Raw genomic sequence first — 56,153 nt, 5'->3', positions numbered from 1 at the left:
ACCGACCCGGGTGAGGGGGTGTCCGCCGAGGCCGTCGACAAGCTCTACCGCAAGCGGATCCCGCTCGGCCGGATCGGCCGCCCCGACGAGATCGCCCGCCTCGCCCTCTTCCTCTCCTGCGAGGACTCCTCCTACATCACCGGGCAGCCCTTCGTGATCGACGGCGGATGGCTCGCCGGGGTCAGCCTCCTCTGAACCCTTGCCGGCGGTTGACCTGACGGACCATCAGCTATTGACGCTCCACGGGCCCGGTGGAACAGTCGGCCGTATCAGAATCTGACGCATCGTCAGAAAGGCTGTGCCGCCCGGCGCGGCCACGGGCTGTGGGGACGGTGAACCTCCGTGGAATTCGGGCTCTTTGTACAGGGGTACGTGGGCAAGCGGGCCGAGACCGACCCGCTCGCGGAGCACAAGGCGCTGATGGAGGAGACCGAGTACGTCATCCAGGCGGACAGGTCCGGCTTCAAGTACGCCTGGGCCTCCGAGCACCACTTCCTGGAGGAGTACTCGCACCTCTCGGCCAACGACGTCTTCCTCGGCTACCTCGCGCACGCCACCGAGCGGATCCATCTCGGCTCCGGCATCTTCAACCCGCTCGCCCAGGTCAACCACCCGGTGAAGGTCGCCGAGAAGGTCGCCATGCTCGACCACCTCTCCGAGGGCCGCTTCGAGTTCGGCAGCGGCCGCGGCGCCGGCTCCCACGAGATCCTCGGGTTCATCCCCGGCGTCACCGACATGAACTTCACCAAGGAGATCTGGGAAGAGACCATCGCCGAGTTCCCCAAGATGTGGCTCCAGGACGAGTACGTCGGCTTCCAGGGCAAACACTGGTCGCTGCCGCCGCGCAAGGTCCTGCCCAAGCCGTACGGGAAGTCCCACCCCGCGATGTGGTACGCCGCCGGGTCGCCGCCGTCGTACGCCATGGCCGCGCGCAAGGGGCTCGGTGTGCTCGGCTTCAGCGTGCAGAAGGTCTCCGACATGGAGTGGGTGCTGGAGCAGTACAAGACCGCGGTCGTCGACGCCGAACCCGTCGGCGACTTCGTCAACGACAACGTCATGGTGACGACCACGGCCATCTGCGCGCCGACGCACGAGGAGGCCGTACGGATCGCCGTGAACGGCGGTCTGCACTACCTGCCCTCGCTGGTGTTCCGCTACCACGACACGTTCCCGCGCCCCGAGGGGTTCCCGGTGTGGCCCGAGACGCTGCCGCCGTACGACGAGGAGTTCATCGAGCTGCTCATCGCCGAGGAACTGCTCATCTGCGGCGACCCGGACGAGGTGCTCACCCAGTGCAAGCGGTGGGAGCAGGCCGGCGCGGACCAGCTGAGCTTCGGACTGCCGGTGGGGGTGCCGAAGGAGGAGACGCTGCAGACGATCCGGCTCGTCGGGGAGCACGTCATCCCGAAGATCGACACGGACCCCGTGCACCGGACGTCGCGGTTCCGCGCGGCCGGGTGAGGCTGCCCCCACGGCACGACGGCACGGCGGCACGGCGGCACCCCCATCGTCCCCAGGCACCCGGAAGGAGCGAGGCATGCTCGACCACGTCATCAAAGGTGTGACCGTCGTCGACGGGACCGGCGCGCCCGCGTACACCGCCGACGTGGGCCTGCGCGACGGCCGTATCGCCGTCATCGGCACCGTCACCGAACAGGCCCGCACCTCCGAGGACGCGGCCGGGCTCGTCCTCGCCCCCGGCTTCGTCGACCCGCACACCCACTACGACGCGCAGCTGTTCTGGGACCCGTACGCGACCCCCTCCCTCAACCACGGGGTGACCACGGTCGCCGGCGGGAACTGCGGATTCACCCTGGCGCCGCTCCACCCCGACCGGCCCGAGGACGCCGACTACACCCGCCGGATGATGTCCAAGGTCGAGGGGATGTCGCTGGTCGCGCTGGAGGAGGGCGCCCCCTGGAACTGGCACGGGTTCGGCGAGTACCTGGACGCCCTCGACGGGCGGATCGCCGTGAACGCCGGTTTCATGGTGGGGCACTGCGCGCTGCGGCGGTACGTGATGGGACCGGACGCGATCGGCGGGCAGCCCACCGAGGCGCAGCTCGCCGACATGGTCCGGCTGCTGCACGAGGCGATGGAGGCGGGCGCCTGGGGCCTGTCGACCACCCAGTCGTCCTCGCACAGCGACGGCGACGGCAAGCCGGTGGCGTCCCGGCACGCCCGGCCGGCCGAGCTGATCGCCCTGTCGCGGGCCGTGGGCGAACACGAGGGCACCCAGATCGAGGCCATCGTCGCGGGCTGCCTCAACCAGTTCAGCGACGAGGAGATCGACCTCTTCGTGGAGATGAGCTCGGTCGCGGGACGCCCCCTGAACTGGAACGTCCTCACCATCGACGCGGCCGTCCCCGAACGCGTGCCGAGGCAGCTGGAGGCCAGCGAGCGGGCCCGCAAGGCCGGCGGCAGGGTGGTCGCCCTGACCATGCCGATCCTCACCCCCATGAACATGTCGCTGGGCACCTTCTGCGCGCTCAACCTGATCCCCGGCTGGGGCCCGGTCCTCGGCCTGCCCGTGCCCGAGCGGATCGAGCGGCTCCGCGACCCGGAGGTCCGCGCCGAACTGCTGCGGCGCGCCGACAGCAAGGAGGCGGGCGTCTTCCGGCGGCTCGCCAACTTCGGCAGGTACGTCATCGGCGACACCTACAGCCCCGCGAACGAGGGTCTCACCGGGCGCGTCGTGAAGGACATCGCCGCCGAACGCGGCCAGGACCCCTTCCACTGCCTGGTGGAGATCTGCGCCGCCGACGACCTCCGTACGGTGCTGTGGCCCATGCCCACCGACAACGACCCCGCGTCCTGGGCGCTGCGCGCCGAGACCTGGCGGCACGAGGACGTCCTCCTCGGCGGCTCCGACGCCGGCGCCCATCTGGACCGCATGTGCGGTGCCCCCTACACCACCCGGTTCCTCGGGGACTGTCTGCGCGGCCGGAGGCTCGTCGGCCTCGAACAGGCGGTGAAGATGCTGACCGACGACCCCGCGCGGCTGTTCGGGCTCCGCGAACGCGGACGGATCGCGGAGGGCTGGCATGCCGACCTCGTCCTCTTCGACCCGGAGCGGATCGACGCCGGCAAGGCCACCCTGGTGCACGACCTGCCGGGTGACAGCCCGCGCCTGGACTCCAAGGCCCTCGGCGTACGGGCGGTCTGGGTCAACGGCGTCGAGACCATCCGCGACGACATGGTGACCGGGGCCGTGCCCGGCAAAATCCTGCGGTCGGGCCGCGACACCCGCACGGTGAGCACGAGGTGAGCGCCGGGGCGGGCTCCCCGGAGCCGCAGCGGCTGTTCATCGGCGGCTCCTGGGTGGAGCCCGACGACGGGCACTACGAGGTGATCGACCCGGCGACCGAGGGGGTCGTCGGGCTGGCACCGGAGGCCTCGCGGGACCAGGTGCACGCGGCCGCCGCCGCGGCCCGCGAGGCCCTCGGGGCGTGGTCGCGCACCTCCCCCGACGAGCGGGCCGCCGTCCTCGCCCGTACCGCGGAGCTGATCCGCGCCCGGCTCGTCCCGTACGCCGACCTCGCCGGGGCCGAGTCCGGCGCGACGACCGGCACCGCGCGGGGCATGCAGGTCGCGGTGGCCGCCGCCCGCTTCCAGCGGTACGCCAGGCCCGAACCGGTCGAGGAGCCGATCGCCCCCCAGGTCAACGAGGCGGGTCCCTTCGGCCGGGCGGCGGTGATGGGCGCCCTGGCCGTACGACAGCCCGTGGGCGTCGTCACCTGCATCACCTCGTACAACAACCCCTGGGCCAACCCGGCGGGCAAGGTCGCGCCCGCCCTGGCCATGGGCAACACGGTCGTCGTGAAGCCCGCTCCCCAGGACCCCCTGTCCGTGTACCGCATGGCGGAGGCCCTGGAGGAGGCCGGGATCCCGCCCGGCGTGGTCAACGTGGTGAGCGGCACCGGCCCGCAGGCCGGTGAGGCGGCCGTGGACTCGCCCGACGTCGACATGGTCAGCTTCACCGGCTCCACGGCGGTCGGCCGGCGCATCGCGGAGGTCTGCGGACGCGACATGAAGCGCCAGTTGATGGAGCTGGGCGGCAAGGGGGCGGCGATCGTCTTCGACGACGCGGACGTGCCGTCGGCGGTGGCCGGCATCGGCACGACCTTCTCCTTCTACAGCGGACAGATCTGCACCGCGCCGACGAGGGTCCTCGCCCAGCGGGGCGTCTACGACCAGGTGGTGACGCGGCTCGCCGCGTACGCGGACCGTCTGCCGGTCGGCGACCCCCGCGCCCGGGGCACCGTCGTCGGCCCCGTGATCTCGGCGGCCCACCGCGACCGCGTCGAGTCGTACGTCGAACTGGGCCGCAAGGAGGGCGCCCGCGTGGTCACCGGGGGCGAACGCCCGCCGCTCGAACGGGGCTTCTACGTCGCGCCCACCCTCCTCGCCGACTGCACACCCGACATGCGGGTCGTCCGGGAGGAGATCTTCGGCCCCGTCGTGGTCGTCCTCCCCTTCGACGACGAGGAGGACGCCGTGAGGCTCGCCGACGCCACCGACTACGGCCTCATCGACTACGTCTGGTCCGGCGACGTGGCCCGCGCCTTCCGCGTGGCCCGGCGCCTGCGCGCGGGCGGCGTCGGCGTGAACACCGTCGGCCGCAACATGGAGGCGCCGTTCGGCGGCTTCAAGAAGAGCGGGGTGGGACGCGACGTGGGCTCGTACGCCCTGCACGCCTACAGCGAACTGCAGGCGATCGTCTGGGCGGGGTGAGGGGGCGGGCGGGGCGGCGGCCATCGGCGGCCGTCTCGGCGATCTCCGGCGGTCGACTCGCTCGCCGGCGGTCGACCACATGGCCGTCAGCGGCCAACCACGCGCCCTTCCGGCCGACTTGCCAAGCCGCAATGATGTTCGAATGCAGCGAGTGTCGAAGGCATGGCGTTGGCCGGTGGGCGGGCTCGTGGTGGCCGGTGTGGGCGCCCTGTTCGTACCGATCGGCGAACTGATCTGGGTCCATCTCCTCATCTCCCTGGGCGCGGTCGTCGCCCTCGTCCGGATGGCGAACCGGGAGGTGCCGTTCCCGGTGGCGCTGGCGCAGCTGCGCCTCGGCGGCGACGATCCGGCCGTACTGCGCGCCCGCGCCCTGTCGGCCGCCATGTCCCTGCAGAGGGGACGGCCCGACATCGCCCTGTACCGGCTGAACTCCGTCCTGCCGGACCTGACGCGCGTCCTGGGCGCCGCCCACCCCGACACCCTCTCGACCCGTCTGATGAGCCTCCAGATCCGGGGCGAGACCGGCAACCTGCCCGACCGTCTCACCGCGATACGCGAACTCATCGGCGAGATCACCCCCGTCCTCGGCCCCGGCCACCCCGACACCCTGGCCGCCCGGCACTGCCTCGCGGAGTGGCTCGGCCAGGACGGCCGCACCGAGGAGGCCGAGGCGGCGTACGAGGACGTCGTCACCGTCGGCACCGAGCACCTCGGCGCCGACCACAACCTCGTCCTGATCGCCCGCAGCTCCCTCACGATCCTGCGCTACGACCGCACCGGCCCCGACAACGGGGCGGCCGTCGACGACATGACCGCGATCGTCGCCGCGATGGAACGCACCCTGGGCGCCGCCCACCCGACCGCCGCCGGCACCCGCCGGCTCCTCACCCAGTGGCAGAACGCGCAGGCGGGCAGCGCCGGGTAGCGTGTGGCCTCCGGTACGGACCACGGAAGGGGCGCGACGAGACATGGCGACGACCCGGCCGCTCCTCTACCTCGACGTGGACGGGCCGCTGAACCCGTACGCGGCGAAGCCGGAGCGACGGCCCGCCCGGGTACACCACCCACCGGATGAAGCCGGACGGCTGGGTGGCTCGGCACCCCGGACAGCCCCCGGCGGCGGTGAAGCCACTCCGCGTCTGGCTCAACGAGGCCCACGGCCCCGAACTCCGCGCCCTAGCCGCACGGTTCGACCTGATCTGGGCGACGACCTGGGTCGGCGAGGCCAACACGTTCATCGCTCCCGTCCTCGGGCTGCCGCCACTCCCCGTCGTGGAGTGGCCGGACGTGACGCCTGAGATCGCGACCGACCACTCGGGCCTCTTCTGGAAGACCCGCCACCTCGTCGCCCACGCCGCCGGCCGCCCCTTCGCCTGGGTCGACGACGAACTCGGCACCCGCGACCGCGCCCACGTGGCCGTCCACCACCACGCGCCCGCGCTGCTCCTGCGCGTCGACCCGCGACTGGGCCTGCGCGCCCCGGACTTCGCCGCACTGGCGGAGTTCGCCGAGAGCGAGTGACGGACGGCGGGCGGCCGGTGCGGGCGCCGGGGTGACCGGTGTGGGCATCGTGTGGCCGGCCGAGCGTGGGCGGTCATGGCGTGAGGTCGACGGTCGCGGGAGCGCCCCGGCCGACCGTCAGGGACCAGCGCGGGGAGGCGGTCGAGGCGGTGACCGTGACGGTGCCCGCCCGCCGGGCGGCGGATACCCCTGATCCGCGATCGGCGCTCGCCGTCGCGACCAGCGGTTCGAAGCCGTGCCGTCCTGTCGCGTGCATTCGACTGGCCGCGTGGGCAGTTGTGAGCGCATGGCTGACGAGATCTTCAACGACCCGCTGCTGGCCAGGATCTACGACCCGCTCGACCCGGACCGCGGTGACCTGGACGCCTATCTGCGGCTCGGGGAGGAACTGGGCGCACGGCGGGTGCTGGACATCGGCTGCGGGACGGGTGTGTTCGCGTTGCTGCTTGTGGAGCGGGGCGTGGAGGTCGTGGGTGTCGACCCGGCGCTCGCCTCGCTGGAGGTGGCGCGGGCCAAGCCCGGCGGTGACCGGGTCCGCTGGATTTACGGTGACGCGACCGCGCTGCCGCCGCTCCGGGTCGACCTCGCCACGATGACGGCCAACGCGGCCCAGGAGATCGTCGACGCGGACGCCTGGCGGGGGACGCTCCGGGGCGCCCACGAGGCGTTGCGGCCGGGCGGAACGTTCGTCTTCGAGACCCGCGACCCGGCCGCGCGGGCCTGGGAGAGGTGGAACCGGGCGGAGTCGTACGGGGTGACGGACGTCCCCGGGGTCGGCGAGGTCGAGAGCTGGGTGGAACTGACCGAGGTGGACGGGCCCCTGGTGACGTTCCGCCGGCACTACGTCTTCCGGACGGACGGTCAGAAGCTGACCTCCGACTCCACGCTGAGGTTCCGCGAACGGGAGGAGGTGAAGGCGGACCTGACAGCGGAGGGCTACGCGCTGACGGAGGTACGGGACGCCCCGGACCGCCCGGGGCGGGAGTTCGTGTTCGTCGCCGTTCGGCCGGAGCGGGACTAGCGCCGCGACCGTGGCCTGAGCAGGCGCCCCCGGCGGGGGTGGGGGAGCGGCCTCACCTTTGTCGAGTCGGCGATATTCGATCGACGCTCGCCGGATCCGCTGATACCCAGAGGGCATGGCAGACGACGATTCCGGCGAGTTCCGGGCGGGGCAGACGGGGCTCGTCGTGCGGGTCCCCGAGGCGGAGACGGCTGTCCGGGTGTGGCGGGACCGGCTGGACCCCTCGGCCCGCGCGGGCGTCCCGGCGCATGTCACCGTGCTCTTCCCGTTCCTCGACGAGACCCGTGTCGACAGCGGTACGTGTGCGGCCGTCGCCGAGGTGATCGGACGTCACCCGTCCTTCGGGGCGCGGTTCGACCACTGCGGGCGCTTCCCCGGGATCCTGTATCTGGCCCCGCGATCGGACGGGCCCTTCCGGCGGCTCACGGAAGCGATCGCCGAACGGTGGCCCGAGGCACCGCCGTTCGGCGGACGGTTCACGGAGGTGGTTCCGCATCTGACCGTCGCCCAGGGGCAGGAGGACGCCGTGCTGGACGAGATCGAGGCCGATCTCCTTCGGCGGTTGCCCGTCAGCGGCCGTGTGGCCTCGGTCGATCTCATGGTTCACGACGGGGCGCGGTGGCGGCGGCGGGTGTCCTTCGGGCTTCGCTGACGATCGGGGGCGTGGCCCCCAAAGGCTCGGGGCGGCCTCCGCTCAGTCGTGAAGGTCGACGCGGATCGTCAGGAGGTTCGTGCCCAGGGCTCGTACCGCGGTGCTGTTCAGTCTGGGGAGGGTGCTCAGGCGGGTCAGTGGGTCGTCGGCCGGGAGGAGGTGGGCCGTGCCGTGGTGCCAGCGGCCGTGGAGGCGGAGCCGTACGGACGGGTCGGCCTTGATGTTGCGGACGTAGTGGGACTTCTCGCCGTACTCCGAGACCAGCCAGAACGTGTCGCCCGTGCGGCGGCCGCCGATGGGTGTGCGGCGCGGGAGGCCGGAGACGCGGCCGGTGGTCTCCAGGACCGTCTGGAACGGAACGCGGCGCAGGACCGGGTTGGCGACGTGGCGCTGGAAGGCCGTGACGACGCGTTGTTTCAGGCCGGGATCGCGGGACATGGGCGTGGTTCTCCCTGTGCGGTGGAAGGAGGCGGTACGGGACAGCGGAGTGCGCGAGGCGGTGGGTGGTCGGTGCGGGTCGTGACGTGGAACCTGTGGTGGCGGTTCGGGCCCTGGCAGGAACGGCAGAAGGCGATCCTCGCCGTCCTGCGGGAACTGCGCCCGGACGTCGTCGGGTTGCAGGAGGTGTGGCAGCAGGGCGGCGAGAACCTGGCCGAGTGGCTCGCCGGGGAGCTGGGCCTGCACTGGGCGTGGGGGTCGTACGGCGACCCGGAGGCGTGGCAGCGGCGGATCGGGGACCCGGGCGTCGGGATCGGCAACGCCGTGCTGAGCCGGTGGCCCGTACGGGAGCAGGCGGCCATCGGGTTGCCCACGGGGGCGAACGGCAGCGGAAGGGGCGCCCTGTACGCGCTGCTGGACGCGCCGGCGGCGCCCGTACCGTTCTTCACCGCCCACCTCAGCTCCGCCACCGACGCCTCGGCGCTGCGCTGCCGCCAGGTCACCGCGCTCGTCGAGTTCGTCGCCCGGCACCGGGGCGAGGGCCCGTTCCCGCCCGTCGTCACCGGGGACTTCAACGCCTGGCCCGACTCCGACGAGGTCCGCCTCCTCGGCGGCTACCGGACCGCCCCCGCCGTACCGGGCCAGGTCTTCTTCGACGCCTGGGAGTACGCCGACCCCGGTGCCCCCTCGGCCACCTGGGACACGGCCAACCCGTACGTCGCCCCCACCTTCGGCCCCCGCGTCCGCGTCGACTACATCCACGTCGCCCCGCCGGGCCGCGACGGCCTCGGCCACGTACGGGCCGTGCGGCGGGCGGGCGACGCCCCCATCGACGGCGTCTGGCCCTCCGACCACGCGGCCGTCGTGGCCGACCTGGGAGCGGAGACGCCCGCCACCTGAACCGCCCCGAGGCTCCGCCGCCCGCTGCCCTACGGCTTGCGGCCCAACCCCCCGTGCTGGCCGATCGGCTGCGGGGTGTCCGCGTCCTCGTCCGGGTGCCACAGCGGTACCGAGACGATGCCGGGCTCGACCAGGTCCAGACCCTCGAAGTAGCCCTCGATCTGGTCGACGGGGCGCAGGAAGTACGGGACGGCGCCCGTCTCGTTGTAGGCGTCCTGGGCCCGCTCGTAGTCCGGGTCGGTGCCGCGGGAGCCGTCGTTGATGTTGAGGAAGCTGCCGGAGGGGAGCCCGGCGAGGAGACGGCGGACGATGTCGCGGGCCTGGTCGTAGTCGCCGACGTGGCCCAGGATGCCGCTGAGGATCAGGGCGGTGGGCTTCGACAGGTCCAGCGTCCGCGCGGCCGCCTCCAGGATCCTCTCCGGCTCGTAGAGGCTGGCGTCGACGTATGCCGTGGCCCCCTCCGGCGCCGAGTACAGCAGCGCGCGGGCGTGGGCGAGGACCGTCGGGTCGTTGTCGACGTAGACGATCCGCGCGTCCGGGGCGCTGCGCTGGGCGACCTGGTGGGTGTTGTCGGCGGTGGGCAGCCCCGTGCCGACGTCCAGGAACTGCCGCACGCCCTCGACCTCCACCAGGTACCGGATGCTGCGCCGCAGATACGCCCGGCTGCTGCGGGCGATCGTCACGATGCCGGGGAACGCGTCCGCGTACGCGTCGCCCGCCTCCTCGTCCACCGGGTAGTTGTCCTTGCCGCCCAGCCAGTAGTTCCAGATCCGGGCCGAGGCGGGCACCGAAGTGTCGACCTTCTCCTTCGCCTCGGGTTCGGGCGTGGTCGCGTGATCGGTCATGGGCGCCGTTCTCCTCCACCGAGCAGGTGCGTCACACCTGCGGACGCACGGGTTGTGTCGAGCCAAACCTAAGGCCCAACACGACTGTTCCGTACGAGGGTTCCCCCTACCTGTCCGCTGCCGCTACCGCCGCCCGAGGAAGATCGGGTTCGTGAACGCCGCCATCGGGCCCGGGAAGCCGGGGACCACCGGGGGGTGACGGACCTCCGCGCGGACGTACGCCGCGTACGAGGCGGTCGTCCGCCACTGTGCCGAGCCGGTGCCGGAGTCCGGGATCGCGGGGGAGGTGAACAGGACGCCCTGGTCGGTGACGAAGCGGATGAGGCAACCGGGGGCGCCCGTGGCCTCCAGACGGACGGTCACCGGAGTGTCGCGGTCCACCTTCAGCCGCTCGCCGATCCCGGCGTGCTCGCCGCGCGCGCCCGACGCCGTGAACGCCACCGACACGTCCTTCGACTCGGCGACGTACGACCGTCCGGCCCGCAGACCGTCCTGGATGGCGTCCCTGGTCAGGTCGTCGGCGAGGACGACCGTCTGGGGACGGCCCACCGGGTCGGGGTCGCGGTGGGCGTCGCTGTTGCCCATCGCCGGGATCCAGCCACGGCCCTCCCGCACGGACGCCACGAGCATGCCGTCCCAGTCGGCGAGGGCGACCTCGTCCTCCGGCGAGTAGCCGCCGTTCCACACCTCCACGACGTCCGCCTCGCCGAAGCCGAACTTCCAGTTGCAGCCGACGCAGGTGGCGTGCGGATGGGCCGGGACGACCAGGCCCCCGGCGCGGCGGATCTGCCGGGCGAACGCGCCGAAGCGGTTGTCGCGGGCCCGGTAGCGCCAGTCGACGAACGTGCCCGGGTCCATGCCGAGCGCGACCACGTGGCCGTTGCGGGTGGTGACCTCCTCGCCCAGCAGGATCAGCAGGTCGTCACCCGCGTGCTCGGCCCAATGGGCGTGCGCGGAATGCGTGTTGTGCTCGGAGCTGTTGATGAAGTCGAGCCCGGCGGCCCGCGCCAGCGCCGCGATCTCGGCGGGCGTACGGCGGCCGTCGGAGTACCAGGAGTGCAGGTGGCAGTCGCCCCGGTACCAGGCCCGGCCCCGGCCCCCGGCCCGCTCCGGCGGGTACGCCGGCTTCACGCGTTCGCCGGGCGGCCCGTACGTCAGGGTGATCGTGATCTCGTACGGCAGTCCCTGCGGCGCCACCGTGTACGGGCCCAGCGCGATGTGCCAGGTGCCGGGGCGGACCGGGCCCGGGATGTAACCGGGGGTCGCCTCGTCCGCGCGGATGAAGAACTCGGTGCGCGCACCGCCCGACCAGCCGCGGAAGCCCTTGCCGCCGAGGTCGGTGCCGCGTTCGTCGAAGACGCCGATGTCGAGCGCGTTGCCGGCCGTGCCCGCGGGGACGGCCGGCCGGTCGTAGCTGTACACGACCTTCAACTCCCTGACCCCGGCCGGTACTTCGACCGGCAGATACACGAAGTCGGGGGAGCCGGTGGGAAGGGTGCCCCGGATGGTCCGGGTCTCCTGGTCGCCGTCCGCGGCCGCGCCGCTGCTGCCGAAGGTCACGCTTCCCAACGTAAGCGCGGCCGCCGCCGACGTCACGAACAGCGCGCGCCTTCCGAGCCCCTTTCCGCCGCCGTCCCTGTCGCTCGCGTCGCCCTGGTGGTCGTCGCACACCTGCTGCTCCCCGGGTGGTCGTGTGAGGTGGCGTGGATGGTGCGGTGGTGGTGCGGGACACCTTCGTATGCGGTGGTGAACCGCGGGACAAGGGAAGGGGTCGGCGGCTTTCGAGTTGGCCGAGTCACGACGGTCGCGCCGCGCGTCCGATGGCCTGATCCTTATGCCGACCAGTCGGTATGGACAAGCGGGGCGCGCAACGGTAGAGATGAGCCATGCGCATCGCCGTGACGATCTTCCTCACCGACGAGACGATCACTCCGACCAGGCTCGCCCGTGAGCTGGAGCAACGCGGTTTCGCGGGGCTCTACCTCCCCGAGCACACCCACATCCCCGTCGAGCGGACCACGCCGTACCCGGCGGGCGGTGACCTGCCGCGTGAGTACGGCCGCACGCTGGACCCGTTCGTCGCGCTCGGCCAGGCCGCCGCCGTCACCGAGCGGCTCGGGCTCGGCACCGGCATCACGCTCGTCGCCCAGCACGACCCGATCGACCTCGCGAAGCAGATCGCGACCGTCGACCACCTCTCCGGTGGCCGCCTCACCCTCGGGCTCGGCTACGGCTGGAACGTGGAGGAAGCCGCCGACCACGGCGTCGAGTGGCGCACCCGGCGCGACCTCGTCCGCGACCGCATGGCGCTGATGCGGGCGCTGTGGTCGGAGGAACCGACAGCGTACGAGGGGCGGTTCGGGAGCGTCCGGGCGAGCCTCGCGTACCCGAAGCCGGCGCAGAAGGCGCGGGGCCCGGTGGTGGGGCCGCGCACGCTCATCGGCGGCGCGGCCGGGCCCAAGCTGTTCGCCCACATCTGCGAGTACGCGGACGGATGGCTGCCGATCGGCGGGCGGGGGCTGAGCGAGGCCCTGCCGGCCCTGCGGGGGGCGTGGGCCGACGCGGGAAGGGACCCGGAGGCGCTGCAGGTCGTGCCGTACGCGGTCCAGCCGAGCGCGGGGAAGCTGGCGTACTACGCGGAGCTGGGCATCGAGGAGGCGGTGGTGCAACTGCCTCCGGCGGGGGAGGGGGAGGTGCTGGCGTTGCTGGACCAGTACGCGGGGTTCGTGGGGTAGGCGGCGCCGCGTCTGCCGGGTGGGGCGGTCGGCCGGCTGCGGGCCCGCCGTGGTTGGTCGCGCAGTTCCCCGCGCCCCTGAGAAGCGGCCGGGGCTGCGCCCCGTGCTTCTCAGCCGAAGGGCCGGGCTGTGCTGCCCGGCCCTTCGGTGGCGCGGGTGACCGCCATCAGTCCAGGGTCGTGGTCACTTCCCCGCCGGTTCCACCCGGACCGTGACCGTCGAGCCGTCCTTGGCCTCCTTGACGATCTGGATCTTGGTGTTGGTGTCGGTGATCCTGACGCCGCCCGTGGGGTTGCTCTTGTCGTAGTAGGTGTGGGTGCGGTCGTTGAAGACCGACACTCCCTTCTTCGAGGTGACCTTCAGCGTGACCTTCTTGCCCCAGTGCAGCGTGAAGGCGTCCGTGCGGCCCAGGGTGAACGTCGAGTCGTGCGTCTGGTGGTCGTTGCCGGCCAGCTCGCCGTCGGACCACTTCAGGGCCTTCGGGTGGGCGTCGACGGGCAGCAGCAGGCCGACACCGGGGTGCTGGCTGGTGTTGTTGTCCTGCTGCGAGGTGTCCCACTTCCAGATCAGCAGCCCGTTCTGGTACGGGTAGCGCTCCACCCATTCGGAGCTCGTGGAGTTGATCGCGAGCTTGAGCGCCTGGTCGTACGACACGTACTGGCGGTTCTCGGCGATGTAGTACTGCTCGTGCTCCGTGGTGTAGGAGCCGCCGAAGCGGGAGAAGCCGGCCGCCGTCCAGGCGGGGTCGGCGGTCTCGGCGTCGTCCGAGAAGAGGGGCGTGCCGTCGGCCGTGACGGTGATCCGGTCGGCCACGAAGCCCTTCTGGGCCACGTACTGGTCGGTCTGGTAGCGGAAGCGCAGCTCGATCTTCCGGCCCGCGTAGGCGTCCAGGGAGTACGACAGCTTCTTGAAGGCGTCGGTGGTGCCGTCCAGGGCGGGCTTGCCGCCGCCGTCACGGCTGATCGGCTGCCCGTCGGCGGTGCCGTCGACCGCTGTCCAGGTGGTGCCGCCGTCGGTCGAGACCTCGGTGTAGAGGAAGTCGTACTCCTTCTCGATGTCCCACCAGCCGTCGAGCGTCAGCGCCGCGGAGGTCCGTCCGGTGAGGTCCACGGAACGGGTCAGTGTGTTGGACAGGCTGTTCGCGCTGCCGCTCCACCACTCCCGCGTGCCGTCCACGGGCTTGACGACGTCGACCTCCACCCGCTTCTTGGGCAGTTCGACCACCAGGGCCTGCTTGTCCTTGGTGTTGTACTCGGCGACGCCCAGCGTGTGCGTGGACTTCTTCCCGGCCTTGGCCCGGTCGTAGTTCAGCCAGCCGAGCTGGAGCTTGTCCCAGGCGGTCATGTCACCGGGCAGGTCGCCGATCTCGGTCTTGCTCCGGCCGAGCCAGGAGCCGCCCGACATGAGGGTCCAGGCGCCGGTGGAATTGGTGCCCTTGCCGGTGGTGTCGTAGTGGTCCGGCAGACCGAGGTCGTGGCCGTACTCGTGGGCGAAGACGCCGAGGCCGCCGTTCTCCGGCATGATCGTGTAGTCGCCGACCCAGATGCCGGTGTCGCCGATCGGGGCGCCGCCGCGCTTGTTGCCCTCGGGGCCGGTCTTGTCCCAGTCGTCGTTGAAGGCGTACCAGCGGTGGGACCAGATGGCGTCCTCGCCCTGCGGTCCGCCACCGGCCTCCTCGCCCTCACCGGCGTGGACGAGCTGGAAGTGGTCGATGTAGCCGTCGGGCTCGTTGAAGTCGCCGTCGCCGTCGAAGTCGCCGCGGTCCCAGGTGTCGAAGCTCGCCAGCTCCGTCTTGATCTGGGCGTCCGTGCGTCCGGCCGCCTTCCGCTGCTCGGCCCAGGCGGTGACGCCGTCCGCGACGACCTGCCAGGCGCAGGTGTCGGGCTGGCACTTGTTGGAGCCGTAACGGGCCTCGTTGTAGGGGACCTTGACCCAGTCCGAGACCTTGCCCTCGACCGAGTAGCGGCCCGAGGACTGCTTCTCGTAGTACTTCTTCATCGACTCGGTCTTCTTGCCCGTGCCGAAGAGCAGCTGCTCGTAGTGCTTGCGGTCGTAGTCGGCCCGCCAGGCCGTCGTGTTGTTCTTCTTGCGGTCCGGCTTGGCGATCTTGTTGTGCAGGGGGCCGGGCGTGCCGCCGTAGCGGTCGTCGGTCTTGTCGCCGAACTCGACGAGGACCGTGAAGATCCGGTCGGTCTTCTCGCGCCCCAGCTCGACGTACTTGGGGTCGCCCTTCCTGCTCTTGAGCTGAACGACCTTGGAGCCGTCACGGTTCTTGACCGTGGCGTCGCCGGCTATGAGCTGCTTGAGGGCCTCCTCGCGCTGGGCGGCCTGCGTCCTGCTCAGCGGGCTTTCGAAGTCGTGCTCGTGCGCGGCGTGGGCGTCTGCCGGGTGGCCGTGCTCCGTTGCCGCGGGGGGCGTGTGGGCCGCGGCGGTCTGCGGGGTGATGACGGTGAACGTCGTGAACGTCGCCGCGGCGGTGGTGAGGACCACACCGGTCGCCGCCGCCCTGAACGTCCAGGGTTTGCTGCTCACTTGTGGGGGGTTCCTTCCTGAACGCGGTCAGTGGTGACCCGCGTGATGGTTCAAGTGAACGTATTTGACATGTAGTTGAGGAAAAATGAAAGTTCAAGATCGCCTATGGCACGAGTAACTTCGGTTTTTGGTGCGGTTGTTGGCGGAATCCCGCACGTGGTGTTCACCGATCCCTCAGGAAAGGTGCACGGGAGGGGCAGGATCGGACGCCGGATACCGGCCGGTAATGCCGAGCGGTATTACTGGGCGGTAATCACCGCGGATCAATTACCGGGCGTGATTCACCGGGTCGCCCGACCCTTCAGGGGTGCGGGGAACCGCGCGGCCGGCCCCGCCCACCCGCGGTCGCCGACGAGACCCGCACCCCCGAGTCACGAGGCGCCCCATGGCCACCCGACCCGTCGCTCGTATGCTCGACCAATGACGACTTCCGCCAGCCAGGCCAGCCAGGGAACCGGCCCCACCCAGAACTCCATGCGGCGCGCCCTGAAACGTGCCCGCGACGGCGTGGCGCTGGACGTGGCCGAGGCGGCCGTGCTGTTGCAGGCGCGCGGCGCGGATCTGGAGGACCTCGCCGCGTCGGCGGGCCGCGTGCGGGACGCGGGGCTCGCGGAGGCCGGACGGCCCGGCGTCATCACGTACTCCAAGAGCGTGTTCATCCCGCTCACCCGGCTCTGCCGGGACAAATGCCACTACTGCACCTTCGTCACCGTGCCCGGCAAGCTGCGCCGCGCCGGCCACGGGATGTTCATGTCGCCCGACGAGGTCCTCGACGTGGCCCGCAAGGGTGCCGCCCTCGGCTGCAAGGAAGCCCTGATCACCCTCGGCGACAAGCCCGAGGACCGCTGGCCCGAGGCGCGTGAGTGGCTCGACGCGCACGGCTACGACGACACCATCGCCTACGTCCGCGCGATCTCCATCCGCATCCTGGAGGAGACCGGGCTGCTGCCCCACCTCAACCCCGGCGTCATGAGCTGGACCGACTTCCAGCGGCTCAAGCCGGTCGCCCCCTCGATGGGCATGATGCTGGAGACCACCGCGACCCGCCTGTGGTCCGAGCCGAGCGGCCCCCACCACGGCTCCCCCGACAAGGAGCCCGCCGTACGGCTGCGGGTGCTGGAGGACGCCGGGCGCTCGTCCGTGCCGTTCACCTCCGGCATCCTCCTCGGCATCGGCGAGACCTATGAGGAGCGCGCCGAGTCCCTCTTCGCGCTGCGCAAGGTCTCCCGCGCCTACCACGGCATCCAGGAACTGATCATCCAGAACTTCCGCGCCAAGCCCGACACCGCGATGCGCGGCATGCCGGACGCGGAACTCGACGAGCTGGTGGCCGCCGTCGCCGTGGCCCGGCTCATCATGGGTCCCTCGGGCTGCATCCAGGCCCCGCCGAACCTCGTCGACAGCGAGTACGAGCGCCTCATCGCCGCCGGGATCGACGACTGGGGCGGGGTGTCGCCCCTCACCATCGACCATGTGAACCCCGAGCGACCCTGGCCGCAGATCGAGGAGCTCGCCGAACGCTCCCGCGCCGCCGGGTTCGAGCTGCGGGAACGGCTCTGCGTGTACCCGGAGTTCGTGACCCGCGGCGAGCCCTGGCTGGACCCCCGGCTCCTCCCGCACGTCCGCGCGCTCGCCGACCCGGAGACCGGCCTCGCCCTCCCGGACGCCGTCGTCGAGGGACACCCGTGGCAGGAGCCCGAGGAGGTCTTCGTCGCCGCCGGGCGCACCGATCTGCACACCGCCATCGACACCGAGGGCCGTACCGGCGACCGCCGCGACGACTTCGACTCCGTCTACGGCGACTGGGGCGCCCTGCGCGAGGCCGCCGCGCCCGGTATGGCACCCGAGCGCATCGACACCGACGTACGGGACGCGCTGCGCACGGCCGCAGACGACCCGACCCGGCTCAGCGACGACGAGGCCCTCGCCCTGCTGCACGCGGACGGCGCCGCGCTCGACGCGCTGTGCCGCGTCGCGGACGACGTCCGCAGGTCGGCGGTCGGCGACGACGTCACGTACATCGTCACGAGGAACATCAACTTCACCAACGTCTGCTACACCGGCTGCCGTTTCTGCGCCTTCGCGCAGCGGCGCACCGACGCCGACGCGTACACCCTGTCGCTGGAGCAGGTCGCCGACCGGGCCGCGCAGGCGTGGGACGTGGGCGCCGTCGAGGTCTGCATGCAGGGCGGCATCCACCCCGACCTGCCGGGCACGGCGTACTTCGACATCGCGCGGGCGGTGAAGGAGCGGGTGCCGGGGATGCACGTCCACGCGTTCTCGCCCATGGAGGTCGTGAACGGCGCCACCCGCACCGGGATGTCGGTCCGGGAGTGGCTGACGGCCGCGAAGGAGGCCGGCCTGGACTCCATCCCCGGCACGGCGGCCGAGATCCTCGACGACGAGGTCCGCTGGGTCCTCACCAAGGGCAAGCTGCCCACGGCCACCTGGATCGAGGTGGTGACCACCGCTCACGAGCTGGGCATCCGCTCCACCTCGACGATGATGTACGGCCATGTCGACCAGCCCCGGCACTGGCTCGGCCATCTGCGCACCCTCGCCGGCATCCAGCAGCGCACCGGCGGCTTCACCGAGTTCGTGACCCTGCCGTTCATCCACACCAACGCGCCGGTCTACCTCGCCGGCATCGCCCGCCCCGGCCCGACCATGCGCGACAACCGCGCGGTCACCGCCATGGCCCGCCTCCTCCTCCACCCGTGGATCCCCAACATCCAGACCAGTTGGGTGAAGCTCGGCACCGAGGGCGCCGCCGAGATGCTCCGCTCCGGCGCCAACGACGTCGGCGGCACCCTCATGGAGGAGACGATCTCCCGCATGGCGGGCTCCTCGTACGGCTCGTACAAGTCCGTGCAGGACCTCGTCGCCGTCGCCGAAGCCGCGGGCCGTCCGGCACGGCCGCGCACCACCCTGTACGGCCCCGTACCGGAGGAGCGGCAGCGCGCGGCCGCCGCCTCCGACGGGCATCTGCCGGAGCTGCTGCCCGTCGTGGACTGAAAACCCTTACTGCCCAGTCCGTCACCCCTGTTAGCTTTCTCCGGCTCGTGCGATCCACGAGCCCAAGACTCACTGGGGAGGGGACAGTTGGGGATGTCACGGAGATCCGGCGGCCGGGGGCTGCTGGCGGTGGGGTGCTCGGTGGCGGCGCTCGTCGCCGCGCTGCCCGGCGTCGCGCACGCGGCGGCCGGCACGCCGCCGAAGCAGCCGCTGGTGGCGGATCTGACGACCGGGAGCAAGGCGTGTGCCTCGGGGGACGCCAAGGCGTACGTTGCGGAGTCGCCGCCGCTGGTCAGCGCGGTGCTGAACGACACCGACGGCGGCCGTGTCGCTGGCGAGTTCGAGGTCTGGTGGACGGACCGTGACGGCGACGAGCAGCGCCGCACCGCCACGACCACCCAGAAGCTCTCGGGCAGCCCGTTCACCTTCCGACTGCCGTGGGACGACATCCCGGCCGACACCGTCGTCTCCTGGCACGTGCGAGCCGACGACGGCACGGCGAAGTCGCCCTGGAGCTCCGAGGGCGAGGGCTCGGTCTGCCAGTTCGCGTACGACGACACGAACCCGGAGAAGGCCGCGGTCACCTCGCCCGAGTACCCGGAGGACGTCCTCTGGGTCGACGGCGTCGGCATGTACGGCCACTTCACCATGGACTCGCCCTCGGACGACGTCGTGGCCTACCGCTACGGCTTCCTCGGCGGCCCCTACGGCACCGTGCGGCCCGACGAGCCGGGCGGGGCCGTGACCATCCCCTACCTGCCGCTCCGCTCGGGACCGAACGCACTGGAGGTCCGCGCCCTCGACCGCGCCGGGCGCAGCAGCGGCGAGACGTCGTACCGCTTCTTCGTGAAGTCCGGCCGCGCCCCCGTCGCCCACTGGAACCTCGCCGACCCGGAGGGCTCGACGACCGCCGCCGCGGAGGGCGGCACCGCCGCCGAGGCGGGCAGCGGGGTCACCTTCGGCGGCGCGGCACCCTCCGGTACGGGCCTCGCCTCGGCGGCGGTCCTGGACGGCAGCAGCCACGGCTATCTCACCCCGGGCGGCCCGGCCGTCGCCGACCCCCGCAAGACGTTCGCGGTCAGCGGCTGGGCGCGGCCCGCGCAGACCGACCGGACCATGACCGTCGCCGCCCAGGACGCCGGCGACGACTCGGCCTTCGCGCTCGGCCTCGACGCGCGCGGGGAGCGGCCGGTGTGGTCGTTCACCGTGGGCGGCGGCCGGGTGACCGGCGGCGCGCCGGAGACCGGGGAGTGGGCGCACCTGCTGGGCGTGTACGACGCCGAGACCGGCGAGGCCCAGCTGTACGTCAACGGCCGGGCCGTCGGCGCCAAGGCGAAGGCGGAGCCCGGCGCGGCCACCGGTCACTTCCAGATCGGGCGGGCCCGTGACGGCCGGGGCCAGCACGACCGCTGGCACGGCGGGCTCGCCGGCATCCGGGTCCACGACCGGGTCGTCGTGCCCACCGAGGCCGCTGAACTGGCGCACCGCAAGCCGCGCTCCCTCGGACACTGGTCGCTGGAGAACGCGACGGACGGGGCGAGCCCCGAGCAGGACGGCGGTACGCCGCTGAAGCTGGGCACGGGCGCCGCGATCCACCGTGGCCCTGACGGCTCCTGCGTCCCGGACCTCGACCCGGACTGCCCGGCGGTACCGGACGCGCTCGTGGGCGAGGGCCACCTCACCCTGGACGGCGAGACGGGCCACGCGGCCACCCCGGGCCCCGTCCTCGACACCTCGGACAGCTTCTCGATCGGTGTCGTCGTACGTCTGGCGGACGCGGAGCCGTCCCACCCGATGACCGTGCTGTCCCAGGGCGGCACGCACACCGACGCGTTCAGGGTGCGCTACGAGCCGTCGGAGCACGCCTGGCAGCTGGTGATGCCCGTGGCCGACGAGGAGGGCGCGGCCGAGGTCGTGGTCGCCCAGGCTGCCATGGCCGACGGCGGCGAGGGCCTGGGGCAGCGGCTCGCGGTCGTCTACGACGACGCCACCGACCGGATCAGGCTCTACCTCGACGGAACGACCAACGCCGAGGCCACCGCGGACCTCCCGAACGGATGGGAGAGCTCCGGCCCTCTCCAGGTCGGCCGCGCCCACACCGGCGACGGCTGGGGCGAGTACCTGCGCGGCGACGTCGACGAGGTCCACGCCTTCGCCGGCGCCCTCGACGACGGTGACGTCCGCCAACTGGGCCGGGGCGTCGAGCCCTGCCTCTGCTGAACGGCGCCCTGACAGCCGTGACCCCCGCCGGTCCGTACGGTCCGTACGACGGCGGGGGTCCCGTGCGTCCGGGGCCTAACCCTTCGCCGGTTCGTCCTGCGGCAGGCAGGTGACCAGCAGGACCACACCGCTCAGCAGGAACACGCGCAGGGCCGCGTCGAGGCCGTTCCAGCTCTTGGACTGCCACATCACGAACCACTCGCCGCCTATCGCCATGAAGCCGGCGCCGAAGAGGAGCAGGACCATGAGCAGCCCGAGGGTGCTGTAGCGGCGGGCGGTGTGGAACGCGCGGGAACGCAGGCCGGTGGCCCAGAAGTACGTGGCCGCCACGAGGAGCAGCGCGGCGACCGTCTCCCAGACGATGATGGCGACGTACGCCGTGTCCTGAAGCCCCTTCGACGTGATCGCCCGCCACATGAGGTCCTCGTCCTTGAACGTGGTGTCCATGGCGAGAACATGCCGTACGAACTGCTGGTTGGTGCCGAAGTCGGTGATGTTGCTGAAGGCGACGAGCGCCATGTAGAGGGCGACGGTGCCGACGAGGAGCGTCGAGGCGAGGGGGAGAAGGGACGAACGAGGTCTCAGATCAGCGGACATGGATCAACTATGTCCCGCGTGATCCGATCAACCCCAGGTGATTTTCGGCGCGTTGGGCCGAAATCAGTGGCCGCCGACTGGCCGGAAAAGTGCGCCCCACCCCGGCCGTGCGGGGTGGGGCGGGACGGAACGGGACGGGACTGGGCCTACTTGGCGAAGGCGCTGCCGAGGAGCGCGCCCTGCTCCGGGGCCTTCAGGGTCGAGGGCCCGAACGAGGTGATGTTGTTCGTGGTCAGGCCCGCCTTGGAGCCGCGGAACAGCCACACCGCACCGGAGTTCTTGTACGTGCCGTCCTCCGTGGGCGCGGCGACGGCGAGGTCGGCGCGGTCGTTGGCGTTGACGTCGAGCAGGGCGACGGCCTCGCCGAACCGGTCACGGGCCTCGGAGACCCCGGGCACCCCGGAGTCGGACTGGTCGAAGGCCTGGGCGCCGGTGCCGGTGAGCCCGGAGGCACCGCCCTTCAGCAGGACCACCGAACCGGCGTCGCGGACGGACCCGATGTCCTCGCCGGGCACGCCGACCGCGATGTCCGGGTAACCGTCGCCCGTCACGTCCCCGGCGGCCAGCGAGGCGCCGAACTGGTCGCCGTAGTCGCTGTGGTCGCCGCCCCGGAGTCCGGCCTCGGAGACGCCGGGCACGCCCGCCGTGTTCTGCGTGATCTTCGTGACCCGGGTGCTCGGTCCGTCCGGGCCGCCGTAGACGACCCGGACGTTGCCCGCGTCGTACATCTCCATCTCGGAGACGGCGTCGACCTGCCGTCCGACATAGTCGCCGTAGCCGTCCATGTTCACGTCGGCGACGACACCGCCGAGGGTGGGGGAGCCGGTTGACCTGGCGTGCTCGGTGTCGATGCCGGTCGCGGTGCCCGGCCACCAGAGGGTCGGGTACGAGCGCTCCTCGAAGCCGTGGGTGGTGACGAGGTCGTCCTTGCCGTCGCCGTTCATGTCGCCGGCGATGACGTCCCAGGTCGGCCGCTTCTCGTTCTCCGGGAAGACGTTGGTGCCCGCGGGGGCGCCGTCCCGGGTGAACGGACCCAGGCGGACCTGGAGGACGCCGCCGCTGCCGAGGGCGATGTCGTCCTGGCCGTCGCCGTTGAAGTCGCCGCCGGCCAGCTTGACGACCCTGCCGCTGAGCGCGGTGGCGGATGCCAGACCGCTCGCGGAGCCCCACAGGATGGCGGCACCCTCGTCGGCGCCGACCACGAGGTCGGTGTAGCCGTCCCCGTCGAGGTCGCGGGCGGCGGTGGCCTGGCCGAAGTGGGCCTGCGAGGGCTCGCCGGGCACCCACGGCAGGGCCCGCGAGACGGTCAGCGGGTGCGCGGTGTCGGCGCCGGCCGAGGAGCCGTACACGACGGCGACGTAGCCCGCGGACCGGACGCCGGAGACGGTGGCCTCGGGGGCGGTGGTCGCGAGGTCGGCGAAACCGTCGCCGTTGAAGTCGACGACCGGCGGCTTCGGGACCGCGGCGGCCGGGACGGCCGTGACGAGCGGAGCGGCCAGCAGCGCGGCGGCGACGGCCGCGCAGCCCGCGATCGTACGGCCGCGCGCACGACGGGCGGCGCCGGGGGTCGGACGACGGCTGGTGCGAAGAGGCACGGATTCTCCAGGAGTTGGATCAGGGGTTGCCGGTGGTTCACATCCGATCGTCTGACCGTCGGGGGTGCGCGATGGTTGCTTTGCGCGTGCGGAACGTGCTCGTGGAGACCCCTGAGCCGACCATTCCCGTTCGATTACAGTGCTGGACTGTCGAGCCGTACGGGCGTACGGATGTACTTACGTACTGACGTACGGGGTGGGGCCGTGAGGAGGCCGGGGTGGGTGCGACAGCCGGGGCCGTCTGGGGGCGGGCCGAACAGCAGGACTTCCGCAGCCGGGTGCGCGGAACGCTGCTCGGCGCGGCCGTCGGCGACGCCCTCGGCGCGCCCGTCGAGGCGCTGACCCTGCCCCGGATCCGTGAGGCGTACGGCCCCGAGGGCCTGCCCGACCTCGCCCCCGCCTACGGCAGACGCGGCGCCATCACCGACCTCACCCAGCTGACCCTGTTCACCGTCGACGGCCTGATCCGCGCACAGGTCCGCCGCGACACCGGCGCCTGGCACCCGCCGACCGATCTGCACCGGGCCTACCTCCGCTGGGCGGCCACCCAGCGGGACTGGGGTCCCGACGAGCGCCGCAAGGACGACGGCTGGCTCGCCCGCGAGGAGTGGCTGTACGCCCGGCGCGACCCGTCCCGCGTCTGCCTGCTGGGCTTCGCCGACGACACCATGGGCACGCTCGACGCCCCCAAGAACCCCGGCGAGGCCGGTGCGGAGGCCGCCGCCCGCTCGGCCCCCTTCGGCCTCCTCGTCGGCTGGGAGCCCCAGCTAGTCTTCCAGCTCGCCGTCGAGTGCGCGGCCCAGACCCACGGCCACCCCACCGCGTACCTCACGGCCGGCTCGTACGCCGTCGTCGTGCACGCCCTGGCCCGGGGCGAGAGCATGGACGCCGCCGTGCAGAAGGCCCTCGTGCTGCTCGCCGCCCGCCCCGGCCACCAGCCCGTCGCCGAGGCCCTCCAGCAGGCCCTCGCCGCCGTCCGCACCGGCCCGCCCTCCCCGGCGCTCGTGGAGGAACTGGCCGACCCCGGCACGGCCGACCGGCTGCTCGCCGTCGCCGTCTACTGCGCGCTCGTGGGGGAGGACGTACGCCAGGGCCTGTGCCTCTCGGTCAACCACAGCGGCCCCTCGAAGGCGGCGGGCGCCCTGACCGGCGGCCTCCTCGGCGCCCTGCACGGCGAGACGGCGCTCCCCCCTGCCTGGCTGGCCGAACTCGAGGGCCGTCCCACCCTCCTGGTCCTCGCCGACGACTTCGCCCTGGAGATGACCCAGGGCCCCGCCCTGCACAGCCCCAGCGGCGCGGTACCGGGCTGGCTGGCCCGATACCCCCGCGGCTGAGCGCCACGCCGGTGAGAACGGCCGGTGAGAAAGGAACCCATGGCGGACTGGACCCTGCGCCGGGCCTCGGTGACGGACGTGGAGCCGTTGGCCGAGTTGCGGGCCGTGGTGATGCGGCCGGACCTGGAGCGCCTCGGCCGCTACGACGAGGACCGGGTCCGCCGGCGCTTCCGTGACGGCTTCGACGCGGCCCACACCTGGATCGTCGAGGTGAACGGCCGACCCGCCGGCTGTGTGGCGCTCCGCCCCGCCGCCGACGCCCACTGGCTGGAGCACTTCTACCTGGCCCCGCACCTGCACGGCTCCGGCACCGGCACGGCCGTGCTGCGGGAACTGCTGGACCGCTGCGACCGGGACGCCACCGTGGTCCGCCTGAACGTGCTGCGGGGCAGCCCGGCCCGCCGCCTCTACGAACGGCACGGCTTCACCACGGAGTCCGAGGACCCGGTGGACGTGTTCATGGTGCGCCACCCGGCGGGCGTCCACCCCCGTGCGGTTACCGTGACGCCATGAGCACCAGGATGATCATCCTCAACGGCGGTTCCAGTTCGGGGAAGTCCGCGATCGCGCGAAGCCTGCAGACCGTACTGCCGGACCCCTGGCTGGCGTTCAGCGTCGACACCCTCGTGGACGCGATGCCCGAGCGGATGCGGTCCTCGGACGGGGGCATCGACTTCGCGGAGGACGGCGCGGTGAGCACCGGCGCCGACTTCCAGGTGCTGGACGCGGCCTGGGCGGCGGGCATCGCGGCCATGGTCCGCGCGGGCGCCCGTGTCGTCGTCGACGACGTCTTCCTGGGCGGCGCCACCTCCCAGCGGCGCTGGCGCGACGCCGTCGGCGACCTCCCCGTCCTGTGGGTCGGCGTCCACTGCGACAGCGCGGTGGCCACGGCCCGCGAGACCGCCCGCGGCGACCGCCCCCACGGCATGGCCGCCCTCCAGGCCCACCTGGTCCACAGGGACGTCATCTACGACCTGGAGATCGACACCACCCACACCGCCCCCCTGGCCTGCGCCCACACCATCGCGGCCCACCTGGACTGAGTGCCGGCCCACCGGTCCTGGTGCCGGTGACGGCCGTGTGCTGGGCGCTGCTGATGACCTGGCGGAAAACGGTGGTCCGCGCGGGGACGGGGCTCTAGGGTCCTCGCTTGTGACTGGACTCCCCTCGCATCTCAGCACGACAGCGGCCGCGTACGACGACATCGCCGTCCTCTACGCCCAACTGGCCAGGGACGAGTTCGACTCCCTTCCGCTGGACCGGGCGATGCTCGCCGCGTTCGCCGACTCCGTGCTGGCCGTCGACGGCGGGCCGGTCGCCGAGCTGGGGTGCGGCCCCGGCCGCGTGACGGCGTATCTGCGGGACCTCGGGCTCGACGTCCTCGGGATCGATCTCTCGCCGGTGATGATCCGGCTGGCCCGCGAGTCCTACCCCGACCTGCGGTTCGAGGTCGGCTCCATGCACGCGCTCGACCTGGCCGACGACGAGCTGGACGGCATCGTCTCCTGGTACTCGGTCATCCACGCCCCGCCCCGCGACGTGTCCTCGTACGTCGCGGAGTTCCGCCGCGTCCTCGCGCCCGGCGGCCATCTCGTGCTCGGCTTCTTCGAGTCGGAGGGCGGACCGGTCACCGAGTTCGACCACAGGGTGACGACGGCCTACCGCTGGCCGATCGACGAACTCGCCGCTCTGACCGCCGATTTCGGCTTCACCGAGATCGGCCGCATGCTCCGTGAGCCCCGCGAGGGGGAGCGGTTCCGGCGCGGGCACCTGCTGATGCGGCTGGAGAAGTAGCCCGCCGCACGCCGGAGGGCCGCTCCAGGATCCCCCGCCCGGAGCGGCCCCCCGGCACACGAAGCGCGTCGCCCTAGACCCCCGTCGGACTGGCCGCGTCCTTCCCCGAACCCGATCCCGAATCCGCACCCGGTCCCGGAGCCGGAGCCGGTCCCGGAGCCGGTACGGTCGCCGTGGCTCCCGCGCCGCCGCCTCGGCCGTCGCCGTCGCTGTCGCCGTCCGTGTTGATCTTCTCGATGATGGCGAGCCGCTCCGGGGTGTCCTCCGGCTTGATGAAGCCGATGACGATGTACAGCACCAGCGACACCGCCAGCGGGACGGACACCTGGTACTGGAGCGGGACACCGCCCTCGACGTTCCAGTGGATCGGGTAGTTGACCAGCCAGAAGGCGAACAGCCCGCACGCCCAGCTGGTGAGCGCGGCCGTAGGGCCGGAGCGGCGGAACGGACGCAGCAGACCCAGCATCATCGGGATGGCCATCGGCCCCATCAGACCGGCGACCCACTTGATGACGACGGTGATGATGTCCTTGAACGCGGGCGAGTTGACCTGCGTGGCCGCCGCCATGGACAGGCCGAGGAACACGACGGTCGTGATCCGGGCGACCCGCAGCCCCTGCCCCTCGCTCCAGGCCCGCGCCCGGCGCCAGATCACCGGCGCGCAGTCGCGGGTGAAGACGGCGGCGATGGCGTTGGCGTCGGAGGAGCACATCGCCATGGTGTGGGAGAAGAAGCCGACGATGACGAGGCCCAGCAGTCCGTGCGGCAGCAGCTGTTCGGTCATCAGGGCGTACGTGTCGGAGCCGTCGCCCTTCTCCGAGGTGACCAGGAGGGGCGACATCCACATGGGGAAGAACAGCACCAGCGGCCAGACCAGCCACAGGATCGCCGACAGCCGGGCGGAGCGTTCGGCCTCGTACGGGGTGGCGGTGGCCATGTAGCGCTGGGCCTGGTTGAGCATGCCGCCGTTGTACTCGAACAGCTTGATGAAGAGGAACGCGAGGAGGAAGACGGTGCCGTACGGGCCGACGAGGGGTTCCGCGTGTCCCTTCAGCTCGGGACGGTCCCATACGCCGAAGAAGCCGCCGTAGTCGTCCAGTTTCACGAAGACGGCCACGAACATCGCGATGCCGGCCAGCAACTGGATGACGAACTGGCCGAGTTCGGTCAGCGCGTCCGCCCACAGTCCGCCGATGGTGCAGTACACGGCGGTGATGCTGCCGGTGATGAGGATGCCCTGGTTCAGGGAGACCCCGGTGAAGACGGACAACAGGGTCGCGATCGCCGCCCACTTCGCGCCCACGTCCACGATCTTCAGCAGCATGCCGGACCAGGCCAGCGCCTGCTGGGTCTGCAGGTTGTAGCGGTTCTTCAGATACTCCAGCGGCGACGCCACATGAAGACGCGACCGCAGCCGGTTGATGCGCGGCGCGAACAGCTTGGAGCCGATGGCGATACCGAGGGCGATGGGGAAGGACCACGTCACGAACGAGGTCACACCCCACGTGTACGCGATTCCGGCGTACCCGGTGAACATCACCGCGCTGTAGCCCGACATGTGGTGCGAGATGCCGGACAACCACCACGGCATCTTGCCGCCGGCGGTGAAGAAGTCGCTGACGTTGTCCACCCGCTTGTGCGACCAGACGCCGATCGCCACCATCACACCGAAGTAGCCGATGAGCACGGCCCAGTCGAGACTGTTCATGGGCCCCCTTCCAGGGTCCGCCGCCAGGGTCAGGCATGTGCACGGTCAGGCATGTGAACTCTGGGTGGGGTGGCATGCCTGCGGCAAGGAAGAGGGAAGTCAAGAGGGGGTAAAGAAGTTCTGTGCGATGACCCTAGTTCATGTACATGAACGGCTGATTGGCCGAAAACGATCAGCTCAGCCCATCAGCCCCGCATCGTCCGGGACCGGGGGCTCAGCGCATCAGCTCCCCGGCGTTGACGAGCAACGACTGACCCGTGATGGCCCGCGCCCGGTCGGAGGCCAGGAAGACCGCGGCGTCGGCGACGTCCCCGTCCGTGGCCAGCTCGGGCAGCGCCATCCGCTCGGTGAGCCGCGCCAGCACCTGCTCCTCGGGAACCCCCTCGCCGTGCGCCGTGAACCGGACGTACGCCTCCACCGGCGGCCCCCACATCCACCCCGGCAGCACCGTGTTGACCCGTATCCGGTGGGGGCCCAGCTCCCGGGCCAGCGAGTACATGGCGCTCGTCAGCGCGCCCTTGGACGCCGCGTACGCCGCCTGGCGCACCTGTGAGGGCGCGGCGACCGACGACTGCGTCCCGATGATGACGACGGACCCGCCGCCCGCCTCCTTCAGGGCCGGCAGACAGGCCCGTGTCATCCGCAGCGTGCCCAGCAGGTTGACGTCGAGGACCGCCTGCCAGGTGGCGAAGTCGGCGTCCTCCAGGCCCCCGAAGTGGCTGTCCCAGGCGGCCACGTGCACCACCGCGTGCACGCCCCCGAACCGCTCCCGCGCCAGCGCCGCGAGCGCCTCGCACTGCGCCTCGTCGGTGATGTCCGTGGCCCGGTACGCCGTGTGCGCGCCGTCCGGGTCCAGCTCCGCCGCGGCCTTGGCGAGGTTCGCCTCCGTACGCGCCCCCAGCACGGCGTTCCCGCCGTCCCGTACGACCGCGGCGGCCACCCGCTGGCCGAGTCCCGCTCCGACGCCCGACACGACGACGGTCTTGCCGTTCAGCAGGGGCGGGGTCATCGCTACCTCCAGGGTCTGGCGCTCCATCTGACGGAGCGTCAGAGTATGGGCGACCGGTGGAGGAAGGAAGGGAAGCATCCATGTCGGACGACACCCGAAGCGCCGCCTATGCCGAGCTGGCCGCCGTCGGCCCGTACGGCGTCCGTCCCGGCCACGCCCTGATCACGATGGTCGAGCCGCATCCGGGACACGAGTACGCGTACAACCGCTGGTACGAGGACGACCACTACTACGCGGGTGCGATGGCGATGCCCTGGATGTTCGCGGGCCGCCGCTGGGTCGCCACCCGTGATCTGCAACTCCTGCGGACTCCCGAGAAGTCGGCGATCGCCCAGCCGGTCACCGCCGGCTGCTACCTCTCCACGTACTGGATCACCGACGGTCGCTACGACGACCACATGCGCTGGACGGTCGCCATCAACAAGCGGCTGAACCGCGACGCGCGCGTCTACCAGGACCGTACGCATGTCTTCACCGCGTTCCAGGACCACGAGGTGACCGTCTACCGGGACGGCGCCGCCGGGCCCCGCGACTTCCATGCTCTCGACCACCCGTACGCGGGCCTGGTGCTGGAGGTGGTGGACGCCGAAGGGCCCGAGCGGCGGGTGGAGTTGCTGGAGTGGCTGCGAGCCCGGCATCTGCCGAAGCGGCTCGCCGGGTCCCCCGCCGCCCTGGTGACGGTCTTCCGGCCGACGCCGCTGCCGCTGGACCGCATGTCCTACGTCAAGCAGGTCGAGGGCGTCGACACACGCCTGACCCTCCTGTGGTTCCTGGAGGCCCACCCTCGCGACTGCTGGGAGGCGCACTTCGCGGGCCTGGGGGAGGAACTGGACGGATCGGGGCTGGGGAGGCTGGAGTTGCTGGCCCCCTTCGTCCCGACGGTGCCGGGGACGGACCGGTACGTGGACCGGCTGCGGTAGTCGGAGTTCGGGCAAGGCCGAGCCCCCTCGGCCAGGACGGCGGGCCGGTCGAGAGGGCTCTGTCAGTTGGTGTGTGTGAAGTTGTGTTTCAGGTGGGGGTGAACCATGGTCACGCGAGGTCGAAGGCTCCCCGGTTGACCCCGGTGACGAACGCGTTCCACGAGTCGGCGGGGAACGCCAGGGTCGGACCGTCGGAAACCTTGGAGTCACGCACGGAGAGTGCCGCGACGACGGGGGACTTGACCTCGACGCACGCGCCGTTGCCCGTGGAGTACGAGGACTTGACCCACGTGTCCGTGGCGCCTTGCTGAATTGCCATTTCTGCTCCGCTAGCCGGTTGGTCGTTGAGTTGCTGTCGCCGAACTCTGGGAACACATCCGTTCCCGGACCCCACAGTTCGGTTTCCGCCAAGGTCGTTGATTTCCTTGACGTGATCGACGCTACTCGCCAACATCGGCTGGCGAAGCGACTATTCACTCGTGCGAGTGGCATATTCCCCTTAGGTCTTCCCCTCAGGGGTGCCAAGGTGTATCTTCCGTCCCTTTCAATCCCGCAGCCCCTTGTTTGAGCCCGCGCAGGGACTACAACCCCGCATAGTTCTTCGCGATGTCGGCGATGAACTGGCGGGATTGATCCACATTCAGGGCCTGCGCTCTCAAGTGCTCGTACATCACGCTGTACTTCTGGACGTCGGCCGGCTTCTCCAGATACAGATCGCTCGTGACACCCTCGATGTAGACGACGCTGGAATCCGAGGCGTCCGGGAACTCCAGAATCGCGTACTGGCCGTTGAGACCGGGATGCGCGCCCAGGTCGAAGGGGATCACCTGCACGGTGACGTGCGGGAGTTGGGACTGCTCGACCAGGTACTCCAACTGATCGCGCATCAGGGAGCGGTTGCCGACCACCCGGCGCAGCGCGGCCTCGTCGAGGACCGTCCACAGCCGCAGGGGGCTCTCCGGCGCGGAGATACGTTCCTGTCGCCTCATCCGTACCTGGACCCGCTTCTCGATGTCCCCGGGCATCGTCTCGGGCAGCGCGCCCGCGATGAGGGCCTCGGCGTACGGGCGGGTCTGGAGGAGCCCGGGGACGACCTGCGGGTCGTACACGCGCAGACTGGCCGCGTCGGTCTCCAGGCCGATGTAGACGCTGTACGGGACGTCGCCGAACGCGTGCCACCAGCCCTGCTGGCGCGAGTCCTTGGCCATCTGCATCAGCGAGTCGACGACCCGCTGGTCCTCGACCTCGTAGACCCCGCAGAGATCGCGGACGTCGCGCTGGCTGATGCTGCGGCGCCCGTTCTCCAGTCGGCTGATCTTCGACTGCGAGACCAGCAGCCGCTCGGCCACTTCCTCGGCGGTCATGCCCTTGAGCTCACGGAGCCGACGCAGCTCCTGGCCCAACCGGCGTCGCCTGACGGTGGGATTGACATTGGACGCCACGGGACGTGCACCTCCGGCTGCGGGCCTCTACTTTGCGTATCTGCTGCTGAGCAGATTGCCACCAAGGTGCTGAGTACCGCTGGAAAACAACGGATATGCGCTTGCGTGCACCGCTCGCACCGTAGTTTTTCCGCCCTGGGGGGTTCTCCGCCGAATGCACGGCCAGCACCGGAACATGCGGCCGCGCGGGGCGGCGAGGCCCTGTCGTACGGACCGGCCCGAGCGGTCGACGGATCGACCGGCCGAGCGTGTCCGTACGGCCTCGCACGCCCCGCGCGATCCAGCGGCTCCCGAACCGGGTCCTGGGGTCCCTGGGGCGGTTCGGTCCGGCGCTGACGGTGCGAGTGGTGCGCACAGTGCGCATCGTGACGCGGTGCGGGTCGTTCGGTGGTGCGGTGGTGCGGTTTTCCGGTGGTGCGGTTTTCCGGTAGTGCGGTGGTCCGGTAGTGCGGTGGTCCGGTAGTGCGGTGGTGGACCGACGGTTGTGGCTCAGTGCGCCACCACGCGTGCCATGGAGCCACGGCGCGGCTGCATCGGAACACCGCGGGCGGGTTCCGGCGTGGGTGGCCGGGCGCCGGGTGCGGCCTGCCGGCCGGCCGGTGCCGGGCTGCGGCGCGGCTGTGCGGCCACACCGTTCTGCACGTCCATGACGGCGTGGGCCACCAGACCGCCCATGGGGTCGTGCCGGATGAGGTCCCTGAGCCGGGAGCGGGACGAGCGTCCCTCGTTCCCCGGGTACAGGTGCTTGCCGAGGCCCACGGCGTGGGCCAGTGCGGCGAGCGCGGCCGTCCGCGGGTCCGGCGGTACGCCGGTGCGGATCGCGGAATCCAGCCGGGCCCTGATCTCCCGGCTGATGGCCGTGTCCGTCGCCTGGTAGCGCGTCGTCGGCAGCACCCCGCACATCTGGCCCGCGACGGCGTGCACCATGCCGCAGCGCTCCAGGTGTGACAGATAGGTCTGGCGCAGCCCCAGGCGGGGCCCGCCGATCCAGTGCACCGCACGGACCGGAGCGCCGCGCCTTCGCAGCAACTCCAACGCGCAGTCCAGTGTTGGATCTCCAGTCGGCCGTGGGGACACCACGGCGATACGATCCCCGTCTGGGGCTATCCGTCCGGCCAGCGCCAGCTCCACTAGCTGCGCTCCGGCCAGACCAAGGTCGAGCGACTGCGGCTGTGCGGTGGTACCCGTGGCCGGGTCCAACGCCAGCAGCAGAAGCTCCTCCGGAATGGTTCTGCGGCTCCTGCCCATCCATGCCTCCCCGCGTGGATGAATGACAGGGTGACCCCTCTCACATTGGTCTGTCGAGGGTGCGTGACCGGAATGTAGTGGAACCGATAGGTATGTCGTTCTCGTCTACCACAGGGGCTAAGCCCGCACACAGGACACTGGTACATGGTTCGGACAGCGGCGCGGCGCGGTGGTGCGCGGGGTGACTAGTGTCCGGGCGGTGGGTTTCACAGATCGGTAGGGCGCGTGTCCCGAGGACGGGCGGCGCGCGGGAGGAGGCATCGGTGGCGGGCACGTCCCCCGACAGGTCGAAGCGGTACGAGTCGTCGACATCGTCGGCGCCGGGGAGCGAACCGCCGATCCCGGAGACCCCGGGCTCCGGGTCCCCCGCGTCCTCCGACGACCCACGCCTCTCCCTCTCCCGGCCGACCTCCCCGGCCCCCACCCCGAAGCCGGACCAGGCGACGGCGGTCTTCTCCCGCCGAGCACTGCTGGAGACGGCGGAGAAGGCGGAGACGGCGGAGCGGGCGGATCCGGAGGGCGACGCCCACGCGGGTGACGTGAAGTCCGACGCGGCGGGGGCGAGTGCCGCCGAGGGTGCGAAGTCGTCCGACGCGGAGGGCGCGACGGCCGACGCCGACGCGGGCGCGACGGCCGAGGCTGAAGGTGCCGGGTCGGGTGCTGGGGGTGCCGGAGAGACTTCGGGCGGCGCTGAGTCGGATGACACCGAGCAGAGCGAGGCTGCTGTCGACGACGCTGATGGCGATGGCGATGGCGATGGCGATGGCGATGGCGATGGCGATGGCGATGGCGACGGCGAGCCCGAGGCCAAGTCCCAGGCCGAGGTGAGCTCGGAGCCGGCGGACGACGAGGTCGACGACGCGCCCGAGGCCCAGACCGACGACCCGGCCGAGGCCGAGTCTGGTGATGCCCCCCGGCACTCGCCGGGTGTCGCCACGCCCACGCTCGCCCTTGCGGCACGCCTGCCCGCGGCGCGCGAGGCGGAGGAGGCCGGGGCCGGCCAGGTGACTGCCGACCGCGCACATGCCGCCATCGACGCCGAGGCCGGGACTCCGCGTGACCGCGAGCCCGACGCAGGGGCCGGGGACGCGGGCGACGCCGGTACCGAGACCGAGGGTTACGGCTCCGGATCTGTCGAGGACGCGAGGCCCGAGGCGGTTGTGGGCGGCCGCGCGAGTGCCGAGGCCGACGCCGACCCGTCGCGCGACGGGGAGAGCGGTGCCGCGGAGCGCGACGATGCCGACTTGCCCGCCGACTCCGACTCCAGCTCCGACGCCGGGACTCCGCGTGACCGCGTACCCGAGCCCGACGCCGGTCCCGACGAGGAGCGCGGCAAGGGCTCCGAGGGCAGCGGGAAGGCCGGCTCCGGCACCCCCGCCTCCAAGGGCGGCTCCGGGGTCTTCTTCGCCAAGTCCCGCCCCAGCGAGATCGCGGCAGAGGACGAAGTCGAAGCCGAGGCCGACGCCGAGCCGCCCGTCGACCAGGCGACCGCCATCTTCCGCGCACCCAAGCTCCCCCCGGTGGACCAGCCCACCACCATGCTCAAGCTGGGCGCGGCGGCCACCAGGGCGACCGACGACGAGACCGACGACGCCTCCGACGAGGACACCTCCGACAAGGCCGAACCCGACGGCAAGGGCACCGAGGACGCCAAGGGCACCCCGGACGACGCCAAGGGCACCCCCAGCGAGCGGACCAGCAAGTTCGTGGCGCTCAAGTCGCTCGACGACGCCGCCCCGCCCAAGTCCGCGCAGCCCTCCGTCGCGCCCGCCGAGGCCACCCGGACGGTTCCTCAGGTCGGCCCCGAGCGGACCACGCAGCAGCCGTTGCCGCCGAAGCCCCCGCTGGATCTGCTGGCGGAGCTGACGAACACGCCGCCGCCCCCGCAGACCCCGCTCAGGACGGCCGTCCGCCGGGTCAAGATCTGGACCCCGCTGGTCATCCTGCTGGTGATCGTCTTTGCGGTCGTACAGAACTTCCGTTCGCTCCCCGCCCCGACGCTCGCGCTGACCGCGAAAGAGTCGTACGCCTTCGAGGGCGACAAGGTGACCCTGCCGTGGCCCGAGCAGGGCCAGGGCTGGATGGACGTCAACGGCATCGGCACGCTGGACAGCTTCGGCGAGCAGAAGCCCGTCGCCATCGGCTCCGTCGCCAAGGCGATGACCGCGTACGTCATCCTGAAGGAGCACCCGATGAAGCCGGGTGCGAAGGGCGCGACCATCCCGGTCGACGCGAAGGCGGAGACCGAGGGCGGTTACGACAAGGACGGCGAGTCCACGCTCAACACCGTCAAGGAGGGCGACAAGCTCTCCCAGTACGACGCCATCGCGGCCATCATGATCCCGTCCGCGAACAACATCGCGCGGCTGCTCGCCCGCTGGGACAGCAACGGTTCCGAGGCGGAGTTCGTCAAGAAGATGAACGCCGCCGCCAAGGACCTCGGGATGAAGAACACCACCTACACCGACCCCTCCGGGCTGAAGGAGACGACCGTCTCCACCGCCGAGGACCAGGTGAAGCTCGGCAACGAGCTGGTGCGGATGAAGGCCCTCACCGACATCACCAAGCTGCCCTACTGGTACGACCCGTCGGGCCAGCGCTGGGACAACTACAACCGTCTCGTCCCCTACAACAACGCCATCGGCATCAAGACCGGCTCCACCTCGGCCGCCGGCGGCAACCTGCTCTTCGCCGCCACCAAGGAGGTCGGCGGTGAGACGGCCATCGTCGTCGGCGCGATCCTCGGCCAGCACACCCCGCCGATCATCGACACGGTCAACGCGGTCAGCAAGACGGCCATGATCGCCGCCCAGGACGCCCTCACCTCCGACACGATCCTGAAGAAGGGCGACGTCGTCGGCTACGTCGACGACCAGCTCGGCGGACAGACCCCCGTCGTCGTCACCGACGACGTCTCGGCGGTCGGCTGGGCAGGCAAGACCGTCAAGCTGGGGCTGGAGCCCGCAAAAACCATCCCGCACCAGGCGAAGGCCGGTACGAAGGTCGGCTCGCTGACCGTGGGCGACGGCACCGGCTACGGCGTCGAGGTCCCGGTGGCCCTGCAGAAGGACCTCACCGAGCCCGGCTTCGTCCCCAGGCTCACCCGCGTGAGCTGACCGGCACAGCCCCCACCCGCACCGCACACGAAGAGGCGCCCCTCCCGACCACCGGCCGGGAGGGGCGCCTCATACGTAAGGCCCGCACGGGGGGCCGAGTGGCGGCCGAGCGGGCCCGTCCTACTCCTCGCCCTCCTCCTCCGCCTCCTTCTCGCACTCCAGCGCCGTCTTCCGGGACGGTCCCCCGTACTGCGAGCTGATGCGGACGTCACCGGCCTCGTGGACGGTGAGGCGGGTGAACTCGGTGAGATCGCCGTCGGACTCGCGGTCGGCGGCGAGGCAGCCGTTGTCCGCCCACAGCCACGGCGAGTAGGCGACGCGGACGGTGACCTCGCCGGGGCCGGGCATACGGACGACGAGGTTGGCCCCGTCGGCGCTGACCACCGACGCCGGCCTGTCGACCAGCGGCGTCGCGTTCTTCACCCGGTAGATCTTCCAGTTCGCGTCCTCCCAGACGCGCTCCAGATAGTCGGGCTCGCTGGTCACCAGCGCGTGTTCCAGCTCGGCGGGCCCGTCCGGCTCGCCGTTGACGAGGACGACGAAACCGACCGCCCACTGGGACAGCCACGCCTTGTAGGCCGCCGGGGTGAAGGCGCCCTCGGGCACCTCCGTGCCGCCGTGGCCCTCGTAGAAGAGGCGGCCCCGTTCGACGTCGGCCTGCCGGTTCCAGCCGCGCGCCATGTTGATGTACGGGGCGAGGATCGCGGCCTCGCGGTGGTCGCGGGCCGGGACCACCTCGACGCGGGTCTTCCAGGCGCCCAGCCGCTTCAGCTCGCGCACCACCCCGTCGGTCTTCACGGCCCACTCGGGCACCTTGGTGTTGGTGACGATGTCGGCGGTGGTCTTGGCCGTCAGCCACGTCAGGGAGAGGACCAGGGCGACCACACCGGCCACCACCCGCCGCCGTGCCGTGAACCAGGACAGCGGCAGCCGGGCCCCCTCCGCGCGCGCCTCGCCGCAGTACAGGGCGATGGCCAGGGCCGCCGCCGGGCCCGCCAGCTCCAGGAGCCGCTCGACGTTCGTGCCGATGGGGGTGGGGATCAGATAGCAGAGGACCACGCCGAGGGCGTACACCGCGGAGCCGAGGCGGAGCACCCGCCAGGCGCTCGGCGCGGTCACCACGACCACCGCGCAGATCACCACCGGAGGCCATATCCGGCTGAACGCCATGGGCTGCTCGCCCTCGAAGGGGAACAGCAGCGTGGTCACGGCGACGACCGTCACCGGCGGCACGATCAGGGCCGCCGCCCGGCCCCACTCGCGGCACAGCAGATACGCGGCGCCGACCACGAGGAGGAAGAGCCCGGAGACGGGGCTCCCCATCGTGGACAGCGTCGCGCACACCGCCGCCACGGCCAGCCGCCGCCCGCCGCGCCCGCCCACCACCGCCAGCAGCGCCCCCATGGCGAAGGCCGTGCCCAGCATGAACGTGGAGCGGCCCGACACCACCTGGCACCACAGCGAGAACGTCGCCGCGAGAGCGACCGGGATCGGCCCCCGCACACCCGTCCGGGCGACGACCGCGCCGACGAGCCAGGACGCGGTGAGGCCGGACGCCAGCGTCACGGCGACCACCCCGCACACCGCCATCAGATACGGCGAGAGGACGCTGTAGTTCGCCGCGTGCAGGCCCCCGTACCAGAACAGGTTGACCGCGGAGTCCGGGTACATCTTCGCGAACTCCGCCCACGCCACCTGGGCGGCCAGATCCCCGCCGCCGGTCGCGAAGACCGCCCACCACACGACGTACAGCGGCAGGGCGCACAGAGCGGCCGTGAGGGGCACTCGGTGGCGTTCCCGCCACGGCTCACGCGTCGGCGACGGTTTGTCGGCGCGCGAGACGGGACGTCGTGGGGTCAGCTCGGCAAAGGCCACTGCGGCTCGTCCGTTCCGTTCGACTCGTGCGGGCGGTTGTTCGTCGTGTGTCGGAGTAGACGCTAACCACCCGCTGACAGTTGGCCGACAGGACCAGTTCCCTCCGGTGCGGCCGTAGGGAAAACCCCCACAGCCGTACCGGTACTACATGGGTCAGGATGCGACCGGGAACGCCACGTCGCACACCGGATCCTCCGGTCCCGCCGCGTCCCAGTCCGCGAAGTACACCTCACGGCAGGGGCCGACGACCTCCAGGCCACGCGCGGCGATCCACCGCTCGACGGCCTCGAAGGCCGCCGCGATCTGCGGGTAGGCCACCTGCGCCCTGGTGATCCGCGTGTACGCGAGCCGACGCGCCGGCTCCACACGCACCCCGGCCCCCCGGGCCCGCCCCTGCTCCGCGGCCCAGCGGCGGGCCGCGTCCGGATCGGCCACGGGGACACACGACTCGGCGGGGCCGTCGCTCTCCAGGGACACCTCGGAGTGGTACACGACGAACGGCGCCCCCGCCGTCCCGCCGCAGGCCGCCGCACCCTCCTCCAGCCGCCCCAGCGACGCCCCGATCCACGCCGGCAGCTCGTCGACCAGCAGGTGCCGCGTCTGGGTGAGCACCACCTGCGCGGCGGTGTCGACCGTCTCGACCACGAAGGTGCCGTACGCCGCGTCCGCGGCGTTCGTTCCGTTGGTGCCGTCCGTAGCGTCCATGGTGTCCATGGCGTCCATGGCGTCCATCGCCGGGTCCCTTCCCGTGAGCCGTCCACGGAGGTAACCGACCAGGGCCCGCTGCGACGCGAACCGCTCCTCGGCGCCGGCCCAGTACGCGGCGAGCCGCTCGGCGGCCAGCGCGCCGTCCGTCCCGACGGCCTCCACGATCTCCGCGACGCGGGCGAGAGGCATGTCGAGCTGCCGCAGCAGGGCGACGAGACGGGCGCGTTCGACCTGTTCGGACCGGTAGTACCGGTAGCCGGTCAGCTCGTCGACGTACGCCGGGGCGAGCAGCCCCAGCCGGTCGTAGAGCCGCAGGGCCTTCGCCGACAGCCGTGCGCGGGCGGCGAAGGCACCGATGGTGAGCAGGTCGTCGGTGGCCACTGGGTCATCCTCCGTCACCGGGCGTCCGCGCCCGGTGACAGGGACGGTGGTCCTTGACCCAGGGGGAAGGTCAAACGGGCGGGCGCACCCGCAGGGGCCGGTGGCCTCAGCCGATGGCCTTCTCCACGGCGGCCACCAGCTCCGGGGCCTCCGGCTCGGTCTGCGGGGAGAAGCGGGCCACGACCGAGCCGTCCCGGCCGATGAGGAACTTCTCGAAGTTCCAGCGGATGTCGCCGCTGTGGCCCTCGGCGTCCGCGTGGCCGACCAGCCGCTCGTACAGGGCGTGCCGGCCCTCGCCGTTCACCTCGACCTTCTCGGTCATCGGGAAGGTCACGCCGTACGTCGCCGAGCAGAACTCCGCGATCTCCTCGGCCGAGCCCGGCTCCTGCCCCAGGAACTGGTTGCAGGGCACGCCCAGCACGGTGAAGCCCTGCTGCGCGTAGCGGGCCTGAAGGGCTTCGAGGCCCGTGTACTGGGGGGTGAGACCGCACTTGGAGGCGACGTTCACGACGAGCACGGCCTTGCCGGCGTACTGCGCGAGGTCCGCGGAGCCGCCCGTGAGGGCACCGATCTCGACGTCGAGGGGAGAGGTAGTCATAAACGGATGCTATCTCCGGAAACTCTTTCGCCCCCGCCGCCCCGGACGGAACACCTCAGCCACCTCGGCTCACCGCGAACACGACGCGTCAGCCTGGCCCTCGTCGGCGGTCGAGCGTCAGCCTCGGTCCGCTCGGGATGCGAGGCCTCGGCCTCGGCCCCGTCCGGGACGCGGGGCTTCGGCCTCGGCCCACCCCGGACGTGATACGTACAGCCCCCGGCCCCGTCTGCGGCGGTGCGTCAGCCGCCGCCCCCGCCCCCGTCGGGCTCCCGGCGTTCCGGGGCACGGACCAACACCTCGCCCGCTGCCGTCCGGGTGTACAGGACCGAGCGGCCCGCTCGTGTGCGGTGGACCAGGCCCGCGTCCAGCAGGACCCTCAGATGGCGGCCCACCGAGCCGAGGGGGCGGCCGGTGAGCGCGCACAGCTGGGTCGTGCTCATCGGGGAGTCGAGGAGGGCCAGGACGCGGGCGCGGACGGTGCCGAGGAGCGGGCCGAGGGCGGCGGGCGCGGCCGCCGGGCCGCCGCCGTCGGCGAGGACGCCCGAGCACGGGTACACGACGGCGTACCGCTCGCCGTCCTCCCACGCCACCCAGCCGACCCGCTGCGGGGTGACCGGCACGAACACCAGCCGCGCGCCGGAGATCTCACGCGGCGGGTACTCGTGGAGGTTGACCTGGAGCCGGTTCTCGCCGAGCCAGCGCATCCCGGGCCGCAACGCGTCCAGCACCGCCGCCCAGCCGCTCTGCCCTAGCTGCGCGGTCCGGGCGAGGACGTCCGCCTCCAGCACGCGCCGCCGCCGCTCCCAGTCCGGCCGTACGGTCTCCTCCCACACGTACGTCAGGAGGTCGGCCGCACGGCCCGGCAGGTCGTCGCGGTCGAGGGCGGCCGGGAGCGGGCCGCGCAGGGACAGCACGAGGTGGGCGCGGGCGGCGGCCGGGTCCACGGCCCGGACCCGGGCGACCTCCTGCGCGAAGGTCTCGCCCTCGCGCGGGGTCGGGGTGAGGAAGTCGGCGATCCACTTCTCGCCGAGGCCCGCCCGGACCAGCAGGGCGGTGAGCGGGTCGCGGGCCAGCTCGGCGCGGTAGCCGGGCAGATGGGACGCCAGCCAGGACCGTTCCCCGGGGTGGGTGCCGGTGCCGGCGTGCAGCCGCTTCAGGCTCGCGAACGTCTCCGCGAGCGGCGACACCACGAACCGGCTGCCGGCGAGGGTGTCGGCGTTGACCTGCCACCAGCCCACCGCGGGACCTCCGGGACGCGGCGAAAGCCGTCCGGGAGCTTTCGCGTGTACGCGAAACATTAGCGGCGGCCGGGACGGCGGACCGATCGTCCTGCCCATGCGCAGCTACCAAGCCCTCTTCCGCACCAGGGAGTTCACCCCTCTCTTCCTGTCCTCGTCCCTCCAGGTCGCCGGGTCCACGATCGGCGGGTTGGCCCTCGGGACGTCCGTCTACGAGGCCACCGGGTCCCCCCTTCTCTCGGCGCTCAGCATGTTCGGCCCGTCCCTGGCCCAGGTGGTCGGCGCGACGACCCTGCTGTCCGCCGCCGACCGGCTGCCGCCGAGGGCGACACTCACCGGCCTCGCCGCGTCGTTCGCGGTGAGCACGGCCCTGCTGGCGCTGCCCGGTCTGCCGCTGTGGTCGGTGTTCGCCGTGATCGCCGTCCAGGGGCTCATCGCGTCGCTCGGCGGGGGAGTGCGCTGGGGTCTGCTGACCGAGATCCTGCCGAAGGACGGCTATCTGCTGGGCCGCTCGGTGTTCAACATGCTGCACGGCCTCACCCAGATCACCGGCTACGCCACCGGCGGCGCCCTGGTGGCGCTGCTGTCCCCCCGGGTGACCCTGCTGGTGTCGGCGACTCTGTACGCGGCGGCCGCCCTCTGCACCCGCACGGGCCTGACCCGCCGGCCCCCGCGCACCACGGGCCGCCCGTCCGTCGCCGAGACCTGGCGGACCAACGCGCGCCTGTGGGCGTCCGTCCCGCGCCGGCGCCTCTATCTGGGCCTGTGGATCCCCAACGGCCTGGTCGTCGGCTGCGAGTCCCTGTTCGTGGCGTACGCCCCCGACCGTGCGGGCCTGCTGTTCGCCTGCGCGGCGCTCGGCATGTTCACGGGTGACGTGACCGTCGGCAGACTCCTCCAACCCCGGGTCCGCGACCGCCTCGCCACACCCCTGCTGCTGCTCCTGGCCGCCCCGTACCTCCTCTTCGCCCTCCACCCCCCGACCCCCCTGGCCGCGGCCTGCGCGACGCTCGCCTCCGTCGGGTTCGGCGCGAGCCTCGTCCAGCAGCAGCACCTGCTGGCCCTCACACCGCCGGACCTCACGGGCCATGCCCTCGGCCTCCACTCGGCCGGCATGCTCACCTTCCAGGGCGTCAGCGCGGCCCTCGCGGGCGCAGTCGCCCAGCTGACGTCGCCGGGCACGGCGATGGCGGTGATGGCCGCGGCGTCCGTGGCGGTGACGCTGGCGCTGGCGGTCGACCGCCCCCGCCCGCCCGTGCCGGACGGAGCGGGAGCGGTCCGCCCCTCCTCGATCGGCACGAGGGGCGGGACCTCCCGGACGGGAAGGTTCCGGCGCTGAGCGCGCCTCGGCGTTCATGATGGGCGCGCGCCCGGCGCGGTCGGCCGGGACACGGGAACTTCGCCCCGAAAGCCTGTACTGCCGCACGTTTCGCCGATGACGGGCGCCCGTAGCCGCTACGGTGCGCGCTGTCGCGCGGCGGCCGTATTGTTCCGCGATTCCCCGATGGCGTGGCGGGACGGGGAGCGCGCCCCCCATGCTGACGTCCGGCTCCCCGATGACGCGCCGGCACCGCGGAGGGGGCCCTCTCGGACGTACACATGGGGAAGGTTTCGATGTCCAGAAGGCAAGTCTTATCCGTCGCCGTCCTGGCGACGGTCCTCGGCTGGAGCGTCGTGCTGGTCGCCGTCGGCCAGCCGGCCGCGGCCGCCGCCGTCGTCCCCACGCTCGTGCTGAGCGCGGAACAGGTCGTCACCGCGATGACGGGCGGAACGGGCCCGGTGGCGGGCGGACGACCCGGCCCGGTGACGGTCGGCCGCGGCCCCGTCGCGGCCGACGAGGAGCGCCTCGGGTGACCCCGTCCCTGTCGCGGCGGCCCGGAGGGGGACCGCCGGCGGGCAAGCCCGGCCGGAAACTCGGGCCGATAGCCGACGGCGTGGGCGCCGCCCACCGCGCCTGGCTTGAGCCCCTGCGCCACCGGTTCCTGGCCAGCGGACTGACGATCAGCGAGCTGAGCTGCCGTTCCGGCTGGGCCAAGTCGAAGATCTCCGAACTGCTGCGCGGCACGGGCCGCTACCCCCGCTGGGAGATCACCCACGGCCTGCTGGACGTCCTCGACGTACCGAGCTGGCCGATGCGCCGGCTCTGGATGGCCGCCGCGCTGGAGGCGGAGAAGAAGCCCGACTGGATAGACGGCTGCATTCAGAACCGCCCGCACCCGCCCGGGCGGGCCACCGTGTCGACCGGGCCCGCCGTACCCCCGTTGGAGCACCAGGCGTTCACCGAACTCAACCGCTCCGCCTACCTCGCCTACGCCCGGCTGTTCCTCGGCGAGGACGAGGCGCGGGAGGTCGTCGCGGAAACGTTCGACGTGCTGTGGTTCCGCTGGGACGAGGCGCTGGCCAGCTCGGATGTGGTGCCGTTCGCCTGGTCCGTGCTGCGCCGCGGCGTGCTGGCCCGCGCCCGCCACGTCGACGGCTGCCCGGAACTGGCCCGCACCGCGTTCGACACGGTCGCCCTGAGCGTGATCTCCACGCCGGAGGCGCGGTTCGCGCAGATCGAGGAGTCGATGACCCTCTTCAAGGCGATCAGCCGCCTGCCGGCCCACCAGTTGGACGTCATGGTGCTCACGTATCTGCGCGGCATGGACCACGCCGCAGTCGCCGACGTCCTGGGCGTGCCCATCGCCTCCGTCCACACGGCCGACCGGTACGCCCGCAAGACCCTCACCGCGGCGCTCCGCCTCCAGCAGCGGCACGGACACGACCCGGAGCCCCAGAACCACCCGGGAGAGATCCCCGAATGATCCCCACGCCGATGACCCCCATGCCCCCGCCGACCCCGCTGGACGACCTCCTCGCCCGGGCCCGCCTCCTCGAGACGCCGGTGATACCGCACGACATAGTGCCCGGCGCGCCGGGTCAGGACCCGCTCGTCGGCGGCGCCGCCCGCCAGCACGACCGCGCCCGCACGATGGCCGCCCGCGATCTGCGCACCCTGTGCGAGACGGTCCTCGCCCACACCACCTCCGACTCCCTCCAGGCGTTCGTCACCGAGCACCTGCCCGAACCGCCCGGAGCCCGCGTCCTCGGCTGCGTCCTCCAGCTCGCCGACGCCGCGGACAGCGCCCGCTCCTGGTGGCAGTACGCGGCCGGCGCCGGCGACGACCTCGCCTCGTACTGCCTCTACCTCCAGCACCTGGTGCTCGGCGACGCGGAGGCGGCGGCGTGGTGGCGCGAACAGACCAACATCGGCACGCGCCCCTCGCCGGAACCCCTCACGGCTGTCCCCGACGCCGGGGTCCCCACGGCGTACGACGCCAGCTTCCCCACGGTGCTGCGGGCCCTCACCCACCTCGACCGGACGGCCCTGCCCCGCACGGAACTCGCCGACGCGGTCATGCACTACGTCCCGGGAGCGGTGACGCTCGGCTACGTCGACAACCCCGACTTCGAACTCCCCCTGCCACGCCCCGACTTCGCGGAACACATGACGATCCTCCTGGCGGCGGCTACCGCAACGCCCACCTGGACCCGCCCCCCGACCCCCCACACGCAACCGCGGCCACCACGACTGCCGCGACGGGCGGCGGCCAGGGAACGGCGCCCGGACGGGATCGGGTGAGCCCGCCCGGCTGCCGGCACCACCCCGGGGGGAGCCCAGGCTGTCAGGACTGGTACGGCTGCTGCTGGCTCTGCCCCTGGTGGTGGCCGCTGGAGCCGCCCGCGCCCTGCGCCTGGAGCTGTTCCGCCTGCTCGGCGGTCACCTTCTGCTCCGCCCCGCAGAACGTGCACTGCGTCCGGTAATTCGTCGACACCGGGAACAGCGGCACGAAGAACAACGTGAACTTCGTGACCCGCTTCCGCAGCGTGTGCGCGGAGGGGTTCCCGCACTGCCCGCACACCAGCGTGAGTATCGCGAGCTGGTACAGGTAACCCTTGGTGCCAAAGATGATCAGCATGTCGATCCTTCCCGGTGGTGCCTACCGGCACTCTGCCCCCAGTGTGCACGCCCCGGCCCGATCGTCCTAGAAGTTCTTGCGGCGACCTCCACCTCCCCCGACCTGGGCGGGGACCGGTCACGACGACGGCGCACCCGCTCCGCCGCGCCGTCTCGCGGCCCTGGAACGCCGTCGCACGGCTCTGGAACGGCGGGCCAGGAACTTGCCGAGTACCCACAGGAGCAGCAGGGGAGGGCCGCCGGCACGGCCCATCCGAACTCAGGGGCGGCGGCCCGCAGGGCGCCGCACCCGGGCCGTCGCCTTCGTCATCGACCGCAGCGCGTTCATCGCGCTCCCGGCCTTGCCCTCCTGACGAGCAGCTCCGCGGCTCGGACAGCGGACAGTGCGACCGTCGGATCGACGCCGAACGCGGCGACGACGTCCTCGGGAGCGCGGGCGTACCAGGCGTGCTTCCCCCGAGGCGTTCGAGGGAGGTCCGGTCATCGCTCCGCTTCCTCGACCGGATGCCGTGCGGCGTACGGGTCGGCCGCGGCCCCGGCGGGCGCCTCCCGCTCCAGCTCCCGTCTGGCGACGAGGAGCGCCCTCCGCGCCTCCTCCCCCACCTCGGGGTACCGCGGATCGATCTCCATCAGGGTGTGCGCGAGGATCGCCGCCGCGCAGATCCGCGCGAACCACTTCCGGTCGGCCGGTACCACGTACCAAGGGGCCCATGCTGTGCTCGTCGCGGACAGCATCTCGGAGAACGCGTGCTGGTAGGCGTCCCAGTGGCGCCGCTCCCGGACGTCGGCCGCCGAGAACTTCCAGTTCTTCTCCGGCAGGTCGATCCGCTTGAGGAAACGGGTGCGCTGCTCCTCCCTGGACAGGTTCAGGAAGATCTTCACCACCTTGAACCCGTTGTCCGTGAGGTACCGCTCCCAGTGGTTGATCTCCCGGTAGCGCCGCTTCCAGACACCCGGCCCGCGCGAGTCCTCCGGCAGCTTCTGCCGCAGCAGGTTCTCGGGGTGGACACGGACGACGAGGACCTCCTCGTAGTGCGAGCGGTTGAAGATGCCGATCTCGCCGCGCGCGGGCAGCCGGGTGGCGTAACGCCAGAGGTAGTCGTGGCCGAGTTCCTCACTGGACGGCACCTTGAAGCTGCTGACCCGCACGCCCTGTGGGTTGACGCCGCTCATGACGTGGCGGATCGTGCCGTCCTTGCCGCCGGCGTCGAGGGACTGCAGACAGAGCAGCACGCCGTACGTGTCCTGCGCGGCCAGCCGCTCCTGGTACTCGGCCAGCAGCGACACCCCGGTCCGCAGCATCTCGGCCCCGTCCCGCTTCCGCAGCCCGGCCTTGTACCGCGGATCGAAGTCCCGCTCCAGCCGCACCTTCGCCCCCGGCTCGACCCTGAGCGGCCCGATGAACTCCGCGATGCGCTCGGCTCTCTGGTCCGACATCACGATCAACCCTCCAGCGATCGGGGGCGAGCACGGCGCGCCCCGGGGAGCGAGACGATCACGACCGGGACGCGGCCTGTTCCGGGGCCGAGGGGCCTGCCGGGACTGTCAGGGCTGAGCGGGCGACAGGAACTGCCGGGACCGCAGAGGCCACCGGGACTGCCGTCGTGCCACGCACTCATTGTCGACGCACCTGGACAAGATCGCCCTATGAGGGCGGACCGGGCGGCTCCGGTGCACGGCCCCGGAGCCGCCCCGAGGGTCCTGGTACGACCCGGTACTACCGGCCCTGCGCCCTCCGCCACTCCACTTCCCCGGCAGTCATAGGGGCGTGGACGCTGTACACGTCGCCGACCCGCAGGTTGTCCGGCGTGGAGTACTCGCCGTAGGTGCCGATGACGGAGACGGCCACCCGGGAGTCGGGCTGCCAGAAGGTGCGGTAGTACGGGGCGTTGGCCGCGATCTCCGGCACCTCGACCAGCGGGACGCCCCGCCGCACCAGCAGACGACGCAGCTTCTCGAACCGGAGCCTCGGAGCGAACCGCCCGTACCGCGCGCGCAGCGTGTCACTGACGAGGGTCCGGTTCCGGTGGGCGAGCCGGTGCACCTGAAGCGTGAAGTGGTGCCCCGACCAGGGCTGGTCGGGGCCGACACGGTCCCAGTAGAACTCGGCGAGGCCGTAGTCCCGGCACATGCTGCGCTCCCCGAAGGCGTTCTCGGCGAAGGAAGCCCCGAGGACGTCGGTGACCCGGTCGGGAGAATCCGCGGGCCCCACACCGAGCACGGTGCCGGTGGTGACGACGTCCACATAGAACGCCAGCGAATACGGAGTCACGGTCTGATCCCTCGATGCGGTGGGGCTCGACGCGGCGCGGGCCCTGCCGCCCCGGCGGAGACGCGACGTTACTCCACCGGGCCGCGTCCCCGCCCCCTTGCCGGCGTCAGCGCAGGGCGAGCGGGGTGCCGGAAGTGACGTGGGTCAGCTTGTCGGGGTTGCGGACGAAGTAGAGGCCGCTGATACGGGAGTTCTCCACGCGCACGGCCATGACGCCGTCGAGGACGCCGTCCACATGCGCGGCGAGCGCGGGGCTTCCGTTGACCACGGTCGGCTCCCAGGTGACCGTGGCGTGGAGCTTGGCGGTGCCGCCGGCATAGAAGCGGATGATCTTCTCGGCGCCGACGATCGGATGCAACGCGGCTTTCCTGCGGCCGCCGCCATCGCTGAGCAGGACGACGTCCGGGGCGAGCACGTCGAGAAGATCCTGGGGGTTCCCGGTCTCGACGGCCCGCCGGAAGGACTCCAAGGCCGCCCGCGTCTCGCTCGATGACGCCGTCGTACGCGGACGGCGGGCGCCGACGTGCTTGCGGGCACGGTGCGCGATCTGGCGGACCGCGTCGGGCTTCTTGCCGACGGCCTCGGCGATCTCGTCGTAGTCGACCTCGAAGACCTCGCGCAGTACGAAGACCGCTCGCTCGGTCGGGGAGAGGCTTTCGAGGACGAGCATCATCGCCATCGACATGCTCTCGGCGAGTTCGACGTCCTCGGCCACGTCCGGCGCGGTGACCAGCGGCTCGGGCAGCCACGGGCCGACGTACGCCTCGCGGCGCCGCTTCACGGTCCGCAGCCGGTTGAGCGCCTGCCGGGTCGTGATCCGTACCAGGTACGCCCGCTGGTCGCTCACCCGTCCGAGGTCCGCCCTGACCCAGCGCAGCCAGGTCTCCTGCAGCACGTCCTCGGCGTCGGCCGCCGAGCCGAGCATCTCGTAGGCGACGGTGAACAGCAGATTGCGGTGGGCGACGAACACCTCGGTCGCCACCCCGGTGATGTCGTCGGTCATCTCTCGCTCTCACTCCGGGTCGGTGCGACGGGACCGGCACCAGGCCAGGCCGGCCCGACGGGACGAGCATGCTCAGCCACGCGCGGCCTCTCCGCTTCTCAGGGGGCGGACGGCCGTCTCACCGGTCGGAGCGGATGGTGCGGTCGCCAGGTGGTGCGTGCGCGTGGGCAGGCCGAAGGTCGGATGAGAGGTCGTCCACAGCGACATCCGCAGGATGGCCGCCTTGAACCGTGCGGCCTTCCGGCCGGCCATGAACCTCGGCTTCGCCTTCGCGTCATGGCCGACCATCTGCAGGATTCCGTCGCGCCGCCCGAGGCTGATGTGGTTGGCGACGTACTCCAGCCCGGTGTGCTTGACCGTGCCGCCGGTCAGCCGGGCCACGATCGCGACCGTCGCCTGCCGGCCGGTGTAGCCGGCCGAGGCGCAGGACATCGGCAGCGGAAGGCCGTTGTCCCCGATGGCGTGGACGCTGTCGCCCACGGCGTAGACGTCCGGGTGCGACACGGACCGCATGGTGCGGTCGACGACGATCCGGCCGTCGGCGGCGACCTCCAGCCCCGCGGTGGCGGCGATGGGGGCGACCGCGAACCCGGCCGTCCACACGGTCGCGTCGGACGCCAGGACACTGCCGTCCGCGCACAGCACCCGTCCCGCTTCGACGGCCTCGACGCCGGTGTGTTCGAGCACGGTGACGCCGAGCCGGTCGCAGGCCCGGCGCAGGTGGTCACGGGCCCCGGTGGAGAGAGGGGCGCCCAGCTCACGGCGGGCGATCAGGGTCACGGACAGGCCGGGACGGGACTCGGCGATCTCGGTGGCGGTCTCGATCCCGGTCAGCCCGTCACCGACGACCACGACGCTCCCGCCGTCGCCGCGCGCGTCCAGACCGTCCAGACACGCACGCAACCGGAGCGCGGAGGGCCGGGCCGCGACGTCGAAGGCGTAGTCGGCAACACCGGGAACACCGTGCGCGGCGCCGCGGCTGCCGAGCGCGTAGACAAGGGTGTCGTACTCGATCGCACCGCGACCGCCGTCACCGTTCCCACCGCCGCCCACACCGTCGTTCTCGGCCACGGTGACGATGCGGCGCTCGGGGTCGACGGCGGAGACGTGTGCCAGGCGCAGCCGGATCCCGGTTCCCGCGAAGACGTCGGCGAGCGGGGGAGCCGCGATCTCCTGCCCGGCCGCGAGCTGATGCAGCCGGAGCCGCTGCACGAAGTCGGGCTCGGCGTTCACCACGGTGATCCCGACATCCGCCGGAGCCAGCCGCCGAGCCAGCGTCCCGGCCACGTACGCCCCGGCATACCCGGCGCCGAGAACGACGATGCGGTGCTTCGTGCCACTCCTGAAGGACATGGCTTCCTCCTCTGTCCGAAGGCGTTCGACCTCAAGACACCGGGGGACCGGCGTGTGTGACATGGAGTGGCGCAGGTCACAGCGCGGCGTGCCGGGCGCCGCTCCCGACGTGCCGTCCTCGACTCATCGGCACCCCCTGTTACTCACTTTCGGGTGATGCCCGAGCCTTCCTCGGGCGGCGCATGGTGAGGAAGGAGCGCCGCACCCCAATGACCACAAGGCATCCCGCGGGCAGTCGACGCGGCGCCGACCGTAAAGCGCATTGATGGATATTGCAGGCGAGAGTCATAGAAATATGGACAACAGGTAACAGAGAGGGGTGTTGCACCGCGATTTCCCCATTCCGTGGACAGAGTGTGCGTGCGGCCAACCGGCCGCCACCGCACCGACTTCCCGGTTGACCCGCACGGCCTGCCCGGGGAAGCCGCCCACACCACGAGGGAGCCCTCTTGTCCACTACCGCTTCTGCTTCTGCCCGCGCCCGCCGTATCGCCGCCGCCACGCTCGCCGCAGGCGCTCTGATCTCGGTCGTCACACTGCCGGCGTCCGCCGCCGACCACGGCCGTCACGAGCGGTCGAGGGTGACGATCTCGGAGGTCCAGTACGACGCCCCGGGCCGCGACGACCGCTCGAACCGTTCCCTGAACCGGGAGTGGGTGGAGATCACCAACACGGCCAGGTACGGCGTCAACCTCGACGGCTGGACCCTCGAGAACGAGGACGGCCGCACCTACACCTTCGACGACTACCGCCTCCGGGGCCGCACGACGGTCCGCATCCACACCGGCTTCGGCCTCGACACCGCCAGCGACCTGTTCCAGGGCAGCCGCCACCACATCTGGGACAACCGCTCCGACACCGCCACCCTCCGCAACGACCGAGGCCGCTTCATCGACAGCGAATCCTGGGACCACTACCGCGACAGCGACCTCGGCCAGGCCGACGATCGCCACGGCGGTCACCGCCACAGCGACAACGGCCACCACCACAACCGCTGACCCCACCAACGCGCGTGACCTGACCCCGTTCCCACCCATGACAAGCCCAGGCGCGCCCGGCATCCCACAGCCGGGCGCGCCTCCCGCATGACCGGCGATCCGGTGGCCGACGTCACCGGCACGTGAGTGGCGGCTACCTCTATCCGGAATGTCCTGGGCCTTTGCGGAGGGCGCATGCCGGACCGCCTCCCGTCGGGCGCTTCGGCGATGAAGTCACGCAAAAGCCGTGACAGCGGAGCCGTGTCCGAGGGCGTGCCTGTGGGGCCGACCGAGACGGGCGGCGAACTGGTCACCATCGACACGGTGAAGAAGATCAGGGAAAACCCGGTGGTTGCGTCAGGGTACGGCGAGCGCATCCCGTTCCACGGCTGCTCTGATGCCCCGGTGGTGGCTGTGGTCGACCGGCCTGTGGCGGCGGTGATCTGCGGATTGAGGACGGGAAAGGCGTAGTAGACGATCCCCCAGCTGGTGATCTGGGTGACGCACAGGGCGGGCAGCGCTGCGGCGGGGCCGTGACCGGACCCCCGTCCCGGTCACGGCCCCGCTGGTACGGAAGCCGGTCATCGGCGGATCAGCAGCAGCCGCCCGCGGCGACCGGTTCCTTCGCGCTGGTGTCGGCCTCGGCCGTACCCGTGCAGCAGGTGCTGCCCTGCTGCTTGGCGAGGGAGTCGGCGTCAGCCTTGACCACGTACACCTCCCAGGGTTCCTGGCCGGGGCCGTGGACCCAGACCTTGTCCTGGAGGGCGTAGCAGCAGGTGGTGTCGTTCTCCACCTCGGTGGCAAGTCCCGTCTCGCCCAGGCGGGCGGTGGCGGCGTGGACCGCTTCGGTCGACTGGACCTCGACGCCTAGGTGGTCCATGCGGGTCGCCTCGTCCGCGGTGCCTTCGATGAGGACGAGCTTGAGCGGGGGCTCGGTGATGGCGAAGTTGGCGTAGCCGTCGCGGAGTTTGGCGGGCTCGGTGCCGAAGAGCTTCGTGTAGAAGGCCACGGACGCTTCGAGGTCGGGGACGCGGAGGGCGAGCTGTACGCGGGATGTCATGGCGAACCTCCGTAGGTGGGTGTTCAGCAGCCGCCGGAGCCGGAAGTGGCGGCCGGGGCGCCGGTGCCGATCTGGAGTGTGGCGGGGGCGGCGCAGCATCCGCCGCCCGTGCTCTGTGCCGCGTCGGGCTCGTCGAACAGACCCGCGCCGCCGCAGACACCGGTCTCGGGGAGCGTGAGTTCGACCCGCTCGGCGGCTTCGTGGTCGCCGGCGAGCGCGGCGGCGATGGAGCGGACCTGCTCGTAGCCGGTCATGGCGAGGAACGTGGGCGCGCGGCCGTAGGACTTCATGCCGACCAGGTAGATGCCCTGCTCGGGGTGGGAGAGTTCGTTCACGCCGTGCGGGTAGACGGTGCCGCAGGAGTGGACGTTCGGGTCGATGAGCGGGGCGAGCGCGGTGGGGGCCTGGAGGCGTTCGTCGAGGCCCAGGCGGAGTTCGGAGAGGAACGTCAGGTCGGGGCGGAGGCCGGTGAGGACGATGACCTCGTCGACCGGGTCCAGGCGGCGGCCGTCCTCCGCGATCAGGACGAGCTGGTCGCCGTCTCGTTCGACCGCCTCGGTGCGGAAGCCGGTGGCGGCGGTTGCGTGGCCGGCCTCGACGGCGGCCTTGGCGCGCAGGCCCAGCGCGCCTCGGGCCGGCAGTTCGTCGGCCTCACCACCGCCGTAGGTGTTGGCGCCGATGCCACGGCGAAGGATCCATACGGCGTGCGTGCCCTCCTCGTCCTTCGCGAGGTCGGCGAGGAGGGCGAGGGCGGTGAAGGCGGAGGCCCCGGAGCCGATGACGGCAGTCCGCCTGCCCGCGTAACGGGCACGGATGGTGGGGTCGTCGAGGTCCGGCACTCGGTACGTGATGTGCTCGGCGGCGACCTTCTCGCCGAGGGCGGGCAGGCCGTCGGCACCCATGGGGCCGGGGACGGACCAGGTGCCGGAGGCGTCGATGACGGCGCGGGCCGTGATCCGTTCCTCGCGTCCGTCGGCGGAATGGACGTGCACGGTGAAGGGCTGCTCGTCGCGGCCCGCGTCGACGATCCGGTCGCGGCCGGCGCGGGCGACGCCGGTCACGGTGGTGCCGTAGCGGACTCTGTCCCCGAGGGCGTCGGCGAGGGGCTGGAGGTAGCGCTGGGCCCAGTCGCCGCCCGTCGGGTAGGCGGTGGCGTCCGGGCGGACCCAGCCGGTCGGGGCGAGCAGTTTCTCGGCGGCCGGGTCGATGACCTCACCCCAGGTCGAGAACAGCCGGACATGGGACCACTCGCGGACGGCGCTGGCCGCGCTCGGGCCGGCCTCCAGGACCAGGGGTTCCAGACCGCGTTCGACGAGATGGGCGGCGGCGGCCAAGCCGATGGGGCCGGCGCCGATGACCACAACGGGCAGCCAGCCGGTGGTGAGCACGCTGTCAATGGACGCAGCCACTGGATCTCCCTTTGTTTCGATATCCATCGATCTATCGCGCTGTTCAGCATGGCATCTGCATCGACAAGCGTCAACATAGACACTCATCGAATTCGTGAGGCGGGATTCGGGCATGGAGCAGGCGGACGTAGGGGTGATCGGGGGCGGGCGGCCGGGCTGGAGTGGCGGCGCAGTGGTGCCCTGCTGCCCGCCGCTCGCCGAGCGCCCGTTCACCGCGGAGGAGGCCGAGACGGCCGCGCGGATGTTCAAGGCCCTCGGCGATCCCGTGCGCCTGCGGCTGTTCTCCGCGGTGGCCTCCCACGAGGGCGGCGAGGCGTGCGTGTGCGACATCTCCGACGTGGGCGTCTCGCAGCCGACCGTCTCCCACCACCTGAAGAAGCTCAAGGAGGCCGGTCTGCTCACCTCCGAGCGGCGGGGCACCTGGGTGTACTACCGGGTCGAGCCCTCGGTGCTCGCCGCGATGGGCCGCCTGCTGACCAAGGCCGCGTCGGCGGCCTGAGCGTCACTGGTCATCCGTCGGGAGGCTGTGGTTCCACAGTTCGCCGAACTGGGCGACGGGCGGCTCGGCTGCCGCACGGAAGAGGTAGTCGATCACGGCGGTGGTCGAGCGCGGCTGGTCGAAGAGGAAGTCCCGGTCGCGCCTGGATCACGGCACCGCGGCGGCCTGAGAGCAGCAGCCTGTCGCCGAGTCCGCGTCGACGGGAGCCCTTGCTGGCGTAGGCGGACTGGAAGACGGAATCGGGCAGCCCTCAGGTGGCTGCCGCAGTGTGCGCGGCTGTTTCGGCACCGGGGCCGTGCTCGACCCCGGTCGGCAGGGGCAGGGCAAATCCGTCCCCACGCGTAGGAGTGGGTTCTCCCTGTGGATGCCGAGGACGCGGACGGGGCCGCTCAACGGGCAGTTCGTAGCGTTCCTCGTATTCGGTGAGGTACTCCCCCACGTGCTGCGCGTCGGGATAGGTCTGGCCCGGCTGCGCCGGCATGAGGCGACCGGGCGGTGAGGAGTGCACGGCCGGGGAGAACAGCCGGAGCGAGTCCCAAGCATGTTGCCAGGCACCGCCCGGTGTGGCCTGGGCGTCGAGGATGACGAAGTCACGGCCGAGGCGACGCAGGTGGTCGCCGGCGGCGAGCCCGGCCTGGCCACCGCCGATCACCACCACCTGGCTCCTGTTGTGGGTCACTCGGCCGTTCGTCCGGGCATGAAGACGAGGGCCACGAGGGCCAAGCCGACCACGCCGCCGATGACTTGCATGCCGATGAACCCTGCGACCGAACCGGGCGCGATGCCGGCGAAGGTGTCGGTGAAGGCGCGGCCGATGGTCACCGCCGGGTTGGCGAAGGACGTGGAAGAGGTGAACCAGTACGCGGCGCCGATGTAGGAGGCGACCGCGACGGGCGCGAAACGCAGTTGGTTGGCCCGGGCCATGCCGAAGACCAGCAGGATCAGACCGGCCGTCGCGACGACCTCACCGAGCAGCAGTTGGCCTGCCGACCGGTCGTGCGTGGACCACTTCACCAGCGGCTCGCCGAACATCGCGTTGGCCAGCACCGCGCCCGCAACGGCGCCGACGATCTGCGTCGGCAGGTACACCGCCACCTCGCGGGGGGTGACGCCGGCGCCGCCGCGCCGGACGGTCCACCACTCAGCCAGGGTGACGACCGGGTTGAAGTGGGCGCCGGAGACCGGGCCGAGCAGGAGGATGAGGACGCCGAGGCCGAAGACGGTGGCCGTCGAGTTGGCCAGCAACTGCAGACCGACGTCCTTGGTGAGTTCGGTGGCCTGGATGCCGGAGCCGACCACGACCGCCACCAGGGCGGCAGTGCCTATGAGTTCGGCGGCGGCCCGGGCGATCAAGGGGGTGCGTGGCGGCGTGGCGCCGGGGGCCGGCTCGACGGAGGCCGGTGCGGGGGCGGGTGGCGCGGACTCCGCGTGTGGGGCGGCTTCGGCGGCGGTCATGGGCAGGCCCTCTTGTTCTCGGCGGCGGTACGAGCGGACTCGGCCAGGTCGGCGAACTGGCCGGCAAGTTGGGCGATGACGTCGGGTTTGAGCCGGTAGTAAGTGAACCGGCCGCAGGGCTCCGTCTCGACGACCCCGGCCTCGCGCAGCACTCTCAGGTGGTTGGAGAGGTTGGTCTGCCGAGCACCGGTCTCCTCCACGAGGTGGGTGGTGCACAGCATCTCTTTGGCGAGCAAAGTCACTATCTGGAGCCTGAGCGGGTCGGCCAGCACCCGGATCAGGTCAGTGTCGACTGACGTCATCATGTGCTGATACTGTCACATCAGTGATGGCTGACACCACCGGGTGCTGACATCATTTGCACCTGATGTCGTCGTGAGACAAGAGAGACCTCTGATGTCCGACAAGCCCTCCGTGCTGTTTGTCTGTGTCCACAACGCCGGCCGTTCCCAGATGGCCGCCGCGTGGCTGACCCACCTGGCCGGGGACCGTGTCGAGGTCCGTTCCGCCGGCTCCAACCCGGGCGCCAACGTCAATCCGTCCGCTGTCGAGGCCATGGCCGAGGTCGGCATCGACATCTCCGCCGAGGTCCCGAAGATGCTCACCGTCGACGCCGTGAAGGAGTCGGACGTCTGCATCACCATGGGCTGCGGCGACACCTGCCCCGTCTTCCCCGGCAAGCGGTACCTGGACTGGACCCTGGACGACCCCGCAGGCCGGACTGTCGCCGACGTCCGTCCCATCCGTGACGAGATCGAGCGCCGCGTCCGCGGACTGCTCGACGACCTTGCTGTTCCGGCACAGCACTGACGCAGTAAGACAGGACGGTCAGTCGAAGGCGAGGGAACGGAAGGCGCTGCGGACCTCGGTCAGAGTGCCGGGGGCAGGATGCCGGAGCTGTGCCGCGTACAGCAGCCGCAGATGGCTCGATGGAGAGCGGACCGGCCGCGCTGTGGGTCGGTGATCAGGTGGTCGGGGATGCCCCAGGGGATGTGGGTGATCTTGCGGCGGTTGACCAGTGGGACGAGTTCGCGGAGTTGGTCGGCCGTCGCGCTGGTGGGGACGACGATCGCGTCGGCGGTCTTCGTCGTCTTGCGCAGCACCTGGAACTGCTCGCGGTGGGCCTCAGCGAAGAGCGGGCCGGCGCCGTGGACCAGGGCGATGCGGGGGTGCGCGGGGAGCGCGCGGATCAGTGCTGGGGTGGCCGAAGGTGAGGTGCTGCAGGTGCAGGACCTCGATCCGAGTCGGGTCGATCGCGGCCGTGAGCGCCGAGCGAAGAGCGTCGACGTACCTGCTGGAGGCAGGGCCCTCCAGGCACTTGCCGGGGACTTGAAGGAGATCAGGCCCGGCCGGGAGGTGAGGGCGCGGGCCGGTGGGAGCGAGCATGAACGCCCGCGCCGGGATGAGCGGTTGCTCGCCCGTGTAGAGGTCGAGGAAGAGTTCGACGCTGCCTCCCGGGCTTCCGGCGGGGCAGGTCCAGCAGGGTGCGGGCCGGCGGTGCGGTGTTCGGTTGCGGGGTCACCAACTCCACCGGGGTTCTCTTCGTAGAGGCGGGAGATGTCGGCCGCAAAGTCTAAAACTGCCGATCATCGTTGACACCTGGGTCTCTGATCACTACGGAGATCCGCATGTCGAAGTCCAGCCCCACCACCCCGCCGCTTGACCGTGAGGCCAAGCGGCGCCTGGCCGTCATACGCCACGTCGAAGAGGTCACCGGGAACGTCGCGATGTCCTGCCGGTACTTCGGGATCAGCCGGCAGGCGTACTACACCTGGTACCGCCGCTACCAATCCGAGGGAGTTGAGGGGCTGCGCACCCGCTCCAAGGCACCCAAGACCTCGCCGAACGCCACCCACGTCGAGGTGGTCGGAAAGATCATCTACCTGCGGCAGAACTACCACTTCGGCCCGGAGAAGATCGTCATGTACCTCAAGCGGTACCACGACGTCACCATTAGCAAGTCGGGTGTCTGGCGCATCCTCAACCGGCTC

Annotated in this window: 50 protein-coding genes and 3 pseudogenes (1 of these 53 running past the window's edge); 27 read left to right on the top strand and 26 right to left on the bottom strand. The window is 71.6% G+C overall.

Features of this window, described 5'->3' with window-relative positions:
* The 8 genes and pseudogenes from ACZ4Z3_RS33295 to ACZ4Z3_RS33260 form a co-directional block, all read left to right on the top strand.
* Positions 1-195, top strand: the 3' end of a protein-coding gene (locus ACZ4Z3_RS33295) for an SDR family NAD(P)-dependent oxidoreductase (RefSeq protein WP_468504530.1). 561 nt of this gene lie to the left of the window's left edge; the window shows 195 of its 756 coding nt (coding positions 562-756); the start codon falls outside the window, past its left edge; the stop codon is at positions 193-195.
* Between the two features lie 147 nt (positions 196-342).
* Positions 343-1,461, top strand: a complete 1,119-nt coding sequence (locus tag ACZ4Z3_RS33290; protein ID WP_468504529.1) for an LLM class flavin-dependent oxidoreductase — start codon at positions 343-345, stop codon at positions 1,459-1,461.
* 76 nt (positions 1,462-1,537) lie between these two features.
* Entirely contained in the window at positions 1,538-3,268 is a 1,731-nt protein-coding gene (locus tag ACZ4Z3_RS33285) for an N-acyl-D-amino-acid deacylase family protein (RefSeq protein ID WP_468504528.1), read from the top strand.
* Entirely contained in the window at positions 3,265-4,734 is a 1,470-nt protein-coding gene (locus ACZ4Z3_RS33280; protein WP_468504527.1) for an aldehyde dehydrogenase family protein, read from the top strand. The genes ACZ4Z3_RS33285 and ACZ4Z3_RS33280 overlap by 4 nt, the downstream gene beginning before the upstream one ends.
* Positions 4,735-4,876: 142 nt before the next feature.
* A complete protein-coding gene (locus ACZ4Z3_RS33275; RefSeq protein WP_468504526.1) occupies positions 4,877-5,659 on the top strand; it encodes a tetratricopeptide repeat protein in 783 nt (260 codons plus the stop codon).
* 43 nt (positions 5,660-5,702) lie between these two features.
* Positions 5,703-6,255 (top strand): annotated as a pseudogene (locus ACZ4Z3_RS33270) (HAD domain-containing protein).
* A 286-nt stretch (positions 6,256-6,541) separates the two neighbouring features.
* Positions 6,542-7,276 carry a class I SAM-dependent methyltransferase gene (locus ACZ4Z3_RS33265; protein ID WP_468504525.1) on the top strand — a complete coding sequence of 245 codons (735 nt, stop codon included), beginning with the start codon at positions 6,542-6,544 and terminating at the stop codon, positions 7,274-7,276.
* 115 nt (positions 7,277-7,391) lie between these two features.
* Positions 7,392-7,928: a 2'-5' RNA ligase family protein gene (locus ACZ4Z3_RS33260; RefSeq protein ID WP_468504524.1), complete on the top strand. Its 537-nt coding sequence runs from the start codon at positions 7,392-7,394 to the stop codon at positions 7,926-7,928.
* 42 nt (positions 7,929-7,970) lie between these two features.
* Here ACZ4Z3_RS33260 and ACZ4Z3_RS33255 read toward each other — a convergent pair whose 3' ends face one another.
* Positions 7,971-8,366: a nitroreductase/quinone reductase family protein gene (locus tag ACZ4Z3_RS33255; protein WP_468504523.1), complete on the bottom strand. Its 396-nt coding sequence runs from the start codon at positions 8,364-8,366 to the stop codon at positions 7,971-7,973.
* 72 nt (positions 8,367-8,438) lie between these two features.
* On the opposite strand from ACZ4Z3_RS33255, the gene ACZ4Z3_RS33250 reads away from it, so the two are divergent.
* Positions 8,439-9,266 (top strand): endonuclease/exonuclease/phosphatase family protein, encoded by an 828-nt coding sequence (locus ACZ4Z3_RS33250; RefSeq protein WP_468504522.1) that lies wholly within the window; start codon positions 8,439-8,441, stop codon positions 9,264-9,266.
* A gap of 29 nt (positions 9,267-9,295) precedes the next feature.
* Here the strand turns inward: ACZ4Z3_RS33250 and ACZ4Z3_RS33245 are convergent, their stop codons facing one another.
* Together ACZ4Z3_RS33245 and ACZ4Z3_RS33240 are read right to left on the bottom strand one after the other, a co-directional pair.
* Positions 9,296-10,111 carry an SAM-dependent methyltransferase gene (locus ACZ4Z3_RS33245; protein ID WP_468504521.1) on the bottom strand — a complete coding sequence of 272 codons (816 nt, stop codon included), beginning with the start codon at positions 10,109-10,111 and terminating at the stop codon, positions 9,296-9,298.
* Positions 10,112-10,234: 123 nt separating this feature from the next.
* On the bottom strand, positions 10,235-11,782 hold the full coding sequence (locus ACZ4Z3_RS33240; protein ID WP_468504520.1) for a CehA/McbA family metallohydrolase: 1,548 nt from the start codon (positions 11,780-11,782) through the stop codon (positions 10,235-10,237).
* Positions 11,783-11,997: 215 nt separating this feature from the next.
* On the opposite strand from ACZ4Z3_RS33240, the gene ACZ4Z3_RS33235 reads away from it, so the two are divergent.
* Positions 11,998-12,846, top strand: coding sequence for an LLM class F420-dependent oxidoreductase (locus ACZ4Z3_RS33235; RefSeq protein WP_468504519.1), 849 nt, complete (start codon positions 11,998-12,000; stop codon positions 12,844-12,846).
* A 183-nt stretch (positions 12,847-13,029) separates the two neighbouring features.
* On the opposite strand, the gene ACZ4Z3_RS33230 is transcribed toward ACZ4Z3_RS33235, so the two are convergent.
* The gene (locus tag ACZ4Z3_RS33230; protein ID WP_468504518.1) at positions 13,030-15,378 is read right to left on the bottom strand and encodes an immune inhibitor A domain-containing protein; all 2,349 of its coding nucleotides are present in this window, start codon (positions 15,376-15,378) and stop codon (positions 13,030-13,032) included.
* Positions 15,379-15,798: 420 nt separating this feature from the next.
* On the opposite strand from ACZ4Z3_RS33230, the gene ACZ4Z3_RS33225 reads away from it, so the two are divergent.
* Entirely contained in the window at positions 15,799-18,393 is a 2,595-nt protein-coding gene (locus ACZ4Z3_RS33225; protein ID WP_468504517.1) for a bifunctional FO biosynthesis protein CofGH, read from the top strand.
* Positions 18,394-18,486: 93 nt separating this feature from the next.
* Entirely contained in the window at positions 18,487-20,613 is a 2,127-nt protein-coding gene (locus ACZ4Z3_RS33220; RefSeq protein ID WP_468504516.1) for a LamG domain-containing protein, read from the top strand.
* 75 nt (positions 20,614-20,688) lie between these two features.
* Here the strand turns inward: ACZ4Z3_RS33220 and ACZ4Z3_RS33215 are convergent, their stop codons facing one another.
* On the bottom strand, positions 20,689-21,210 hold the full coding sequence (locus tag ACZ4Z3_RS33215) for a DUF2165 domain-containing protein (protein WP_468504515.1): 522 nt from the start codon (positions 21,208-21,210) through the stop codon (positions 20,689-20,691).
* A gap of 146 nt (positions 21,211-21,356) precedes the next feature.
* Positions 21,357-22,805, bottom strand: coding sequence for an FG-GAP-like repeat-containing protein (locus ACZ4Z3_RS33210; protein WP_468504514.1), 1,449 nt, complete (start codon positions 22,803-22,805; stop codon positions 21,357-21,359).
* 218 nt (positions 22,806-23,023) lie between these two features.
* Between ACZ4Z3_RS33210 and ACZ4Z3_RS33205 the strand changes: the two genes are divergently transcribed.
* The 4 genes from ACZ4Z3_RS33205 to ACZ4Z3_RS33190 all read left to right on the top strand — a co-directional run bounded on the left by ACZ4Z3_RS33205 (position 23,024) and on the right by ACZ4Z3_RS33190 (position 25,933).
* Complete coding sequence (locus ACZ4Z3_RS33205; protein WP_468504513.1) at positions 23,024-24,139, top strand: ADP-ribosylglycohydrolase family protein; 1,116 nt, start codon at positions 23,024-23,026, stop codon at positions 24,137-24,139.
* A gap of 39 nt (positions 24,140-24,178) precedes the next feature.
* Positions 24,179-24,652, top strand: coding sequence for a GNAT family N-acetyltransferase (locus tag ACZ4Z3_RS33200; RefSeq protein WP_468504512.1), 474 nt, complete (start codon positions 24,179-24,181; stop codon positions 24,650-24,652).
* Positions 24,649-25,182, top strand: a complete 534-nt coding sequence (cpt, locus tag ACZ4Z3_RS33195) for a chloramphenicol phosphotransferase CPT (RefSeq protein WP_468504511.1) — start codon at positions 24,649-24,651, stop codon at positions 25,180-25,182. The genes ACZ4Z3_RS33200 and cpt overlap by 4 nt, the downstream gene beginning before the upstream one ends.
* 109 nt (positions 25,183-25,291) lie before the next feature.
* Entirely contained in the window at positions 25,292-25,933 is a 642-nt protein-coding gene (locus ACZ4Z3_RS33190) for a class I SAM-dependent methyltransferase (protein WP_468504510.1), read from the top strand.
* 73 nt (positions 25,934-26,006) lie between these two features.
* On the opposite strand, the gene ACZ4Z3_RS33185 is transcribed toward ACZ4Z3_RS33190, so the two are convergent.
* Positions 26,007-27,641: a sodium:solute symporter family protein gene (locus ACZ4Z3_RS33185; RefSeq protein WP_468504509.1), complete on the bottom strand. Its 1,635-nt coding sequence runs from the start codon at positions 27,639-27,641 to the stop codon at positions 26,007-26,009.
* A 214-nt stretch (positions 27,642-27,855) separates the two neighbouring features.
* Positions 27,856-28,650 (bottom strand): SDR family oxidoreductase, encoded by a 795-nt coding sequence (locus ACZ4Z3_RS33180; RefSeq protein WP_468504643.1) that lies wholly within the window; start codon positions 28,648-28,650, stop codon positions 27,856-27,858.
* Positions 28,651-28,730: 80 nt separating this feature from the next.
* Between ACZ4Z3_RS33180 and ACZ4Z3_RS33175 the strand changes: the two genes are divergently transcribed.
* Positions 28,731-29,570, top strand: coding sequence for a hypothetical protein (locus ACZ4Z3_RS33175; RefSeq protein ID WP_468504508.1), 840 nt, complete (start codon positions 28,731-28,733; stop codon positions 29,568-29,570).
* A gap of 109 nt (positions 29,571-29,679) precedes the next feature.
* Here the strand turns inward: ACZ4Z3_RS33175 and ACZ4Z3_RS33170 are convergent, their stop codons facing one another.
* From ACZ4Z3_RS33170 to ACZ4Z3_RS33160, 3 genes are all read right to left on the bottom strand, one after another.
* Positions 29,680-29,889, bottom strand: coding sequence for a DUF397 domain-containing protein (locus ACZ4Z3_RS33170; protein ID WP_055537993.1), 210 nt, complete (start codon positions 29,887-29,889; stop codon positions 29,680-29,682).
* 262 nt (positions 29,890-30,151) lie between these two features.
* On the bottom strand, positions 30,152-31,012 hold the full coding sequence (locus ACZ4Z3_RS33165) for a helix-turn-helix domain-containing protein (protein WP_468504507.1): 861 nt from the start codon (positions 31,010-31,012) through the stop codon (positions 30,152-30,154).
* Between the two features lie 489 nt (positions 31,013-31,501).
* Complete coding sequence (locus ACZ4Z3_RS33160; protein WP_468504506.1) at positions 31,502-32,260, bottom strand: GOLPH3/VPS74 family protein; 759 nt, start codon at positions 32,258-32,260, stop codon at positions 31,502-31,504.
* Between the two features lie 263 nt (positions 32,261-32,523).
* Here ACZ4Z3_RS33160 and ACZ4Z3_RS33155 point away from each other — a divergent pair, with 263 nt between their 5' ends.
* On the top strand, positions 32,524-35,376 hold the full coding sequence (locus tag ACZ4Z3_RS33155) for a D-alanyl-D-alanine carboxypeptidase (protein WP_468504505.1): 2,853 nt from the start codon (positions 32,524-32,526) through the stop codon (positions 35,374-35,376).
* A 120-nt stretch (positions 35,377-35,496) separates the two neighbouring features.
* On the opposite strand, the gene ACZ4Z3_RS33150 is transcribed toward ACZ4Z3_RS33155, so the two are convergent.
* The 4 genes from ACZ4Z3_RS33150 to ACZ4Z3_RS33135 all read right to left on the bottom strand — a co-directional run bounded on the left by ACZ4Z3_RS33150 (position 35,497) and on the right by ACZ4Z3_RS33135 (position 40,176).
* Complete coding sequence (locus ACZ4Z3_RS33150) at positions 35,497-37,161, bottom strand: hypothetical protein (RefSeq protein ID WP_468504504.1); 1,665 nt, start codon at positions 37,159-37,161, stop codon at positions 35,497-35,499.
* A gap of 243 nt (positions 37,162-37,404) precedes the next feature.
* On the bottom strand, positions 37,405-38,358 hold the full coding sequence (locus ACZ4Z3_RS33145) for a MerR family transcriptional regulator (RefSeq protein ID WP_468504503.1): 954 nt from the start codon (positions 38,356-38,358) through the stop codon (positions 37,405-37,407).
* Positions 38,359-38,446: 88 nt separating this feature from the next.
* Entirely contained in the window at positions 38,447-38,938 is a 492-nt protein-coding gene (locus tag ACZ4Z3_RS33140) for a glutathione peroxidase (protein ID WP_468504502.1), read from the bottom strand.
* 239 nt (positions 38,939-39,177) lie between these two features.
* Positions 39,178-40,176 carry a helix-turn-helix domain-containing protein gene (locus ACZ4Z3_RS33135; RefSeq protein ID WP_468504501.1) on the bottom strand — a complete coding sequence of 333 codons (999 nt, stop codon included), beginning with the start codon at positions 40,174-40,176 and terminating at the stop codon, positions 39,178-39,180.
* Between the two features lie 97 nt (positions 40,177-40,273).
* Here ACZ4Z3_RS33135 and ACZ4Z3_RS33130 point away from each other — a divergent pair, with 97 nt between their 5' ends.
* The 4 genes from ACZ4Z3_RS33130 to ACZ4Z3_RS33115 all read left to right on the top strand — a co-directional run bounded on the left by ACZ4Z3_RS33130 (position 40,274) and on the right by ACZ4Z3_RS33115 (position 43,798).
* The gene (locus tag ACZ4Z3_RS33130; RefSeq protein WP_468504500.1) at positions 40,274-41,515 is read left to right on the top strand and encodes an MFS transporter; all 1,242 of its coding nucleotides are present in this window, start codon (positions 40,274-40,276) and stop codon (positions 41,513-41,515) included.
* Positions 41,516-41,790: 275 nt separating this feature from the next.
* Positions 41,791-42,030 (top strand): hypothetical protein, encoded by a 240-nt coding sequence (locus ACZ4Z3_RS33125; RefSeq protein WP_468504499.1) that lies wholly within the window; start codon positions 41,791-41,793, stop codon positions 42,028-42,030.
* Complete coding sequence (locus ACZ4Z3_RS33120) at positions 42,027-42,980, top strand: sigma factor-like helix-turn-helix DNA-binding protein (RefSeq protein WP_468504498.1); 954 nt, start codon at positions 42,027-42,029, stop codon at positions 42,978-42,980. Before ACZ4Z3_RS33125 ends, ACZ4Z3_RS33120 begins: the two co-directional genes overlap by 4 nt.
* A gap of 11 nt (positions 42,981-42,991) precedes the next feature.
* On the top strand, positions 42,992-43,798 hold the full coding sequence (locus tag ACZ4Z3_RS33115) for a hypothetical protein (RefSeq protein WP_468504497.1): 807 nt from the start codon (positions 42,992-42,994) through the stop codon (positions 43,796-43,798).
* Between the two features lie 43 nt (positions 43,799-43,841).
* On the opposite strand, the gene ACZ4Z3_RS33110 is transcribed toward ACZ4Z3_RS33115, so the two are convergent.
* From ACZ4Z3_RS33110 to ACZ4Z3_RS33090, 5 genes are all read right to left on the bottom strand, one after another.
* Positions 43,842-44,135: a zinc-ribbon domain-containing protein gene (locus ACZ4Z3_RS33110; RefSeq protein WP_468504496.1), complete on the bottom strand. Its 294-nt coding sequence runs from the start codon at positions 44,133-44,135 to the stop codon at positions 43,842-43,844.
* Positions 44,136-44,614: 479 nt separating this feature from the next.
* Entirely contained in the window at positions 44,615-45,571 is a 957-nt protein-coding gene (locus tag ACZ4Z3_RS33105; protein ID WP_468504495.1) for a polyphosphate kinase 2 family protein, read from the bottom strand.
* A gap of 280 nt (positions 45,572-45,851) precedes the next feature.
* On the bottom strand, positions 45,852-46,406 hold the full coding sequence (locus ACZ4Z3_RS33100; RefSeq protein ID WP_468504494.1) for a hypothetical protein: 555 nt from the start codon (positions 46,404-46,406) through the stop codon (positions 45,852-45,854).
* A 106-nt stretch (positions 46,407-46,512) separates the two neighbouring features.
* On the bottom strand, positions 46,513-47,409 hold the full coding sequence (locus ACZ4Z3_RS33095) for an RNA polymerase sigma-70 factor (RefSeq protein ID WP_468504493.1): 897 nt from the start codon (positions 47,407-47,409) through the stop codon (positions 46,513-46,515).
* Between the two features lie 72 nt (positions 47,410-47,481).
* Positions 47,482-48,762, bottom strand: coding sequence for an NAD(P)/FAD-dependent oxidoreductase (locus tag ACZ4Z3_RS33090; RefSeq protein WP_468504492.1), 1,281 nt, complete (start codon positions 48,760-48,762; stop codon positions 47,482-47,484).
* A gap of 449 nt (positions 48,763-49,211) precedes the next feature.
* On the opposite strand from ACZ4Z3_RS33090, the gene ACZ4Z3_RS33085 reads away from it, so the two are divergent.
* Together ACZ4Z3_RS33085 and ACZ4Z3_RS33080 are read left to right on the top strand one after the other, a co-directional pair.
* Positions 49,212-49,760 (top strand): lamin tail domain-containing protein, encoded by a 549-nt coding sequence (locus ACZ4Z3_RS33085; RefSeq protein WP_468504491.1) that lies wholly within the window; start codon positions 49,212-49,214, stop codon positions 49,758-49,760.
* 174 nt (positions 49,761-49,934) lie between these two features.
* A complete protein-coding gene (locus tag ACZ4Z3_RS33080) occupies positions 49,935-50,210 on the top strand; it encodes a hypothetical protein (protein WP_468504490.1) in 276 nt (91 codons plus the stop codon).
* A gap of 121 nt (positions 50,211-50,331) precedes the next feature.
* Here ACZ4Z3_RS33080 and ACZ4Z3_RS33075 read toward each other — a convergent pair whose 3' ends face one another.
* Both ACZ4Z3_RS33075 and ACZ4Z3_RS33070 read right to left on the bottom strand, forming a co-directional pair.
* On the bottom strand, positions 50,332-50,799 hold the full coding sequence (locus ACZ4Z3_RS33075; RefSeq protein ID WP_468504489.1) for an ArsI/CadI family heavy metal resistance metalloenzyme: 468 nt from the start codon (positions 50,797-50,799) through the stop codon (positions 50,332-50,334).
* Positions 50,800-50,822: 23 nt separating this feature from the next.
* On the bottom strand, positions 50,823-52,235 hold the full coding sequence (locus ACZ4Z3_RS33070) for an NAD(P)-binding domain-containing protein (RefSeq protein ID WP_468504488.1): 1,413 nt from the start codon (positions 52,233-52,235) through the stop codon (positions 50,823-50,825).
* 85 nt (positions 52,236-52,320) lie between these two features.
* Between ACZ4Z3_RS33070 and ACZ4Z3_RS33065 the strand changes: the two genes are divergently transcribed.
* The gene (locus ACZ4Z3_RS33065) at positions 52,321-52,707 is read left to right on the top strand and encodes an ArsR/SmtB family transcription factor (RefSeq protein ID WP_468504487.1); all 387 of its coding nucleotides are present in this window, start codon (positions 52,321-52,323) and stop codon (positions 52,705-52,707) included.
* A gap of 327 nt (positions 52,708-53,034) precedes the next feature.
* Here ACZ4Z3_RS33065 and ACZ4Z3_RS33060 read toward each other — a convergent pair.
* From ACZ4Z3_RS33060 to ACZ4Z3_RS33050, 3 genes and pseudogenes are all read right to left on the bottom strand, one after another.
* Positions 53,035-53,386 (bottom strand): annotated as a pseudogene (locus ACZ4Z3_RS33060) (FAD-dependent oxidoreductase); the annotation flags it as partial.
* Complete coding sequence (locus tag ACZ4Z3_RS33055; RefSeq protein ID WP_468504486.1) at positions 53,383-54,162, bottom strand: aquaporin; 780 nt, start codon at positions 54,160-54,162, stop codon at positions 53,383-53,385. The gene ACZ4Z3_RS33055 and the pseudogene ACZ4Z3_RS33060, both read right to left, overlap by 4 nt.
* The gene (locus ACZ4Z3_RS33050) at positions 54,159-54,467 is read right to left on the bottom strand and encodes an ArsR/SmtB family transcription factor (protein ID WP_468504485.1); all 309 of its coding nucleotides are present in this window, start codon (positions 54,465-54,467) and stop codon (positions 54,159-54,161) included. The genes ACZ4Z3_RS33055 and ACZ4Z3_RS33050 overlap by 4 nt, the downstream gene beginning before the upstream one ends.
* A 91-nt stretch (positions 54,468-54,558) precedes the next feature.
* On the opposite strand from ACZ4Z3_RS33050, the gene ACZ4Z3_RS33045 reads away from it, so the two are divergent.
* Complete coding sequence (locus ACZ4Z3_RS33045) at positions 54,559-54,972, top strand: arsenate reductase ArsC (protein WP_468504484.1); 414 nt, start codon at positions 54,559-54,561, stop codon at positions 54,970-54,972.
* An 84-nt stretch (positions 54,973-55,056) separates the two neighbouring features.
* On the opposite strand, the pseudogene ACZ4Z3_RS33040 reads toward ACZ4Z3_RS33045, so the two are convergent.
* A pseudogene (locus tag ACZ4Z3_RS33040) lies at positions 55,057-55,684 on the bottom strand (glycosyltransferase family 4 protein); the annotation flags it as partial.
* 106 nt (positions 55,685-55,790) lie between these two features.
* On the opposite strand from ACZ4Z3_RS33040, the gene ACZ4Z3_RS33035 reads away from it, so the two are divergent.
* Positions 55,791-56,153, top strand: a 363-nt coding sequence (locus tag ACZ4Z3_RS33035) for a helix-turn-helix domain-containing protein (RefSeq protein ID WP_468504483.1), incomplete at its 3' end; no start/stop codon positions are given.

This window comes from Streptomyces sp. NPDC030296, assembly GCF_055572815.1.
Note: the sequence above shows the minus strand (reverse complement) of the source record. Positions and strands in the feature narration are given on the sequence as shown.

Excerpts from the sequence above, each read along its gene's own strand:
- ACZ4Z3_RS33245 (WP_468504521.1), bottom strand. The coding sequence starts at position 10,111 with ATGACCGATCACGCGACCACGCCCGAACCCGAGGCGAAGGAGAAGGTC.
- ACZ4Z3_RS33255 (WP_468504523.1), bottom strand. The coding sequence starts at position 8,366 with ATGTCCCGCGATCCCGGCCTGAAACAACGCGTCGTCACGGCCTTCCAG.
- ACZ4Z3_RS33050 (WP_468504485.1), bottom strand. The coding sequence starts at position 54,467 with ATGATGACGTCAGTCGACACTGACCTGATCCGGGTGCTGGCCGACCCG.
- ACZ4Z3_RS33285 (WP_468504528.1), top strand. The coding sequence starts at position 1,538 with ATGCTCGACCACGTCATCAAAGGTGTGACCGTCGTCGACGGGACCGGC.
- ACZ4Z3_RS33045 (WP_468504484.1), top strand. The coding sequence starts at position 54,559 with ATGTCCGACAAGCCCTCCGTGCTGTTTGTCTGTGTCCACAACGCCGGC.
- ACZ4Z3_RS33180 (WP_468504643.1), bottom strand. The coding sequence starts at position 28,650 with ATGACCCCGCCCCTGCTGAACGGCAAGACCGTCGTCGTGTCGGGCGTC.
- ACZ4Z3_RS33080 (WP_468504490.1), top strand. The coding sequence starts at position 49,935 with ATGCCGGACCGCCTCCCGTCGGGCGCTTCGGCGATGAAGTCACGCAAA.
- ACZ4Z3_RS33265 (WP_468504525.1), top strand. The coding sequence starts at position 6,542 with ATGGCTGACGAGATCTTCAACGACCCGCTGCTGGCCAGGATCTACGAC.
- ACZ4Z3_RS33140 (WP_468504502.1), bottom strand. The coding sequence starts at position 38,938 with ATGACTACCTCTCCCCTCGACGTCGAGATCGGTGCCCTCACGGGCGGC.
- ACZ4Z3_RS33175 (WP_468504508.1), top strand. The coding sequence starts at position 28,731 with ATGTCGGACGACACCCGAAGCGCCGCCTATGCCGAGCTGGCCGCCGTC.
- ACZ4Z3_RS33220 (WP_468504516.1), top strand. The coding sequence starts at position 18,487 with ATGTCACGGAGATCCGGCGGCCGGGGGCTGCTGGCGGTGGGGTGCTCG.
- ACZ4Z3_RS33215 (WP_468504515.1), bottom strand. The coding sequence starts at position 21,210 with ATGTCCGCTGATCTGAGACCTCGTTCGTCCCTTCTCCCCCTCGCCTCG.
- ACZ4Z3_RS33160 (WP_468504506.1), bottom strand. The coding sequence starts at position 32,260 with ATGGGCAGGAGCCGCAGAACCATTCCGGAGGAGCTTCTGCTGCTGGCG.
- ACZ4Z3_RS33225 (WP_468504517.1), top strand. The coding sequence starts at position 15,799 with ATGACGACTTCCGCCAGCCAGGCCAGCCAGGGAACCGGCCCCACCCAG.
- ACZ4Z3_RS33070 (WP_468504488.1), bottom strand. The coding sequence starts at position 52,235 with ATGGATATCGAAACAAAGGGAGATCCAGTGGCTGCGTCCATTGACAGC.
- ACZ4Z3_RS33260 (WP_468504524.1), top strand. The coding sequence starts at position 7,392 with ATGGCAGACGACGATTCCGGCGAGTTCCGGGCGGGGCAGACGGGGCTC.
- ACZ4Z3_RS33065 (WP_468504487.1), top strand. The coding sequence starts at position 52,321 with ATGGAGCAGGCGGACGTAGGGGTGATCGGGGGCGGGCGGCCGGGCTGG.
- ACZ4Z3_RS33130 (WP_468504500.1), top strand. The coding sequence starts at position 40,274 with ATGCGCAGCTACCAAGCCCTCTTCCGCACCAGGGAGTTCACCCCTCTC.
- ACZ4Z3_RS33200 (WP_468504512.1), top strand. The coding sequence starts at position 24,179 with ATGGCGGACTGGACCCTGCGCCGGGCCTCGGTGACGGACGTGGAGCCG.
- ACZ4Z3_RS33275 (WP_468504526.1), top strand. The coding sequence starts at position 4,877 with ATGCAGCGAGTGTCGAAGGCATGGCGTTGGCCGGTGGGCGGGCTCGTG.
- ACZ4Z3_RS33075 (WP_468504489.1), bottom strand. The coding sequence starts at position 50,799 with ATGACATCCCGCGTACAGCTCGCCCTCCGCGTCCCCGACCTCGAAGCG.
- cpt (WP_468504511.1), top strand. The coding sequence starts at position 24,649 with ATGAGCACCAGGATGATCATCCTCAACGGCGGTTCCAGTTCGGGGAAG.
- ACZ4Z3_RS33110 (WP_468504496.1), bottom strand. The coding sequence starts at position 44,135 with ATGCTGATCATCTTTGGCACCAAGGGTTACCTGTACCAGCTCGCGATA.
- ACZ4Z3_RS33170 (WP_055537993.1), bottom strand. The coding sequence starts at position 29,889 with ATGGCAATTCAGCAAGGCGCCACGGACACGTGGGTCAAGTCCTCGTAC.
- ACZ4Z3_RS33105 (WP_468504495.1), bottom strand. The coding sequence starts at position 45,571 with ATGTCGGACCAGAGAGCCGAGCGCATCGCGGAGTTCATCGGGCCGCTC.
- ACZ4Z3_RS33095 (WP_468504493.1), bottom strand. The coding sequence starts at position 47,409 with ATGACCGACGACATCACCGGGGTGGCGACCGAGGTGTTCGTCGCCCAC.
- ACZ4Z3_RS33090 (WP_468504492.1), bottom strand. The coding sequence starts at position 48,762 with ATGTCCTTCAGGAGTGGCACGAAGCACCGCATCGTCGTTCTCGGCGCC.
- ACZ4Z3_RS33185 (WP_468504509.1), bottom strand. The coding sequence starts at position 27,641 with ATGAACAGTCTCGACTGGGCCGTGCTCATCGGCTACTTCGGTGTGATG.
- ACZ4Z3_RS33235 (WP_468504519.1), top strand. The coding sequence starts at position 11,998 with ATGCGCATCGCCGTGACGATCTTCCTCACCGACGAGACGATCACTCCG.
- ACZ4Z3_RS33125 (WP_468504499.1), top strand. The coding sequence starts at position 41,791 with ATGTCCAGAAGGCAAGTCTTATCCGTCGCCGTCCTGGCGACGGTCCTC.
- ACZ4Z3_RS33115 (WP_468504497.1), top strand. The coding sequence starts at position 42,992 with ATGACCCCCATGCCCCCGCCGACCCCGCTGGACGACCTCCTCGCCCGG.
- ACZ4Z3_RS33055 (WP_468504486.1), bottom strand. The coding sequence starts at position 54,162 with ATGACCGCCGCCGAAGCCGCCCCACACGCGGAGTCCGCGCCACCCGCC.